This window comes from Ralstonia sp. 1B3, from assembly GCF_036631435.1.
Window position 1 is genome coordinate 1 of sequence record NZ_JAPNUG010000036.1, and the last position, 45,299, is coordinate 45,299.

Genomic DNA, 45,299 nt, shown 5'->3' on the forward strand with positions numbered 1-45,299 from the left:
TATCACGGCACCACCATCGTCAGCGTGCGGCGCGGCAACCAGGTTGCGCTCGGCGGCGACGGGCAGGTCACGCTCGGCAACATCGTCATGAAGGGCTCGGCCCGCAAGGTGCGCGCCATCTACGACGGCAAGGTGCTGGTCGGCTTCGCCGGCGCCACCGCCGACGCCTTCTCCCTGCTCGACCGTTTTGAAGCCAAGCTGCAGAAGCATCAGGGCAACCTGCTGCGCTCCGCCGTCGATCTCGCCAAGGACTGGCGCACCGACCGCGCCCTGCGCCACCTTGAGGCGATGCTGATCGTCGCCGACCGCGAAGCCACGCTCATCATCACCGGCAACGGCGACGTGCTGGACCCCGAAGGCGGCATTGCTGCCATTGGCTCGGGCGGCTCGTATGCCCAATCGGCCGCCAAGGCCCTGATGGAGAACACCGACCTCGCCCCGCGCGATGTGGTGGAAAAATCGCTGCGGATCGCCGGCGAACTCTGCATCTATACCAACACCAATTTCGTGATCGAGACGCTCGAATAACGAACGCCCCCATCGACAGGATTCCCATGTCTGAAACCATGACGCCGTCGGAAATCGTCTCCGAACTCGACAAGCACATCATCGGCCAGCACAAGGCCAAGAAGGCTGTGGCCGTGGCGCTGCGCAACCGTTGGCGCCGCCAGCAGGTGGGAGACCCGCTGCGCCAGGAAATCACGCCCAAGAACATCCTGATGATCGGGCCGACCGGCGTGGGCAAGACCGAGATCGCGCGGCGCCTCGCCAAGCTCGCCGACGCACCGTTCATCAAGATCGAGGCGACGAAGTTCACGGAGGTCGGCTACGTCGGCCGCGACGTTGACACCATCGTGCGCGATCTCGCCGAGATGGCCGTCAAGCAGACGCGCGAATCCGAGATGAAGAAGGTGCGCGCCAAGGCCGAAGATGCGGCCGAGGATCGCATCCTTGACGTGCTGATCCCGCCGCCGCGCGACATCGGCTTTGCGCAGCCGGAAGAGAAGGATTCGACCGCGCGCCAGACCTTCCGCAAGAAGCTGCGCGAGGGCCAGCTCGACGACAAGGAAATCGAACTGGAAGTGTCGGCCGGCGTGCCCAGCATGGACATCATGGGGCCGCCCGGCATGGAAGACATGACCGAGCAGATCCGCTCGATGTTCGCGGGCCTGGGCCAGGGCAAGAAGAACCGTCGCAAGATGAAGGTGAAGGAAGCCTTCAAGCTGCTGATCGACGAAGAAGCCGCGAAGCTCGTGAACGAAGATGAGCTGAAGCAGAAGGCGGTTGCCAACGTCGAGCAGAACGGCATCGTGTTCCTGGACGAGATCGACAAGATCGCCAGCCGCAGCGAATACGGCGGCGGCGAGGTGTCGCGCCAGGGTGTGCAGCGTGACTTGCTGCCGCTGGTGGAAGGCACGACCGTCAACACGAAGTACGGGATGATCAAGACCGATCACATCCTGTTCATCGCGTCGGGCGCGTTCCATCTGTCCAAGCCGAGCGATCTGATTCCCGAACTGCAGGGCCGTTTCCCGATTCGCGTGGAGCTGGATTCGCTGTCGGTGGAAGATTTCCGCGCGATTCTCACGCAGACGGACGCGAGCCTGACCAAGCAATATCAGGCACTGCTGAAGACGGAAGGTGTCGACCTTGTGTTTGCGGAAGACGGTATCCGCCGCTTGGCGGAGATCGCCTGCTCGGTCAACGAGAAGGTCGAAAACATCGGCGCTCGCCGCTTGTACACGGTGATGGAGCGGCTGCTTGAAGACCTGTCGTTCCATGCGCACAAATCGTCAGGCGAGACCGTGACCATCGACGCCGCGTACGTCGACGAGCGCTTGAACGAGCTTTCGGGCAACGAAGATCTGTCGCGCTACGTGCTGTAAGCATGTAAGCAACGCATTCCATATGCATTTCGGGCCGCATCGGAGACGATGCGGCCCGTTTTGGAGGCCGCAAACCTAGGCGCAGCAAGGGTTTGCTCAGAATCACCCGGGGTCGGGTCCGTTATCTGCTGAAGAAGGTGGTGCCGCACAGACAATGCGCGCCGCGCACCTGGCGTGCGCGATTCCAATCACGACAAGGAGAGAAGCGTATGAAACCGATCCAACGCCTGGCCCTGTGTTGCGTGCTCGCCTGCGCCCCGTTGGGCATTGCCCACGCCCAACTCACTCCCGCGCCGACCGGCCCCGCCGGTGCCTCCGCACCGAACGATGCCAAGCGCGCCGCTTACGACAGTGCCGTCAAACAAGCCGATGCCAATTACAAGGCCGCCAAGGACAAGTGCGATGCGATGAAGGGCAATGACCGCGACGTCTGCCGCGCGCAGGCCAAGGGCGATTACAACGTCGCCAAAGCCAACGCGATGGTGGAGCGCGATGGCACTGAAGCCGCCCGCAACCGCGCCGCCAAGGAAAAGGCGGAGGCCGACTACGACGTCGCCAAGACGAAGTGCGATGCCATGAAGGGCAACGAAAAGGACACCTGTGTGAAGGACGCGAAGGCTGCCTACACGCGTGCCAAGGCCGGCGACGAAGTGAGCCATGCCAAGGCTACCGGCGATGCCAAGGACGTAAGCGAAGCGCGCCGCGATGCCGTCAAGGACACCAACGACGCCAATTACAAGGCCGCGAAGGAGCGCTGCGACGCCATGTCGGGCGATGCCAAGACGAAGTGCCAGAACGACGTGGCTGCCAAGTTCAAGAAGTAAGCCACCCTGAAAGGTCGACACGGGCGGCCTGCGGGTCGCCCATGTTTTGTTTCAATCTCTCACTCGCAACGGAGGACGTATGAACTGGGACCAGATCGAAGGTAAATGGGATCAAGCCAAGGGCAAGGTCAAGGAGAAGTGGGGCCAGCTCACCGACGATGACCTGACCGTGATCCGCGGCAAGCGCGACCAGCTTGCCGGCAAGATCCAGGAACGTTACGGCTACACGAAGGAGCGCGCCGAAGACGAACTCAAGGCGTGGGAGCGCGACACCCGCTGGTGATGCCGCGCTGATGTAGCCTCGCGGCCGGCGCTTATTTGGCGACCGGTCGCTTGCCCAGCTTGCGCTGCAGCGTGCGCCGGTGCATGTTCAGCGCCCGCGCCGTGGCGGAGATATTGCCGCCGTGTTCAGCCAGCACGCGTTGGATGTGCTCCCACTCCAGGCGCGCGACGGACAGCGGTGCTGGGTTTTCCATGGTCTGCTCGGCCACGGCTTCAGACACGCCCACCTGCAGCGCAAGCAGAATCGAATCGACATTGGCCGGCTTGGCCAGGTATTCGTCAGCCCCGAGCTTGACCGCCTGCACGGCCGTGGCAATGCTCGCGTAGCCCGTGAGGATCAGCATGCGCGCGTCGGGTAGCGCCTGGCGCAGCGGGGCAATCCAATGCAGGCCGGAATCCGTGCCGCCATGGGGCATCAGGCCCTTGTCGCTGGCGGCCAAATGCAGATCGACGGTGACATACGAGAACCGCGTCTGGCGCGCCAGGGCCAACGCCTCGCCGCCGGTGTGGGCGATCTGCAAAGCCGCGCCGCGTGAGCGCGCGCGCCAGTGTCTGCGCAAAGACATCGTCGTCGTCGAGGATCAGAAAGGGGGCGGGCTGCTGCATGGTGTTCTCCGGGGCCGTACGCGCACGGGGCTGCGTCAGGCCGTCTCGTTATGTGAAGAGGGTGGGCGCGCCCATGATGGGCGCGGCCGCGTGTTCCATCGGACCGCCGACCGGCAGTCGGAGTTCGGCAATGGCGCCTTGCGGCGGGTTCGGACGCAGCACCACGGTACCACCCAGGCGGCGCGCGGTGGTCGAGGCCAGGTACAGTCCGATGCCGTGACCGCCGTGGCGGCTGGGCACCGGTGTGCGGCCGAGCGACGTCCGCAGGTCTTCCGGCAGACCCAACCCCGTATCCACGATCGACAGCACGATCTGCGGCGGCATATCGCGGAGCACGTCCGGGTTGGCGTCGATCTTGGCGGTCAGCAGCAGCGGCACGAGGTCGCGCCCGGCGTGGTGCTGGCTGCGGGCGGCGTTGTCCAACAGGATGGTCAGGATCTGGCCGACGTTCACTGCATCCAACGCCACCGCTTGCGCGGCAGGCGACGTCTCCGTGTGAAGGCGGATGTCCGGATGCCGCAACTGCCATGTCTGCGTGAAATCCGGAAGCCATTGGCCAAGCGGTTCGGGCCCGCCGTCGCTGGGTTTGCGCTGCAGGCGCGCCAGGGCGGCGCGGCACAGTTCGAGCTGCTGTTCGATGGCGCGCAGGTCTTCGCGGTACGGGCCGAGCGGAGAATCGGGCTGCTTCGCGTCGTGCTGCAGCTCGCCGGTGATGACGGCCACCGTAGACAAGGGGTGCCCATCTCGTGCGCCACGCTCGCGCCTTGCGACATCAAGGCTTCGATGCGTTGCTCGCGCAGCAGTCGCTCGCGTGCTTCGGTCAGCTGCGCTTCGCTCTCGCGCAGTGCGGCGGACAGGCGCGCCGTAAAGCCGGCGATCATCGCGCTGCTGGCCACGAAGTCGATCCACATGCCGGCCAGGTGATACGCCACCGCATCGGCCTGGTTTGCCAGCTTCAGCGGGATGTAGTTGCCGAGCATCATGCTGTAGGCGGCCAGCGCGTAGAGCGTCAGGCCCACCACGTGTGCAATCGGCAGCATGGCCGCAGCAATCGCCAGCGCCGGCAGGTAGAACGAGACGAACGGGTTGGTCGCGCCGCCCGTGAAATACAGCAGGGCGGACAGCGCGGTCAGGTCCACCAGCAGTTGAACGGTGATCTCGATATGCTGCACGGGCCGGTTGCGCCGCACCCGCCATCCGGTGAGCAGGTTGAACAGCGCGTGCAGGCCCATCACGCTCAGCAGCGGCACCACCGGCAGCTGCACGCCAAACACCAGCGGCGCGAGCAGCATCAGGACCAGCTGGGTGGCCAGCAGGCTCCATCGCAGCCAGAAGAGGCGGCGTAGACTGGATGCGTCCAGCAGTGGCGCGGCAAGAGACAGGGTGGAAAGCATGGTGGACAAGTGTAAACGTGCGCACCGCGCGGTTCTCCGTGCGGCGATGCGTCAATCAGCCGCACAATTGTGCACCCAACCTATCTCCCCACAAACGCTGTGCTTTAATGCGCAGCACGTTTGTCCCGACAGGAGCCCTTGATGATGACGTCCCGATCGATCCGTTCTTCCGCTTGTCTGGCTGTGCTTGCTGCTGGCCTGCTTGCCAGCGCCGCCGCGTTCGCACAGGTCACGGTGCAGGACGCCTGGGTGCGCGGCACGGTGCCAGGCCAGACGTCCAGCGGCGCGTTCATGACGCTGCAATCGGCTGACGGCGCCAAGGTGTTGGGCGTGTCGACGCCCGTGGCCGGCACGGCCGAGATTCACGAGATGAAGATGGAAGGCAACGTCATGCGCATGCGCGCCGTCCAGTCGCTGGAACTGCCGAAGGGCCAGACGGTGCAGCCAAGCCGGGCGGCTACCACGTGATGCTCATGGACCTGAAGCAGCCGCTCGCCAAGGACGCCACCGTGCCGCTCACGCTGAAGGTGGAGCTGGCCGACAAGCGCGTCGTCGAGCAGAAGGTCGAGGCGCGTGTGCGCGATCTGACCGCCGGCAACATGCCCGCCATGAACCACGGCGGCGAACACAAACATTGATGGCTTGCGGCGAGTGTCGCTTCAAGCCAAGCAAGGAAGCATTCCCATGGCTAACAAGACACTGGGCACTCGCCAGAAACTGACGTTCCGCATCGAGCCTTCAACGAAGGCCGGTACTGCGCGCCCGCGCAACTTTCTCGTGCCGCTTGCGCGCGGCCGCAAGGCTGGCGCCCATACCGAAGGCGGTCATGCTGAGCGCCAGCGCGGCCGGGCCGACGTCCGCCGCGCGCTCCGCACGCTGGACGACGACAGCAAAGACTGATCAGTTGGCTTCAGACGCTGCCCGCGCCAGCGCAATCGCCTCGCGCAGACAACGCTGGCAGCGGCAGCCCTGCCCGGGGCGCCGCGCACTGGCAGGCAGCGTTTCTTCGGTCGTGCACCAGCACGTGGCGTCGGGCTGCGTGCCGTCGCCGATGGCGCCGCAGCGCAAGGCCACGCCGCAAATCGCGCAGACGGTGTTGGCAGCCGGCGCAGTCACGCGGGGTTGCTCCCGTCGTCGTCTTGCCCAAGCTTGTGCATCGCCTGGCGCAAAAACCCATCTGATGCGAGAACCGCGTACACGCATCGCAGGCAAACAGATGTACGCGCAAGCGTAGCCGCTCGCCTGTGGAGAGGTCGCGGTCCATCTTCGACACCAGCATGCGGTGGGCTTCTTTGCAGGTGGGCAGTCCCCAGCGGTTCGGCATGGTTGTTCTCTGTGATGCGGCTTAGGTGCGCCTGCAATTCAGGCGGCGGCGGGCTGATTGCCGAACCAGTGCAGGTCAAGGCACTCGCGCAGGCGCATGCGGGCACGGTAAAGCAGTGCCCAGGCATTGGTCGCGGTGATCTGCAATTCCTGACAGATTTCGTCGGTTTCCAGCTCCAGCCACTCGCGCATCATGAAGACGCGGCCAACACGTGGCGGTAGCCGATCAACGCACATCTGCAGCACGTCGAAGAACTCGCGCCGTGACAGCGCGGCATCGGGGTCGCCCCAGTCGGACGGCGGGCTGGTGTAGTGGCCGTCGGCGGCGAACAGGCTGTCGAAGACGGCCTCGTCGGAACGCATGCCGGCCTCGTCGGATTCACCGCCCGCAAGCAGCGAGACGCGCACTTCGCGGCGCCCCGAGCGGATCGCATCGATGATCTTGTGCTTGAGGATGCCGATCACGTAAGTCTTGAGCGAGGCGTTGCCGGCAAAGCGCTCCGGGTGCTCGAGCACGGCCAGGATGGTGTCGGCCACCGTGTCTTCTGCCAGGGCCGTGTCGCGCAATTGCAGTTGCGCAAACCGCAGCAGGTGAGGGCGCAGCGCGTCGAGTTGGTCGGGTGCGATGGCCATGTTTCCCCAGGGTGTTCTTTGTCCGCAACGGTTTGTCAGGCACGCAAGCTGCGGCCAAGACCGCGCGGGCTTTTCTTGTAAAATCGCGCCTGCCGAAAATGGGCTGCTGCATTTTGTGCGGCACGCGACATTCGGCGCTCCATCATACCCGCCTCAATCCGCCCAATCCCGGATGTCACCGTCATGACCGCTTCTGCTGCCCCCGACCCTGCTGGCCTCGCCCCCGAACTCGCACACATTGCGCCGGCGTTGAAGGCTGAAATTCTTGCGCAGGCCTTGCCTTACATCCGCAAGTTCCACGGCAAGACCATCGTCATCAAGTACGGTGGCAACGCCATGACGGAGGAGAAGCTGAAGCATGGCTTCGCGCGCGACGTGATCCTGCTCAAGCTGGTCGGCATGAACCCGGTGGTGGTGCACGGCGGCGGCCCGCAGATTGACGAAGCCCTGAAGAAGGTCGGCAAGCAAGGCACCTTCATCCAGGGCATGCGCGTGACCGACGAAGAGACCATGGAAGTGGTCGAGTGGGTGCTCGGCGGCGAAGTCCAGCAGGACATCGTCATGCTGATCAACCAATACGGCGGCCAGGCGGTCGGCCTGACCGGCAAGGACGGCGGCCTGATTCGCGCCAAGAAGCTGAAGATGCCGGACCGCGAGAAGCCGGGCGAATTCATCGACATCGGCTTCGTGGGCGACATCGAGACGATCAACCCGGCCGTGGTCAAGGCGCTGCAGGACGACGCGTTCATTCCGGTCATTTCGCCCATCGGTTTCTCTGACGAAGGCCAGGCCTACAACATCAATGCCGACGTCGTGGCCGGCAAGATGGCCGAGATCCTGAAGGCTGAGAAGCTGGTCATGATGACCAACATTCCGGGCGTGATGGACAAGCAGGGCAATCTGCTGACCGACCTGTCGGCGCGCGAGATTGACGAGCTGTTTGCCGACGGCACGATCTCGGGCGGCATGCTGCCGAAGATTTCGTCGGCGCTGGATGCTGCCAAGAGCGGCGTGAACTCCGTGCACATCGTCGATGGCCGCATCGAGCATTCGCTGCTGCTGGAAATCCTGACCGAACAGGCGTTCGGCACGATGATCCGCTCGCACTGATGCGAACCACCCGGGCGGTGCGGGTGCGCCATGCTGCGCGCGCCTTCCCGCGCGAGGTGCCGGCGGGCTCCGCGCCCGCCCGGCAGCCGGTCTGGCTGTTCGACCTCGACAACACCCTCCACCACGCCTCCCACGCGATCTTTCCGCAGATCAACCGGCTGATGACGGCGTACGTGGCGCGCGTGCTCGGCACGGATGACGCCACGGCCAGCCAGGTACGCGTGGACTATTGGCGCCGCTATGGCGCCACGATTCTCGGCATGGTCCGCCATCACGGCGTCGACCCCGATGATTTCCTGGCCGAGGCACACCGCTTTGAAGACCTGCGCGCCATGGTGCGCGCCGAACGCGGCCTCGCCCAACTGCTGCGCGCCCTGCCCGGTCGCAAGATCCTGCTGACCAACGCCCCGGTTGCCTACGCGCGCGAGGTGCTGCGGCTCATTGGCCTGAAACGCGCATTCCTGCGCGAAATTGCCGTCGAGCACATGTGGGTGCACCGGCGCCTGCGCCCGAAACCCGATCCGCTGATGCTGCGCCGCTTGCTCGCCCGCGAGCGTATTGCGCCATCGCGCGCCATCCTCGTCGAAGACACGCTTTCTCACCTCAAACGCTATCGGCGCCTGGGGATCGGCACGGTGTGGGTGACAGGCTACCTGCGGCGCGTGCCGCCTGGCGGGCAGCCGACGTCCACTGCCGACGCATTGCATCCAATGCAAGCGGCGGCCGTTGGCGCGCGTGCAAATTCACCACATCAACCGGCCGCCACACCGATTTTGTTCGCCAACCGGCCCGCCTATGTGAGCGTGAAAGTAAAATCGGTGCTTCAACTAAAACGAAGGCTTGTTCGACGCGGCTAGGCAGTGGTAACTCCGCGCTCAGAACGGGAGAGGGGCCAGGAAGTCATGAGCAACGCGCAAACGGAGTTTCCGACCGCCGAGCCGGTCGCGGACGTCGCCATAGAAGCACCGCCGGTACGCAAACGGCCCCGCCCAGGCGAGCGCCGCGTGCAGATTCTGCAGACGCTCGCCGGCATGCTCGAGCATCCGCGTGGAGAAAAGATCACAACGGCTGGGCTGGCTGCACGGCTGGATGTCCGAAGCGGCGCTGTACCGCCACTTCGCCAGCAAGGCGCAGATGTTCGAAGGGCTGATCGAATTCATCGAGCAGACCGTCTTCGGCCTCATCAATCAGATCACGCTGCGTGAAGAACACGGCTTGCGGCAGGCGCATGCCATCGCGCACATGCTGCTGTCGTTTGCCGACAAGAATCCGGGCATGACGCGTGTGCTGGTGGGCGATGCGCTGGTCGGCGAAGACGAGCGCCTGCCCGAGCGCATGGCGCAATGCCTGGATCGCATCGAGGCATCGCTCAAGCAGAGCCTGCGCATGGCGGTCACGCAGGGCGCCTGGCCGGCGGATACCGACATCGCGTCGCGTGCCAACCTGCTCGTCTGCGCGGTGCTGGGGCGCTGGCATCGGTATGCGAAGAGCGGTTTCCGGAAGTCTCCGGTGGAAGGTGCGGATGCGCAGTTGCGCGTGCTGTTGGCCTGAGCCGCATCATCTAAAGAAAGCCCCGCAATGCGGGGCTTTTTGTTGCGCGCGCCGTAGGTCAGCCAACGGTGCGTATCGCTTCCGCCAAGGTATGAAACCGCGCGGCAATCTGCTCCGTTTCCACGTGGCCATAGCCCAGTAGAAGCCCAGGCAGGCGGCGCGCATCGTCCTGGTAATACCGTGAGAGCGGCCGCGTGACGACGTCGTTGGCGAGCGCCAAATCGGCAACGGCCACATCGTCGGTGCCGGCCGGCAAGCCCAGCACGAGATGCAGGCCGGACGCGCCATCGTGCACGGGCAGCGCGTCGCCAAACTCGCGGTTGATGGAAGCCAGCAGCGTTTCACGCCGTTCCGCATAGACGCCGCGCATGCGCCGGATGTGCGAGACGAAATGGCCCTCTGCAATGAAGTCTGCCAGCACGGCCTGCGTGAGGATCTGGCCGCCGCGGAACATCTCCGACAGGCCCGTCGTAAATGCATCGGCCAGCGCGGGCGGCACGACCAGATAGCCGATCCGCAAGCTCGGGAACAGCACCTTCGAGAACGTGCCCATGTAGAGGACGCGCCCGCCTTCATCCAGCCCTTGCAATGACGGCAGCGGGCGGCTGCCGTAGCGAATTCGCTGTCGTAGTCGTCTTCGACGATCCACGCATCGGTGGCGTGTGCGGTGGCCAGCAGCGCGCGGCGTCGCGCCAGGCTCATCACCGAGCCGAGCGGGTATTGGTGCGAGGGCGAAACCACCATGAGCTTGGGCGGCTTGCTGCGCTGGCGCCCGCGCGTGGGGATGTCGAAGCGCATGCCTTCGTCGTCCACCGGCAACGGCACCGTGCGTACGCCCGCAGCGGTGAGTACGCTGCGCACGCCCCAGTAACCCGGGTCTTCGGTCCATGCGCTGTCGCCGGCGTCGCACAGCAGTTGCGCGATCAGCTGGAGCGACGGATGGATGCCCGCGGTGATGATGATCTGCTCGGGCTCGCAGCGCACGCCACGCGCGGTGCGCAGGTAGTCGGCCAGCGCGGTGCGCAGCGGCAAGTAACCCGCGCCTACGGGATACGTCAGCAATGCGGGCGACGGCTTGCGTAGCAGCCGGTTGTGCAGGCGCGACCAGATGCGCGCCGGAAACATCCGCACTTCAGGCACGCCCGGCATGAAGGCGCCCCATTGGCGCGAGCTGGCGCCTGCATCGCGCACCAGCGCACGGCCGCGCGTCGAAAGCATCGGCGCAGACGGTGCGGCTGCCTCGGCGATCGGCGCGGCGGCCACTGCGGCAACGGCTGCGGCCGGTGCAGGCGCGGCGTCCAGCCGGTCCGGCGCGGTATCGGCGACGAAGGTGCCGCTGCCCACGCCCGCCGAGACATAGCCTTCCACACCGAGTTGCTCGTAGACGTGGATGACCGTGTTGCGCGCGATGCCCAGCTCGGTCGCCAGTTGCCGCGACGACGGCAGGCGGGTGCCCGGCTGCAGTTCGTCGCGCAGGATGCCCTCTTGCAGCACGCGATACAGACGGCGGTGGTCGGGCTCGCCGCCCGGCCCGGCACGGTCGAAGCGGCGCTGCAGGTAGTCGACCAGCATGCTGGCGCGGTGCGTAGGTGAGTGGTCGGCCATGGCGGGTGATGGAGCCAAAGTGGCTCCAAAGAAAAACCTGATTGGGTCTTATTGTACAGAGCCAATGGCGCCACACTGGCCCGCATCCGATCTTGACCCAACGCACACGACCGCCATGAACGCCCGAGACCCGCAACAGAACGCCCAATGGAATGCCCGCCGCCTCGCCGCTACGCCGCGCGGTGTCGGTGTGATGACCGACCGCTACGCCGAGCGTGCCGAGAACGCGCTGTTCTGGGACGTCGAAGGCCGCCGCTACATCGACTTCGCGGCCGGCATTGCCGTGGTCAACACGGGCCACCGCCACCCGCGGCTGGTGCAGGCTGTGCGCGAGCAGCTGGATCACTTCACGCATACCGCTTTCCAGATCGTGCCGTACGGCTCGTACGTCGAATTGGCCGAGCGCCTGAACACGATCACGCCCGGCACGCACGCCGAAGACCGCGTTCTTCACCACCGGCGCCGAGGCTGTCGAAAACGCCATCAAGATCGCACGGGCGCACACGGGCCGCCCGGGTGTGATCGCGCTCACAGGCGCGTTCCACGGCCGTACGTTCATGGGCATGTCGCTGACGGGCAAAGTCGTGCCGTACAAGACAGGCTTCGGACCGTTCCCGGGCAGCATCTACCACGTGCCGGCGCCGGTCGCGCTGCATGGTGTGAGCACGCAGGATGCGCTGGATGCCATCCAGCGTCTGTTCAAGGCGGATATCGATCCGCGCCAGGTAGCGGCCATCATTTTCGAGCCGGTGCAGGGCGAGGGCGGCTTCTACCAGATGCCCGCCGACTTTGTGCGCGCCATCCGCGCACTGTGCGACGAGCACGGCATCGTGATGATCGCCGACGAAGTGCAGACCGGCTTTGCCCGCACCGGCAAGCTGTTTGCCATGGAGCACACCGGCGTGCTGCCGGACATCACGACGATGGCCAAGGGCCTGGCCGGCGGCCTGCCGCTGTCCGCTGTCACGGGCCGTGCTGAGATCATGGACGCACCGGCTCCGGGCGGGCTCGGCGGCACCTACGCCGGCAATCCGCTGGCGGTGGCATCCGCACATGCCGTGCTCGACATCATTGCCGACGAGAAACTCTGCGAGCGCTCCGCCGCGCTGGGCGCACGTCTGGTCGATGCACTGAACGCTGCCAAGGCCAAGCAGCCACGCATTGCAGAAGTGCGCGGCGTGGGCGCGATGGTTGCTGTCGAATTCAACACGCCGGACGGCAAGCCCGACGCCGATTTCACCAAGCTCGTGCAGCAACGGGCGCTCGAAGCCGGCCTGCTCCTGCTGTCGTGCGGCGTGTACGGCAACGTGATCCGCTTCCTGTTCCCGCTCACGATTGAAGACGCGGTATTCGAAGAGGGCCTTGCCATCCTGCAACGCGCACTGGAGGGCTGACACCATGACCCGCACCGATTTGCCGAGCGCGCCGGTTACGCCGCCGATCGCACTGAAAGACCCCGGCCTGTGGCGCACGCAGGCGTTCCTCGCCGGCACCTGGGCCGATGCCGATGACGGCGCCACGCGCGACGTGACCGATCCGGCCACCGGCCGCAAGATCGGCACCGTGCCCGGCATGGGCGCCACCGAAACGCGCCGCGCCATCGATGCCGCCCAGGTTGCACAACGCGCCTGGCGCAAGGTGAGCGCACGCGATCGCGCCAGGATCCTGCGCAAGCTGGCCGATCTGATGATGGAGCACCAGCAAGACCTTGCTGCCATCCTCACGGCCGAACAAGGCAAGCCGCTGCCCGAAGCCGCCGGCGAAATTGCCTACGCCGCGTCGTTCATCGAATGGTTTGCGGAAGAGGCACGCCGCATTTACGGCGACACCATTCCGTCGCCGCAGGGCGATCGCCGCATCGTCGTGCAGAAGGAGCCGATCGGCGTGAGCGCGGCCATCACGCCGTGGAATTTCCCCATCGCGATGATGACGCGCAAGGTCGGTCCGGCGCTGGCGGCGGGCTGCTCGATGGTGGTCAAGCCGGCGCTGGAAACGCCCTACTCTGCGCTCGCATTTGCCGAGCTGGCGGCGCGCGCCGGCGTGCCGGCAGGCTTGCTGTCGATCGTCACGGGCGATTCGCAAGCGATTGGCGGTGAACTGACGTCCAACCCTGTCGTGCGCAAGCTCAGCTTCACGGGCTCGACGGCCGTGGGTCGTTTGCTGATGCGCCAGTGCGCGGCCGACATCAAGAAGCTCTCGCTGGAGTTGGGCGGCAACGCGCCGTTCATCGTGTTCGACGATGCCGACGTGGATGCGGCCGTGGAAGGCGCGATGATCGCCAAGTACCGCAACGCAGGCCAGACCTGCGTGTGCGCGAACCGCTTCTACGTGCAGCGCGGCATCTACGACACGTTCGCTGCCAAGCTGGCTGACGCGGTGCGCGCGCTGCGCGTGGGCAACGGCACGGAGCCCGGCGTGCAGCAGGGCCCGCTGATCCACATGCGCGCGATGGAGAAGGTGCAACAGCATCTGGACGACGCCGTACGCCAAGGCGCCCGCGTGCTGGTCGGTGGCAAGCCGCACGCGTTGTCCGCACAGGGCGGCGCGTTTTGAGCCGACCGTCGTCGTGGACGCCAAGGCCGACATGCTGGTCGCGCATGAAGAAACGTTTGGCCCGCTGGCTGCGCTCATTCCTTTCGACACGGAAGACGAAGCCGTGGCGGCCGCAAACGACACCGAGTTCGGTCTTGCTGCGTATTTCTACACGCGCGATCTGGGCCGTGCCTGGCGTGTTTCGGATGCGTTGGAATCGGGCATGGTCGGCGTCAATACGGGGCTGATCTCGACGGCGGAGGCGCCGTTTGGCGGCGTCAAGCAATCGGGGCTGGGCCGCGAAGGCTCGAAATACGGCATCGACGAGTACCTGGAGATCAAGTACATCAACATGGCCGGCCTTTGAGCCTGCGGATGGTCGGGATCGGACGCATCACGCTGCGGTGATGCGTCCGCCGCCGCTTGCTCTATAATCACCCTTCTCTGGCGCGCCGATTTGACGACTGGCTTGCGGGCGCGCGGGAGTCCAGACATACACGCATGTGGCTCTGGGCTCTCATTACAAATGCGGCTAAAGAGGTTCGGTCAGAGCGGGGGTGGTGAAAGCAAGCGCCCCACGTGCGCCACATGAGAACCCGATTGGTTGCGTGAACAGCGTTGCCGGTCGGGTTTTTCTTTGGTGCCATGACAGACATCCAGGCTGACCCCGCGGTCACCGCAGCCGATGCGGCGCAGGCCGATCCCTCCACTCCGAAGGCACATCAGGGCAAACCGGCCAACGCCATCGGCCTGGTCGTGCCCGAGCGCATGCACTTTGCCGAGCCGCTGCAACTGCGCAACGGCTCGCAGATCAGCGGCTACGACCTGATGGTCGAAACCTACGGCACGCTCAATGCCGACCGTTCCAACGCCGTGCTGGTCTGCCACGCGCTCAACGCCTCGCACCACGTGGCCGGCGTGCACGCCGAGGGCGAAGTCGGCTGGTGGGACAACATGGTCGGCCCCGGCAAGCCGGTCGACACCAACCGCTTCTTCGTCATCGGGGTGAACAACCTCGGTTCGTGTTTCGGCTCGACCGGCCCCATGAGCCCGCATCCGGAAACCGGCCTGCCTTATGGCGCGCGCTTTCCGTGGTGACGGTGGAAGACTGGGTAAACGCCCAGGCGCGCGTGGCGGATCGTTTCGGCATCCAGCAATTTGCGGCGGTGATGGGCGGCAGCCTTGGCGGCATGCAGGCGCTGGCCTGGAGCCTGATGTATCCCGATCGGCTGCGGCACTGCGTGGTGGTGGCCTCTACGCCCAAGCTGTCGGCGCAGAACATCGCCTTCAACGAAGTGGCGCGCAGCGCGATTCTGTCCGACCCCGATTTCCACGGCGGCGATTACTACGCGCACAACGTCAAGCCCAAGCGCGGCCTGCGCGTGGCGCGGATGATCGGTCACATCACCTATCTGTCGGACGAAGACATGGCCGCAAAATTCGGCCGCGAGCTGAAGGCGGAAGACATCCGTTTCTCGTTCGATGTCGAGTTCCAGGTCGAGAGCTACCTGCGCTACCAGGGCGACAAGTTTGCCGAGTATTTCGATGCGAACACGTATCTGCTCATCACGCGTGCGCTCGATTACTTCGACCCCGCACTAGCCTACGGCGGCAGCCTGACCAAGGCCGTCGCGCATACCAAAGCGAGTTACCTCGTCGTCAGCTTCATGACCGACTGGCGATTCGCGCCGGCGCGCAGCCGGGAGCTGGTCAAGGCGCTGCTCGACAACAAGCATCCCGTCACCTACGGCGAGATCGACGCACCCCACGGCCACGACGCTTTCCTGCTGGAAGACGCGCGCTACCACGCGCTGGTGCGCGCCTATTACGAACGCATCGCCCAGGAGATCGGCGCATGACAACGCAAACGCTGAACCCCGCTGCGCCGTCCGCGGTACCGAACATCCTGGCCGATCGCGCGGACTTCCGTGCCATCGCCCGCTGGATCGAGCCGCGCTCCACCGTGCTCGACCTCGGCTGCGGCGACGGCAGCCTGCTGCGCGTGTTGCAGGATGAGCTTGACGTGCTGGCCTACGGCATCGAAATCGACGATGCGGGTGTACTGGCGTCCACGAAAAAGGGCGTGCACGTGATCCAGCAGAACATGGAGGGCGGGCTGGCGCTGTTCGAGGACAAGAGTTTCGATACGGTCATCCTTTCGCAGACGCTGCAGACCATCCACAACACGGCGCAGGTGCTGCGCGAGATGCTGCGCGTGGGCCGCGAGTGCATCGTGTCGTTCCCCAACTTCGGTTACTGGCCGCATCGGCTGTCGATCTTCCGGGGGCGGATGCCGGTGTCCAAGTCGCTGCCCTACGAGTGGTACAACACGCCCAACGTGCGCGTGCTGACCATCCGCGACTTTGAAGCGCTGGCGCCCAAGGTGGGGCTGGTGATCCTCGATCGCGTTGTACTGCACGAAGGCAGCGTGGTGCGCTGGGGCGCCAACTGGCGCGGCAGCGTGGCGGTGTACCGGGTGCGCGCGGGCTGATTGCCCCGGGCATCGACCGTTTAGCGGTGTGCTGATTTGCGCGCACCGACGCGGACCACAGCGGCGCGCTACACTCGATCATCTTCCGATGAGGAGCGTGCGATGAGCAGAGATCCGGCGCAGAAGTTGGCGCATCCTGCAGGCGGCGTTGGTGGTTGCGATCGGGATGGCGGCGCCTTTGCACTGGCCGCACCCTCTCCGCAGGATGTGCGGGGCGACGCCGACGCCCTCACCCAGATTGCCATCGCGCACTACGAAAAGAACGATTTCGGCCACGCCTTCGACGAATTTGCCGAGGCCGCGCAGCGCGGCAACCGGCTCGCACAATTCAACTACGCGATGATGCTGATGCGCGGCGAAGGCACCGTCGCGCGGCCCGACGAAGCGGTCAAATGGCTGCGTCGTGCCGCCGATAACCAGATGACCCACGCGCAGTTTGCCTACGGGGAATTGTTCGAACGCGGCGAGCTGGTTCCGCGCTCCCTGGAAGAAGCCAACAAGTGGTACGAACGTGCCGCCGTCGGCGGGCATGTCGAGGCGCAGCGCGCGCTCGCCACCGACTACTTCACCGGACGCGGTGTGCCGCGCGACTACGGGCGTGCGTTCACTTGGTACAAGAAGGCGGCCGAGGGCGGCGACGCGCCATCGCAGTACATCGTCGGCAGCTATTACGAGCGCGGTGAGCCCGGCGTGGTGGCGCAGGATATCGAGCAGGCCAAGAAGTGGTACGGCAGGGCGGCTGCCCAAGGCGACGTCGGCGCACTGGGCAAGCTGCGGGCACTGGTGGAGCAAACGTATCGCGCCAAGCATGGCGATCCGCCCACAGCGGCACGTCAGTCCATGTAGGACACGCAAGAAAAACCGCCGGGCATGGCAGCATGCACCGGCGGTTCTTGTTTTGGAGCGCGTTCAACCGATCGTCAACAGCACCGGCCGACGCGGCCGGCGTAGCGCGCGTCCTGGCGTTCGCGGAAGAAGTCTTCGTACGTCATGACGGCCTGGTCGGGGTGCGTCTCCTGCATGTGCCGCACGTAGGTGTCGTAGTCCGGCACGCCGACCATCAGACGCAGCGTCTGGCCCAGGTAGCGGCCGAAGTTTTCGAGTTCTTCGCGCATGCCCGTGCTCATGCGCCCAGCGCTTCGTACGGCGTTTCGTTGGCGGTCGGGCGGCTCGCGGCGCGTGCCTTGAGCACCGTGCGCAGGCCATACCACGCGATGCTGACCACCACGAGAATGAACAGGCCGCACAGGAACGCGTCGATGCGGTCGTTCAGCACCACCTGCTGCATCTGCGCCATCGACTTGGCCGGGGCCAGCAGCTTGCCTTCGGCGATCGCGCCGGCGTACTTGTTGGCATGCGCCAGGAAGCCGATCTTCGGGTCCGGATCGAACAGCTTCTGCCAGCCGGCGGTGAGCGTGCAGATCAGCAGCCAGGCGGTCGGCAGCAGCGTCACCCACACGTAGCGGTCGCGCTTCATCTTGACCAGCACGCAGGTGCCCAGCGTCAGCGCAATCGCGGCGAGCATCTGGTTGGAGATGCCAAGAGCGGCCACAGCGTATTGATGCCGCCCAGCGGATCGACCACGCCCTGGTACAGGAAGTAGCCCCACAGCGCGACGGTCGCGGCCGTGGCGATGAGGTTGGCGACGAGCGAATCCGTGCGCTTGAGTGCCGGCACAAACGTGCCCAGCAGATCCTGCAGCATGAAGCGCCCGGCGCGCGTGCCTGCATCGACGGCCGTGAGGATGAACAGCGCCTCGAACAGGATCGCAAAGTGGTACCAGAAGGCCATCATGGCCTGGCCGCCCACCACTTGGTGGAGGATGTGCGCCATGCCGACGGCGAGCGTCGGGGCGCCGCCTGCACGGGCAAGGATGGTGTTCTCGCCGACGTCCTTGGCCGTCTGGATCAGCACGTCAGGGGTGATGACGAAGCCCCAGGTGGACAGCGTGTGCGCCACCGTATCCGGCGTCGCGCCCACGAGTGCTGCCGGGCTGTTCATCGCGAAGTACACGCCCGGATCGATGACCGAAGCGGCCACCAGCGCCATGATGGCGACGAACGATTCCATCAGCATCGCGCCGTAGCCGATGAAGCGGGCCTGCGTTTCGTTCTCCAGCAACTTGGGCGTGGTGCCCGACGAGATGAGCGAGTGGAAGCCCGATACCGCGCCGCACGCAATGGTGATGAACAGGAACGGGAACAGGTTGCCCGACCACACCGGGCCGCCGCCGCCGGCAAACTGCGTCAGCGAAGGCATCTGCATCTTGGGCGCGACGATCAGGATGCCGATCGCCAGGGCGAGGATCGTGCCGATCTTCAGGAACGTCGACAGGTAATCACGCGGGGCCAGCAGCAGCCACACCGGCAGCACCGAGGCGACAAAGCCGTAGCCGATCAGCATCCACGTGAGGGCCTTGCCGTCGAACGTGAACAGCGGCGCGAGGGCAGCATTTTCGTGCACCGCCTGGCCACCGATGATGGCCAGCATCAGCAGCACGAAGCCGATGATGGAGATCTCGCCGATACGGCCCGGGCGGATGTAGCGTACGTACACGCCCATGAACAGCGCGATGGGAATCGTCGCGGCCACCGTGAAGGTGCCCCACGGCGAGCCGACCAGCGCCTTCACCACGATCAGCGCCAGCACGGCCAGGATGATGATCATGATGAGGAACGCGCCAAACAGCGCGATCACGCCAGGCACCGTGCCCATCTCGCTCTTCACGAGGTCGCCCAGCGAGCGCCCGTCGCGGCGGCTGGAGATGAACAGCACGATGAAATCCTGCACCGCACCGGCAAACACGACGCCGGCCAGGATCCAGAGCATGCCCGGCAGGTAGCCCATCTGCGCGGCCAGCACGGGGCCCACCAGCGGGCCAGCGCCGGCAATGGCCGCAAAGTGGTGGCCGAACAGCACATGCTTGTTGGTGGGAACGTAGTCGAGCCCGTCGTTGTAACGCCAGGCGGGCGTTTTGCGGGTGCCGTCCAGACCGAGCACCTTGTCGGCGATGAAACGGCTGTAGTAGCGATACGCGATCAGGTAGATGCATACGGCGGCCACCACCACCCACAGCGCGCTGACGGCCTCGCCGCGCGCAAGCGCAACGGTGGCAAACGCAGACGCGCCAAGAATGGCGATGACCAGCCAGATCAGGTGTTGCCTGACGAAGCTCATGTCGGTCTCCTCGAACCTTGGTCGAAGTAATCTGTTGAATGCGGGATGTGGGTTCATCCCTGCGGTGAGTCCTGCCCCGTGACAGGGGCGTGTAGTATTTGCCAGCCGCACCCCGCACCACAAGCGGAGGACTACGCAGCGCACGTCCGTAGTTCTACGCAGGCGCCACACCCGACCGAGACCGCGGCGCCCGCTTGCGATGCCGCAATGCCCGCCGCGTTTTGCCATGAAGCTCCGCCAGAAGATCCTGCTGCTCGCCGTCGCACCGCTGACCATCGCCATGCTGGCGATCATGCTGACCGTGCGCCATCAGTCGATCGCGCTGGCGCGGCACGAGCGGCAGTTGGTGGAGTACGCGTATCTGCAGGCCAAGGAGACCGAGCTGCGGTCTTACGTCAAGCTTGCGCAGAGCGCCATCGCGCCGCTGCTGGCAGCCGGCCATGGCGGCGACCCGGCCAGGACGAAGCCACGCGACGAGGCCATGCGCACTCTCGCCCGTCTCGACTTCGGCACCGACGGCTATTTCTTTCTCTATGACCTGCGCGGCCGCAACCTGATGCACCCGCGCCAGCCCGAACTTGTCGGCCGCGATCTATGGGACCTGACGGACGCCGGGGGCCAGCCGACCATCCAGAAGCTCGTCGCCGCCGCGCAGGCTGGGGTGGTTTCGTGCGCTACATGTGGGACAAGCCATCCACGCACCAGAGCGTGCCCAAGCTCGGTTACGTCGAGCCCATTCCGCAGTGGGGCTGGATGGTGGGCACAGGCCTGTACCTGGACGACATCGAACAGACCTTGCGTGAGATTGACCGGCGCGCGCAGGCCAACATCGACCAGACGCTGGCCTGGGTGGTCGGTATTGCCGCGATCAGCATCCTGCTGGTGGCCGGCAGCGGCTTGGCGCTGAACGTGAGCGACCACCGCCAGGCCGATGCCAAGCTGCGCCAGCTCGCGCAGCAGGTGGTGAAGTCCCAGGAAGACGAGCGCGCGCGTGTCTCGCGTGAGCTGCACGACGGCATCAGTCAGGTGCTGGTGTCGACCAAGCTGCTGCTGGAAACCGCGCACGGCCATCTTGAGGCCGCGCCTGCATCGCCGTCGTCGATCGAACGGGCGGACAGCATGCTGCGCCGCGCGCTCGACCGGTTGAACGGAGCGCTGGGCGAGGTGCGCCGCGTGTCGCACAACCTGCGCCCTGCGCTGCTCGACGATCTCGGCCTGGCAGCCGCGCTTGAGCTGCTCGTGCGCGAAACGCGCGAGGCGCACGAAGATACCCAGCCGGGGTTTGCGATTGCGCTGGAACTTGTCGGCCCGCCCGTGCAACTGCCGGACGCGTGCAACACCGCGCTGTTCCGCATTGCGCAGGAGGCCGTCTCGAACATCGAGCGCCACGCCACGCAAGCGACGCGCATCGGCGTCCTGCTCGAAAACGATATCGATGCCGTGCGTTTGTCCATTCGCGACAACGGCCCGGGCTTCGATGTGGAGTCCGTGCAGGTCGACCCGCAACACGGGATCGGCCTGCGCAACATGCGCGAGCGCATGGCGGCGCTGGGCGGCACCTGTACCATCGCCTCGGGCCCGCACGGCACCGAGGTGAGCGCCGTGCTGCCGCATGCCGTCATCGCTCAACTGGCTTCCGCCCCCTCTTCTCCTCTCGTATGAACATGCGTACTCCTGCGCCCGTCAAACTGCTCCTCGTCGACGATCACCCGCTCGTGCGCGATGGCGTGCGCGTGCGGCTCGAAGCCGTGCCGCATTTCGAAGTGGTGGGCGAAGCCGGCGACGCTGAAGCCGCCCTGCAGGCCGCGCGCACGCTGTCGCCCGACCTGGCGCTGATGGACATCGGTATGCGCGGCATGAACGGCATCGCGCTCACCGAGAAGTTTGCCGAGGAATTTCCCGAGATTGCCGTGCTCGTGCTGTCGATGCACGACAACCTGGAATATGTACGGCAGGTGATGCGCGCCGGCGCGCGCGGCTACGTGCTCAAGGACGCGCCCGCCAGCGAACTGGTCGAGGCCATCGACGCCGTGCTGGCCGGCCGACCGTTCTACAGCGCGCAGCTGGCGATGCGCATGGCCGAGCAGGCTGTCATGCCCACGCCGGTGGAGGCGCTTACGCCGCGCGAGCGTGACATTCTCGACGGCATCGCCAAGGGCTACGCCAACAAGCGCATCGCCGACGAGCTGGGCTTGTCCGTGCGCACGGTGGAATCGCACCGCCTGAACCTGAAGCGCAAACTCGGCATCGAGGGTCAGGCGGAACTGGTGAAGTTTGCGGTCGAGCTGGGAAAGGGTCGTTAGACGCCCTTCGCGCTGTCCACGTAATCGCGCACCATCGCTTCGAACGAGGTGTCGCGGCCAAAGCCCATGGCATCGGCGCGGGCGGTATCGAAGCGCGCTGGCCAGCTTTGCACGATGGCCTTGATGCGGGCGTCCGGCTCCCAGCGGATACGCGAGACCGGCGCATCGCCCGCCACCTTGCGCAGCGCCTCCACCATCTCGCCCACACGCACCGTAATACCCGGCAGGTTCAGTGATCGGCGATGGCCCCATGCCGACGCCGGCAGCGTGTACGCGTGCAGCAGCGACGCCACCACCTGACGCGGCGACGCGAGCCACAGCTCAGTCTCGGCTTCCACCGGGCAGATGGCTTCCTCGCCGGCCAGCGGCTCGCGGATGATGCCGCTGGCAAAGCTCGAGCCGCGCCGTTCGGTTTGCCCAGGCGCACCGACACCGTGGGAATGCGCACCGCGCGGCCGTCGATGTAGCCCTTGCGCGAATACTCGCCGACCAGGAATTCGCCCATCAGCTTCTGGACGCCGTACGAGGCCTGCGGTGTGGCGGCCGTGTCGTCGGTGACAACGGCGGGCAACTGGCCGCCAAACACCGCCACGGAGCTTGCGAACAGCATGCGCGGCGCACGGCCGGTCTTGGCGTGCTGCGCGCGCAGCGCATCGAGCAATGCGCGCGTGCCGTCCAGGTTCACGCGCATGCCGAGGTCGAAGTCGGCCTCGGCGGTGCCGCTCACCACGGCGGCCAGGTGGAACACGCCGCCCACGTTTTCGTCGATCACCTTGGCGATCAGGGCGGGGTCGGAGGCATCGCCGGTCACGTAGCGCACGCGCGCATCGGCAATCTGGCCGGCCACCTGGTCCAGCACGATGAAGGTCTCAACGCGCTGCACCGAGCCGTCCGCATCCGGCAGGCCGGGTTGTTCGAGCAGTGCCGCCAGCACGCGCTGGCCCAGGAAACCGGCGCCGCCGGTGATGACGATGTTCATGGTGTCTCCTTGTTGCCCGACGTAACCCGCCGGGCGTTCTGATCGATGCCTAGGGTAAACAGGGATGAAGCTCCGCGACTCAACTTGTATGATGACACGACGAATTTACGCTTGCCAAGACATCCCGGCCACCATTCATGTTTGAACGACTCGACGCCGCGCCTTCCCTGTCCGATCGCGTGGCCCAGACCCTGATGGACAAGATCGACGCGGGCGAACTCCGCCGCGGCGAACGCATGCCGTCCGAAACCGTGCTCGGGCAGGAATTCGGTGTGAGCCGCACGGTGATCCGCGAAGCCATCTCGCGGCTGCGCCACGAAGGCGTGGTGGAAGCGCGCCAGGGCAGCGGCGTGTACGTCACGCAGCAAGCTGGTCTGAAGCCGCTGCGGATCGACGCGGCGCAGGCCGGCTCAATCGATGCCGTGCTGCACATCATCGAACTGCGCCGCGCGCTGGAGGCCGAAGGCGCCGCGCTGGCCGCCCAGCGCCGCACGGATGCCGAGATGATCGAGATCGACGCCGCACTCGACGGCATTGACGCTGCGGTGGCCGCCGGCGGTGACGGCGTGGCCGAAGACCTGCGTTTTCACCACGCCATCGCGGCCGCCAGCGGCAACCCGTTCCTCGTGCAGGCCCTTGGCTTCTTCAGCCAATACCTGGAGGAAGCGATTGGCGTGACGCGCAGCAACGAAGCGCGCCGCGAAGACTTCGCCCGACAAGTCCGCGACGAGCACCGCGCGATGGTTGAGGCCATCCGCCACCGCGACGCACTGGCTGCACGCAATGCCGCGCAGACCCACATGTTCAATGCCGCACGTCGTTTGGCCGAAGGGCGCGACGTGGCGCAAGACTGATTTCAGAGCCATTCATGACGCAATCGGCGGCTGACCGGAAGGTCGGCGTGATCGGACTCGGCGCCATGGGCCTGGGCATTGCCAAGACCCTGCGCAATCACGGCTACACCGTGCATGCCTGCGATGCGCGCCCCGGTGCCGCTGCAGATTTCGCCAAGGAAGGCGGCGTGGCGTGTGCAACGCCCGCCGAGGTGGCGGCTGGCGTGGACGTGGTGGTTTCGGTGGTGGTCAACGCCGCGCAGACCGAGGCCGTGCTGTTCGGCGAGGATGGTGCTGCGGCCGCCATGCGACCGGGTAGCACGTTCGTCATGTGTTCCACGGTCGACCCGAACTGGTCGATTGCGCTTGAGGAGCGCCTCGCGCAGCAGGGCATCCTGTATGTGGATGGCCCCATCTCCGGCGGCGCTGCCAAGGCCGCTTCCGGCCAGATGACCATGATGACCTCGGCCACGCCCGAGGCGTATGCGGCGGCAGGTCATGTGCTCGACGCCATGGCCGGCAAGGTCTATCGCCTGGGCGACAAGGCCGGCGCGGGCAGCAAGGTCAAGATCATCAACCAGCTGCTGGCCGGCGTGCACATCGCCGCCGCCGCCGAAGCCATGGCCCTGGGCCTGCGCGAAGGCGTGGCAGCGGATGCGCTGTACGAAGTCATCACGCATAGCGCGGGCAACAGCTGGATGTTCGAAAACCGCATGGCCCACGTGCTGGCCGGCGACTACACACCGCTGTCCGCCGTCGACATCTTCGTCAAGGATCTGGGCTTGGTGCTCGATACCGCGCGCGCGACCAAGTTTCCGCTGCCGTTGGCGGCTACCGCGCATCAGATGTTCATGCAGGCATCCACGGCGGGTTATGCGAAGGAAGACGATTCGGCCGTCATCAAGATCTTCCCGGGCATCACGTTGCCGGAGGGCCAACCGAAATGAGCGCAGCGCCCACGTCCCGCCCGGTCCTCGGTTGCATCGCCGACGACTTCACCGGTGCGACCGACCTTGCCAACATGCTCGTGCGCGCCGGCATGCGCACGGTGCAGACCATCGGTGTGCCGCAGGCAGCGGCGAGGCCATCGCTGCGGATGCCGATGCGATCGTCGTTGCGCTCAAGTCGCGCACGATTGCCGCGGCCGATGCCGTGGCGCAGTCGTTGAATGCACTGCACTGGCTGCGCGCGCAAGGCTGCTCGCGCTTCTTCTTCAAATACTGCTCGACCTTCGATTCCACCGATGCCGGCAACATCGGCCCCGTGGCCGAAGCGTTGATGGCTGAGCTGGGTACCGATTTCACATTGGCCTGCCCCGCCTTTCCCGAAAACGGCCGCACGGTCTTCCGGGGCCATCTGTTCGTGGGTGACGTGCTGCTCAACGCGTCGGGCATGGAGCACCATCCGCTCACGCCGATGCGCGATCCGAACCTCTCGTGTCGGTGCTCGCGCGCCAGAGTGCGGGCAAGGTCGGCCTGCTGCGTTACGACGCCATCATGCGCGGTGCGCAGGCTGCGCGCGACCAGGCCCAGCAACTGCGCGCCGACGGCGTGAAGCTCGCGATTGCCGACGCCATTTCGAACGACGACGTCATCGTGCTGGGCGAGGCGTTTGCCGAGCTCCCGTTGCTGACGGGCGGTTCGGGCCTGGCGCTGGGCTTGCCGGCGCAATATCGCCGCGCAGGGCTGATTACCGCGCAGGGCAACGCGGCGCAGCTGCCGCCGGTGGCCGATTCGGCGATCGTGCTGTCGGGCAGCTGCTCGCGCGCGACGAATGCCCAGGTGGCGCACTGGCGTGCCTCGCGCCCTGCGTTCCAGATTGATCCGCTGGCGTTGGCTGAAGGCAAACCGGTGGTGGTCGAGGCGCTCGATTTCGTGCACCGCCATGCGGGGCAGACGGTGCTGGTGTACGCGACGAGCGCGCCGGAGCAAGTGGCCCACGTACAGAAGACGCTGGGCGTGGAGCGCGCCGGCAAGTTGGTGGAAGACGCACTAGGCCGCATCGCGCGCACGCTGCATGCCGACGGCGTGCGCCGCTTCGTGGTGGCTGGCGGCGAGACCTCGGGCGCGGTGGTGCAGGCGCTCGATGTGCGCGCTCTGCGCATCGGCCCGCAGATTGATCCGGGCGTGCCCTGGACGGCCACGATCGACAACGATCCGGTTGCACTGGCCTTGAAGTCCGGCAATTTCGGGACGGTGGATTTCTTCGAGAAGGCGCTCGCGCAGCTGGCGCACGCCACGACGGAGCCGGTCGCATGACCGCAATGAACGAAAACGCGCTGCGCGAAGGATCGCGCGCGTCGGCCAGAGCTTGTATGCGCGCGGTTACACCGCCGGCACGGCAGGCAACATCAGCGCGCGGCTGCCCGACGGCTGGCTCATCACGCCCACCGACGCCTGCCTCGGCACGCTGGACCCGGCGCGCATTGCCAAGGTGCTGGCGACAGGCGAGTGGGTCGGCGGCGACAAACCATCGAAAACGCTCGCCCTGCATCGCGGCATCTACGACCGCAATGCCGACGCGCATGCCGTGGTGCACACGCATTCGACGCATCTCGTGGCGCTTACGCTGGCGGGCGTCTGGCATGAAGCCGACGTGCTGCCGCCCATCACGCCGTACTACGTGATGAAGGTCGGCCACGTGCCGCTTGTCCGTTATCAGCGGCCGGGGCATCCGGATGTCGCCGCGCAGATTGCCGAGTTGGCGTGCGATGTGCGCGCCGTGCTGCTCGACCGGCTGGGGCCCGTGGTCTGGCACGGCTCGGTATCCAACGCGGCGTACGCGCTGGAAGAACTGGAAGAAACCGCACGGCTTTGGTTGATGACCGAACCCAAGCCGGCACCGCTGTCCGGCGCGCAGATCGACGAACTGCGCCTGACGTTCGGAGCCCGTTGGTAGCGATCAGAGGCAAATCGGTAGCCCGCTGCCCGGCCCACATAAAACCTACACCGGAGACCACATGAACACCTCGACCGCCACCACGGCGGCGTTGCCTTCGCACGCCGTTTCAAAGAGGACAGCGTCTATGCGCGCGTGTCGCGCCGCATCGTCCCGCTCATCATGCTCTGCTACGTGGTCGCGTACCTCGACCGCGTGAACGTCGGGTTTGCGAAGCTGCAGATGTCGCAGGCGCTGAATTTTTCGGAGACGGTCTACGGGCTGGGTGCCGGCATCTTCTTCATCGGCTATTTCCTCTTCGAGGTGCCCAGCAACCTGCTGATGAGCAAGATCGGCGCGCGCATCTGGATCGCGCGGATCATGATCACGTGGGGCTTGATCTCCGGCGCGTTCGCATTCGTGCAGACGCCCACCCAGTTCTATGTGATGCGCTTTCTCCTGGGCCTGGCAGAGGCCGGCTTCTACCCCGGCATCATCCTGTACCTGACGTACTGGTATCCGTCGCACCGCCGCGCACGCATCGTGGCGATGTTCATGGCGGCGATTCCGATCTCAGGCATCTTCGGCAACCCGCTGTCGGGCTGGATCATGAGCGCATTTCACGGGGTGGGCGCCGGCGAAGGCTGGCAGGGCTGGCAGTGGATGTTCGTGATCGAAGCCATCCCCGCCGTGCTGGTTGGCCTGCTGGTGCTCTGGAAGTTCGACGACAGCATCCGCAAGGCCAAGTGGCTGTCGGAAGAGGAAAAGCAGATCCTCGAAGCCAACATTGCGGCCGACAACAAAGGCAAGACCGAGCATCCCGGCATCGGCAAGGTGTTCTCCGATCCGCGCGTGTGGATGATGAGCCTGATCTACTTCGCCTTTGTCATGGGCCAGTACGGCTTGACGTTCTGGATGCCGACGCTGGTGAAGAACGCCGGCGTGAAAGACACCCTGATGGTGGGCGTACTTTCCGCCATTCCGTATGTCTGTGCGGCGATCACGATGGTGCTGATCGGCCGCAGCGCCGATGCACGCCGCGAGCGCCGCTGGCACCTGGTTGTGCCCGCGTTGATGGGCGCAGTCGGGTTTGCGGTGGTGGCAACCGCGGGTAACAACGTGGCGCTGTCGATCGTGTTCCTGTCATTGGCTGCCGCGGGCGTGCTGACGTGTGCGCCGCTGTTCTGGTCGCTGCCCACGGCGTTCCTGCAAGGCACCGCTGCTGCGGCCGGCATTGCCGCCATCAACTCGGTCGGCAACTTGGCCGGGTTCGTGAGCCCCTATATGATCGGTGCGCTCAAGGACATGACGGGCAGCACATCCGCCGGCATGTATGCGCTGGCGGGCGTGCTGGTGCTTGGCTGCATTGCCGTGTTGCGCACGCCGCCCAAGCTGGTCAATAAATAAGCAATCGTATTCAGAGGTCTGTCATGCCGCGCTTTGCCGCCAACCTGTCCATGATGTACCAGGAGCACGCGTTCCTCGACCGCTTTGCCGCCGCGGCAAAAGACGGCTTCGAGGGCGTGGAGTTTCTCTTTCCTTACGACTTCGACAAGGCCGATATCCGCGCCCGTCTTGACGAGGCTGGCCTCACGCAAGCGCTATTCAATGCCCCGCCCGGCGATTGGGCGGGCGGCGAGCGCGGCATCGCCTCATTGCCCGGTCGCGAAGACGAATTCAAGCGCGGCATTGCGACGGCGCTGGAGTATGCGCAGGTGCTCGGCAACACGCGCCTGCACGTCATGGCCGGCCTGCTGCCCGCCGGTGCAGACCGCGTACGCCATCACGCCACCTACGTGAGCAACGTCGCCTACGCTGCGCGCGAGGCTGCCGGCGCGGGTCTCACCATCGTGCTGGAACCCATCAACACGCGCGACATGCCGGGCTTCTTCCTCACGCACCAGGCGCAGGCGCATGCGGTGTGCAAGGAGGTGGGCGCGGCCAACGTCAAGGTGCAGTTCGACCTGTACCACGCGCAGATCATGGAGGGCGATCTGTCGGTCAAGCTGAAGCAATACGTCGATGGTGTGGGCCACGTGCAGATCGCCGGCGTGCCCGATCGCCACGAACCGGACGAAGGCGAGCTGCACTATCCGCACCTCTTTGCGTTGCTGGATGCGCTTGGCTACAACGGCTGGGTCGGCTGCGAGTATCGGCCCCGTGCCGGCACCAGCGAAGGGCTCGGCTGGCTCAAGCGCTGGCGCGAGAGCCAACGCTGATCGGGCTTCCCTCAAACAAAAACGGCCGGCGCTGCGTGTGCAGTCCGGCCGTTGTGTTTTGGCGCGCCGCTTACGACTTGCACGCGCCGAGGTACCGGCCCTGGTAGTGGAAGCCGCTCTTCATCGGCCCAAACTGCGGATGCTGATACTGGCCATTGCCGCTGATGTTGTACGACGTCGGCGTCAGCGGGCCGCTGGCTTCGAGCACGCCCTTGCCGCCCTGCGGGTCTTCGCACGACAGCGTGACCTTGAGCGTGCCGAGCGTGTAGTTCCAGCGCGTGAGCTTGCAGCCTTGTTGATCGCGGCGAATGGAACGCTCGAACATGGTGCGCACGTCCCCGGCATCGTTGGCGCTCAGGCAGCCGCGTTCGGGGCGGCTCGGTACTTGGCGGCCTTGCTCGTCAAAGTGCGGCAACGGCTTGCCGTTCAGCGTCACGCTCGCCGTGCTTTCCCACAAACCTGGCGTGACTTCCTGCGCGTGCGCGCCCAGCGCGAGTCCAGCCAGCAGTACACCGCTGTGCCACAGCTTCATATTCGATACCTTGAACGGATGAGATGACGCGACGCCCATCCCCGCCCGGCATGAGCGGCGATGGGCGTCGGGGATGCGCGATGCGTTGGATCGACCTGGGCTCAGGCGCCCAGGCGCACCGGTTCCTTGGCCAGCGAACGCGATGTCGGCATGTGGCCGTACGACGGCAGTTCGGCCTTGCGGGTCGCGGCTTCGAGCTGCAGGCCGATCGCTTCGGCCGCATGCATGGCCGTTGCGCCGCTGGTGCCGACAACGAGGCGATAGCCGCCGCCGCGCACGGTCTGGATCAGGCCATCGCACGGCGTGCCGGCCAGCGCCACGCGCAGCTTGCGCACGTGCACATCGACCGTGCGCTCACCCACGAAGACATGGTTGCCCCACACGCGATCCAGCAGTTGCGTGCGCGAATGCACGCGTTGCGGATGCGCGACGAGAAAGTGCAGCAGGCGGAATTCCAGCGGGCTGAGCGGAATGGCGCGCGGGCCGGTGTCGGTTTGTGCGGTCACGCCCAGCGTCAGCGGATCGAGGCGCAGGCCGTTGACCTGCAGGATGTCGTCGCCATGCTGATGCGGCGCGCGGCGGCGCAGTACGGCGCGGATGCGGGCATGCAGCTCGCCCGTGTCGCACGGCTTGACGACGTAGTCGTCGGCACCGGCGTCCAGCGCGGCAATCTTGGCGCGCGCATCGCCATGACGGGACAGCACGATGACCGGCAGGCCGCGCGTCTGCATGTTGGCGCGCAAGGCCAGCAGCATGTCGATCGACTCGCGTTCGGGCCACGTCCACTCCATGAGGAGAAGCTCCGGCATGGCGGCCAGGATGGCAGCCTGCGCCTGGCCCGGATGGCTGACCCGTTGAACATCGTGTCCACCATCACGCAGGGAAAACGACAGACGCTCCCCTCTGCCTGGTCTTGTTCGACCAGCAAGATCTGAATACCCACTTTGTTATACCTCCCGTCTAACCAGCCGACACACTCCGGCGAGCAGCCTCGCGGCTGCGCTCTGCTGTCTGCGGTGCGCGTTGTTATGAGTGCCATGCGCGCAGTTGCGCTTGTGCTCGCATGTCGTTTCTTGCGGGCGCTGTTGCCTGGCCGTCGGCCTTGCGCGGATCGTCATGCTGCGGTTCCCGTCGACGATCGCCAGCGGAGCCTCCTGGGTGGTGTCCAGGGTGGTCCTGAGAAAGGTCTGCAAACCCCTCGGCGCCTGCCGCAGCGTGCCGAACCATGCAATCGTTTGCACAGTTTGCGGCGTTGTCTGCGCGCAATCCGAGCCGGCGCCCCCCGAGCGCCGGGGAAGTAGGGATCCCCCACCTCCGTTGGCATAAGGCTTGTTCGCCCTTTCCCGTTTCCTCTAGTCGTGAACCCCCCTCTGGCTCAGAGAGAAAGGATTCCGTTTTGCCGGATTATAAGAATCCCGTAGGGATTCGTCACGCAGGAATTTTAAAATTTGGAAATTCATTCAACCCGACACGCATTGGGGTGCCGCGGTTGACATGCATTCTTCATAAAGCTATGCCAGGCAACGTTCTTGGCCGATACCATGCGGGCAATGATTCAAACCCGGCATAAATGCATGACGATTATGCTCGCGCCGCCATAATGGCTGCTCTCATGTGTGCGTCGGTATTTTTTACAAAACAAATTGATTCGCTAAAAATCAATTGATCTGTTTTGCTGGCAGGGGTAATTCACACGATTTAAAACTTTAGGATTACTGCTCATTGTTTGGGCAACCTTCTGCGGGCGAAAAAAGCCCGCGCGAGGCGGGCTTCTTCCTGATGCCGAGGCGGCTGCCGGTGTCAGCTGTCCAGGCGTTCTTCGAGGCGGGTTTTGGCGTCGGGCAGCGCCTGCGGCAGGCCGTGCGCCAGTTTCGTGAACAGCTCGTCGTGCAGCGCCAGCTCCTGCTTCCAGGCCTCTGCGTCCAGCGAGATCACCTTGGCGAACTGCTCGGCCGTGAAGTCCAGGCCATCCCAGCTCAGTTCTTCGTAGCGCGGCGACACACCAAAGACGTGCTCCTCGCCCTGTGCCTGGCCTTCGATGCGATCGACCATCCACTTGAGGACGCGCATGTTCTCGCCAAAGCCCGGCCACACGAACTTGCCGTTTTCATCCTTGCGGAACCAGTTCACGCAGAAGATCTTCGGCAGCGTCGCGCCGCTCTCGGCAAGCTTCTCGCCGAGCTTGAGCCAGTGCGCGAAGTAGTCGGCCATGTTGTAGCCGCAGAACGGCAGCATGGCGAACGGGTCGCGGCGCACCACGCCTTGCTGGCCCGCAGCGGCGGCGGTGGTTTCCGAGCCCATCGTGGCTGCCATGTACACGCCTTCGGTCCAGTCGCGCGCTTCGGTCACGAGCGGCACGGTGGTCGAACGGCGGCCGCCGAAGATGAACGCATCAATGGGTACGCCGGCCGGGTTGTCCCATTCCGGATCGATCGACGGGCATTGCGCGGCCGGCGCCGTGAAACGCGCGTTCGGATGGGCAGCCTTGCGGCCCGTTTCCTTGGCGGTCTCGGGCGTCCAGTCCTGGCCTTGCCAGTCGATCAGGTGCGCTGGCGGCGTGTCGGTCATGCCTTCCCACCACACGTCGCCGTCGTCGGTCAGGGCCACGTTGGTGAAGATGACGTTCTCTTTGAGCGTGGCCATCGCGTTGAAGTTGGTCTTCTCGCTCGTGCCCGGTGCCACGCCAAAGTAGCCGGCTTCCGGGTTGATGGCGTACAGGCGGGTCTTGCCGGCGGCGTCCTTGCGGGGCTTGATCCAGGCGATGTCGTCGCCGATGGTCGTCACCTTCCAGCCGTTCAGGCCTGCGGGCGGAATCAGCATCGCAAAGTTGGTCTTGCCGCAGGCCGACGGGAAGGCCGCTGCCACGTGATACGTCTTGCCTTCCGGCGACGTCACGCCCAGGATCAGCATGTGCTCGGCCAGCCAGCCCTGGTCGCGGCCCATGGTGGAGGCGATCCGCAGCGCGAAGCATTTCTTGCCCAGCAGCGCGTTGCCACCGTAGCCGGAGCCGAACGACCAGATTTCACGCGTTTCCGGGAAATGCACGATGTACTTGGTCGGGTTGCACGGCCACGGCACGTCTTTCTCGCCCGCGGCGAGCGGCTTGCCGACGGTGTGCACGCACGGCACGAAATCGCCGTCGCTGCCCAGCACGTCGTACACCGCGCGGCCCATGCGGGTCATGATGCGCATGTTGACGGCCACATACGGGCTGTCCGACAGCTCCACGCCGATGTGTGCGATCGGCGAGCCCAGCGGCCCCATCGAGAACGGCACCACGTACAGCGTGCGGCCCCGCATGCTGCCGTCAAACAGGCCGTTCAGCGTCTGGCGCATCTCGGCCGGGGCCGTCCAGTTGTTGGTGGGGCCGGCGTCTTCCTTCTTCTGCGAGCAGATGAAGGTGCGGTCTTCCACGCGCGCCACGTCCGACGGGTCCGACAGCGCCAGGTACGAGTTCTTGCGCTTGGCCGGATTGAGCTGCTTCATCGTGCCGGCGGCCACCATTTCGGCGCACAGGCGGTCGTATTCCTCTTGCGAACCATCGCACCAGACGATGCGCTCTGGCTTGGTGAGCGCCGCCACCTCGCCCACCCACGCGATCAGGCGCGGGTGTTTCACGTAATCGGGCACGTTCAATGCGGGCACGCCCTGCATCACGGGTTGATTCATGACCAAAACTCCAATGGAAGTGAGAAAGAAATCGGTGTCGGATCAGCACGGTGGCCGCGCCGAGCGGCGGGTGGAAAGCGATCGACGGCGCATCAGCAGCAAGCCGGATCAGCGATTTCCAGAGGGAGAGGTGAGGCAGGCGGAGGGACGGTAGCCGTGCTGATTTCACATTCAGTTACAAAGCGGAGCGCTGGCGGAATGTGGGTTTTTCCGGGCAGCGGGGGCCGCGTGCGCTAAAGTGGCGGGACCGAGGTCAACAGACCCTAGAACAAGGACTCGTCACCAGCGGGGCTGCGCAAATTGCGTGCCCGCGGCGGGCAATTCCGAACGTCGACACGGATTGTCGTGCGACGAGGATGGGAAGAATACCACCGCGAGGGATCGCTGTTTTTTGCTGCGCACCATTGTTCGAAGTGAGATGTCGATGAAGATTGCCGTACTGGACGACTACCAAGACGCTGTTCGCAAGCTGGACTGCTTCAGCCTGCTGCAAGACCACGAAGTCAAAGTGTTCAACAACACCGTCAAAGGCGTGGGGCAATTGGCCGCACGCGTGGCGGACGTTGAAGCCATCGTGCTGATCCGGGAGCGCACGCGCGTCACGCGCCAGCTGCTCGATCGTCTGCCCAAACTCAAGATCATCAGCCAGACCGGCCGCGTATCGCGCGATTCGGGCGGCCATATCGATCTGGATGCCTGCACCGACAAGGGTGTGGTGGTGCTGGAGGGCAAGGGCTCGCCCGTGGCGCCGGCCGAGCTGACCTGGGCGCTGGTGATGGCCGCACAGCGCCGTATCCCACAATACGTGGCCAGCCTCAAGCACGGCGCGTGGCAGCAATCGGGGCTCAAATCCACGACGATGCCGCCCAACTTTGGCATCGGCCGCGTCCTGAAGGGCCAGACGCTGGGCATCTATGGCTACGGGAAGATCGGCCAACTCGTGGCCGGCTACGGCCGTGCTTTCGGCATGAATGTGCTGGTGTGGGGCCGCGAGGGATCGCAGGAACGCGCGCGTGCCGATGGCTTTGCCGTGGCCGACTCGAAGGAGGCGCTGTTCGAGCAGTCCGATGTGCTGTCCGTCCACCTGCGCCTGAACGACGAAACGCGCGGCATCGTGACGGTGGCCGACCTCACGCGCATGAAGCCGACCGCCCTGTTCGTCAACACGAGCCGCGCCGAGCTGGTGGAAGAAAACGGCCTGGTGACGTCGCTCAACCGCGGGCGCCCCGGCATGGCGGCCATCGACGTGTTTGAAACGGAGCCCATCCTGCAAGGCCACACCTTGCTGCGCATGGAGAACTGCATCTGCACGCCGCACATCGGCTACGTCGAGCGCGAAGGTTACGAGCTGTACTTCAGCATCGCGTTCCAGAACATCCTCGATGTTCTGCAGGGCAACGTCGACAGCGTGGTCAATCCGACGGCACTGGCGCCTGCGCTGATCCGCGCATAACGCCAGTCGTTCTACCCGTCGTTTCCATCAATCAAGCCGCGGCGCGCAGCTGCGGCTGATTGGCGCCTGCGCCGTCAAAGCGGAAGCTGTCCATCGCCAGCGATCCGTACGTCACCGTATCGACCACGTGCTGAGCCTGCACGCCGCCCTGCGTGGCCTGACTCGGCTGCCCCATCGCTGCGCCCAGCGCCACGTACAGCGGCATCAGGTGTTCGTCGGTCGGGTGGGCGTGGGCGGCGTTCGGGGCTTGCGCACGGTAATCGCAGAAGCAGGTGAAATCGCCGCTGCGGATGCCGTCGGTCATCGTCTCGATCATCCATTCGCGGAAGGCCGTGACCCACGGCTCGACCGGCACGCCGTGCTGCGCCATGCCCGGGCCGCGCATCAGCGCGCGCAGGTTGTGCGTGAAGCTGCCGGAGCCGACGATCAGCACGCCCTCGTCGCGCAGCGGCGCGAGCGTGCGCCCCATCGCCATCTGGCACGCCGGCGACAAGCCCGGCATCAAGGAGACCTGCACCACGGGGATGTTCGCCTCCGGAAACATCAGCATCAGCGGCACCCAGGCGCCGTGGTCCAGCGGCTGACGCGGGTCCAGCACGGTGGAGGCCTGTTCTTCCAGCCCGGGGACGATGTTGCCGTCGATCAGCGTGCGGATGCGTTCGGCCAAGTCCGGCGCGCCCGGCGGGGCGTATTCCAGGGCGTAGAGCTGCGGCGGGAAGCCGCCGAAGTCGTGCCAGGCTTCCTGCTGCGCGCGCGCCGTGACGGCGGGTCGGCGCGTCATCCAGTGCGGCGAAACCACAACGATGGCGCGCGGCTTGAGGGCTGCCATCTCTTGCCCGAGCGCCGCCAGCATCTTGCCGACGGGGCCGGGATCGGCCGCCAGCATGGGCGACCCATGGGACAGGTAAAGCACGGGGAGCATGTCAAATTTCCTGAAGAATATGCCTGTCATTCTGCGCCGACGCCGCGCCCGTAACGTGCATGGATTTGCAGGGCGGGATCAGGAAAATTGAATGAGTGCGCTTACATGCTCAGCAATTCTTCCGCCACGGTGGGGTGCAGGCCCACGGTGGACTGCAGATGCTTGAGCCGCACGCCCATGCGCACGGCCACCGCGAGCGCCTGGATGATCTCCGGGGCAGCGTTGTCGACGATGTGCGCGCCCAGCACGCGGCCGCTGCGCGCGTTGCACACCAGCTTGATCAGCGACTCCATGCCCGTGCCCGCAAAGCGCTGTTCCAGCGAGACAAAGCGGCGGACGACCACGTCGATGCGGTCGGCGAGCGCGCGTTTGTCGGTGTCTGGGCCGCGTTTGCCCAATTCAGGCCAGCGCGCGCGGGCGTCGGCCTCGGTCAGGCCCACGCTGGCGATGGCCGGATCGCAGAACACGGCCATCGGCACGGTGTTCATGTCAGGCAGCTTGATGCCTTTGCCGAACAGGCGTTCGGCCACGTAGCGGCCCTGCGCCGCGGCCACGGGCGTCAATTGCAGCGGGCTGCCGCCGCAGACGTCGCCGACTGCGTGGACGCCGCGGGCGCGCGTACGGAAGTGGCGGTCGACGGCAATGCGCCCGTGCGCATCGAGTGTGACGCCCGCCGCGTCCAGGCCAAGGCCGGCAAGGTTCGGCGCGCGGCCGATGGCGCTCATGACACGCTGGGCGCGGAGCACGCGCAGAGCGTCGCTGCCCTCGGTGCTCGCGTAGACGGCCATGCCGCCGCCGTTTACGGCATCGTGTTCGATGCGGACGACGTCGGCGTTCAGGATCAGGTCGACGCCGCAGCCAGCCAGCGACTGCGCGGCGGCCTCGCCCACCGTGGCATCAAATTCCGGCAGCACGCGCGCATCGCGCGTCAGCACGGTCACCCGGACGCCAAAGCGCGCCAGCGTGGACGCCATTTCCACCGCGACAACACCGCCGCCCGCGATGATGAGCGAGGCGGGCAGCGCGTCCCAGCCGAACACGTCGTCGGAAGTGCAGGCCAGCTCCGCGCCGGGTACGGGGAGCGGCGTGGGTCGCGCGCCGGCGGCCAGCACGATCTGGCGCGCGCGCAGCGCAGCTTTGCCGGACTCGGTTTGCAGCCGGACGATGCCGCGCCCGCGCAGCGATGCGGTGCCGCTCAGCCACTGCACACCGGCATCGGCCAAGTGCGCGAAATGCGTTTCGTGCAGGCGGGCAACTTCGGCGCGCGTGCGGGCGATGGCATCGGCCCAGGCATCGGTGGCGTCTGCGGCGCGCAGGCATTGGGATACCGCCTGCGACCAGGCAGCGCCGTAGCCGAGCAGTTTCTTGGGCACACACCCGCGGTTGACGCAGGTGCCGCCCACTTGCGCCCGATCGATCAGCAGCGTGCGCGCGCCCAGTTGCGCAGATCGACGCGCAGCCGCGAGCCCGGCCGAACCGGCGCCAATCACGATCAGGTCAAACGCATGTGCAGGGTTTGCGGGCATGAAGTGTCCGTCGAAGAAGCATCGGCCGGACGACCCTGGTGGCACGCCGGCGGGCGCGCCATGTGGAGCAAGCGGCGCGCCCGCCGCCTGTCTTGGAGGAGGTGGTTACGCAGCCACCGCCGTGGCGAACCCGCGTGGAAGTTCGCGCAGGAAGGTTTCGCCGTCATGACGCCCGAGCGCATAGGCGTCGCGCATGGCGCCGGGGCGGGTGTAATCCCAACTCGAAATGGGCACCTTGCGCGAGGGCTGTACATAAAAGCGGCGCTGCACGCCGTCGGCCACCGGCACGTCCATGCGGAAATACGTCGGCCGCGGGTACAGGCGCGTGACCAGCACCAGCGCGTCGCCCGGCGTGGCGTCCAGCGCGTGCACCGGCACGTTGTCGACCATGCCGCCGTCGAGCACCGGCCGCCCCGCGCGCCGCAGCACCGGCGTGAACGGCGGCGTGGAAGCGGATTGCAGCAGCAGGTCTGCCAGGTCTTCCGGTGTGGCGCAATCCTGCGCGCGCACGATTTCCGGCGTGAAGCCGAGGCGCTTGCCCAGCGTCGGGTGCAGCGTCTTGCGAACGTGCTTTTCGATGTTGTACGCAATCAGCCCCGCCGCCACCGCCGAGCGTGCGCCCAGCCAGCGCGGGATATGCGCCACGCCGATGCGGATCTCGGGCGCCTGCGCCAGCCGCGCGAAGCGGCCCTCGCCGAACACCGTCAGCAGCGCCGTGCGGTACATGCCGTAGTGGGGAAACACGCGCTCGCCGCGCAGCAGGTTGCCCCAATGGGCGTTGCGGGTGTTTTGGTGCAAGGCTTCGCCGTAGTAATCCATCAGCTCGGCCGAATTCCATGCATGCAGCATGCACGCCGTCGACGCGCCGGCCGAGATGCCGGCAATCACGCGCGGCGCCAGGCCCAGTTCGGGCTGCACGACGTCCCACCAGCCGGCCTGCCACCAGCAGCGATTGCCGCCGCCGGCAAAGACCATCTGATCGAACACCGGCGCGCTCATGCCGAGGCCCCGCTGCGGGCGGCCGCTGCGGCTGCCGGCTCCAGCCGCAGCGACGGCGCATATTTGAGGGTGTCGATGCAGGCGTCCAGCAGGCGCTCGCGCTTGGTGGCGAGGCTCGAGGCGTCCGGGTAGAACAGGTAATCGCCCATGATGCCGTTGAATGTCGCATGAAAATGCGCCACGGCCAGCGGGATGTCGAGGTCGGCCGGCAACTGCCCGCGCCGCGCCGCCTGCTCGATGATGCTCGTCAGATGGGCCATGCCTTCCTCAAACGATTCCTGCTGGCGCTTGAGGATGGGGCTTGTGTCTTCCACGAACTCGCACTTGTTGAACATGATCTCGAAGACCTTGCGCCAGTGCGCGTCTTCCACGAGTTGCCGCAGCAGGAAGTTGCCCACGGTGCGCAGTTCACCCAGCGGGTCATCGGCCTCCACGCCAAGTGGGGTACACATGGTCTCCATCGGCAGCTTCACGCGCTCGCACATGGCGGCGAAGACGTCGGTTTTGTTACGGAAGTGCCAATAGATGGCGCCGCGCGTCACGCCCGCGGCCTGCGCGATATCCGACAGCGATGTGCGTGCCACGCCGCGCGCATAGAACACGTCTTCCGCCGCATCCAGGATGCGGTTACGTGTTTCCAGGGCTTCTTCCTTTGTTCGTCTGACCATGATCTTCCAGAGGAACGCCGCGGTATCTCGTCCGGCGTTCTTTCGATTGGCTTTGTGCAATGCACAATTCCAGGCAACGCACCATTGCGCCCCGCACAACGCGGCAGCAGGTCCGTTGGCTGACAATGCTTGTCGCAGCGCGGTATGCGCAGCCTGTTCGCTTGATCGCCGTCATTGCTACGAACCCCGGAAACGTGTCAACGGAGTCCCTATTCGTCGAGGGCGAGACTTACATACATACGCGAACGTATCTATAATAGCGCGCACTCCGTCGCTTGCCCATGGCCGTATGCGCCACATTCATGCGGGCAAGCGGCCCGGGCCCGACTTCGTCTCTTGTCGGTCAGCGGGCTGGAGATCGACTGCCGATCGCTCCCGCGTCTTAGCATTCTGGTCCGAGTTGTTGCGAGTTCGTCGCAAAGGCCATATCGCATGCCGCGAGATGCAGCTAGCATCGGACGTTTTCGTTTTGTGTTTTTTGGTTTCGCTGACGGCTTGCCGGCGTCGCACTCGTTTGCGCGGCGTTGCGGCACCCGGCATTCCGCTTATCGCCACATGGGGTCATCTATGACGAACACCCGCCGTTATCACCAACTCGCTGCCGCCGCATTCATGGTGGTGGCACTTGCAGCCTGCGGCAACAAGCAGGCACAAGGGCCGGGCGGCGCCGGCATACCTCCGACCGAAGTCGGCGTTGTGACCGTGCAGCCGCACTCCGTTGGCCTGACCAGCGAGTTGCCGGGCCGCCTGGAGGCCACGCGTGTGGCACAGGTGCGCGCACGGGTCGCGGGCATCGTGCTCAAGCGCACCTACGCTGAAGGCAGCGACGTGAAGGCCGGCCAGCAGTTGTTCCAGATCGATCCGGCGCAGTATCAGGCGTCGCTGGACAGCGCCAAGGCACAGCTTGCGCGTTCGGAAGCCACGCAAACGCAGGCGCAGTTGAAGGCTGAGCGCTACAAGCCGCTGGTTGCCACCAACGCCATCAGCAAGCAGGACTACGACGACGCCACTGCCGCCGCCAAGCAAGCCACCGCTGACGTGGCCGCCGCCCGCGCTGCCGTCGAAACCGCCAAGTTGAACCTCGGCTATGCCAGCGTGACTTCGCCCATCTCCGGCCGTGCCGGTCTGGCGCAGGTCACCGAAGGCGCGCTCGTCGGCCAGGGCGAGGCGACGCTGCTGACGACCGTGCAGCAGATCGATCCGATCTATCTGACCTTCACGCAGTCGAGCACCGAAGTGATGCGTCTGCAGCAGGCGCTCAAGGACGGCAAGCTGGCCAAGGCCGGTGGCGATGCGGCCAAAGTTACGCTCGTGACGGAAGACGGCCGTGCCTATGCCCAATCGGGCAAGCTCTACTTCTCGGACCTGACGGTGGATCCGGCCACGGGCACGATCACGCTGCGCGCGATCGTTCCGAACGCCGACCGCACGCTGCTGCCGGGCATGTACGTGCGTGCCCGTCTGGAGCAGGCCGTGGACGAGCAGGCGATCACGGTGCCGCAACAAGCCGTGACGCGCAGCCCGGACGGCGCCTCCGTCATGGTGGTCGACGAGAAGGGCATGGCAGCCGTGCGCCAGGTCCAGGCCGACCGCTCGACCGGTACCGAATGGATCGTCTCCAGCGGCCTGAAGGCGGGCGACAAGGTGATCGTCGACGGCCTGCAGAAGGTTCGTCCGGGCGCACCGGTCAAGGCCGTGCCGTGGCAGCCGATGCAGGCAGGCCAGGGCAAGGCCCCGCAAGGTCAGGGCGGCCAGGGTAGCGGCGCGGCACCCGCACCGGCAGCCAGCGCCCCTGCTGCAAGCACTCCCGCTGCCAGCGCACCGGCAGCCAAGCAGTAAAACAAGGAGCCATCGCATGGCAAAGTTTTTTATCGATCGCCCGGTCTTTGCCTGGGTGCTCGCGCTGTTCATCATCCTTGCTGGGGCGATTTCGATCACCCAGCTGCCGATCTCGCAGTACCCGACCATTGCGCCGCCGTCCGTCATCATCACGGCAACGTATCCGGGTGCAAATGCGAAGACGCTGGACGAATCCGTCACCAGCATCATCGAGCAGGAAATGAACGGTGCGGACGGCCTGCTCTATATGGAGTCGGTCAGCCAGGGCGGTAACGGCCAGGCGCAGATCACCGTGACGTTCAAGGCCGGTACCGATCCGGCGCTGGCGCAGGTGGACGTGCAGAACCGCCTGAAGCGCGTGGAAGCGCGTTTGCCGTCTGCGGTGACGCAGCAGGGCGTGCAGGTCGACAAGGCCCGCTCGAACTTCCTGCTGTTCGCCACGCTGGCATCCACCGACGGCAAGATGGATCCGGTGGCGCTGGGCGACTACATCTCGCGCAACGTGCTGAACGAAATCAAGCGCGTGCCGGGCGTCGGTCAGGCGGTGCTGTTCGGTACGGAGCGCGCGATGCGCGTCTGGATCGATCCGGCCAAGCTGGTCGGCTACAAGCTGACCCCGACGGACGTCTACAACGCCATCCGTGCGCAGAACGCGCTGGTCTCGGCCGGTACGATCGGCGATCTGCCGTCCGTCTCCGACCAACCGCTCGCGGCGACGGTCGTGGTGGAAGGCCAGCTCACGACCACCGAGCAGTTCGGCAACATCGTGCTGGTCGCCAAGCCGGACGGCTCACTCGTGCGCGTGAAGGACGTTGCGCGCCTGGAACTGGGCGGCCAGACCTACTCGACGTCTGCGCGGATCAACGGCCAGCCGATTTCGGCCATTGGTGTGCAGCTCTCGCCCACGGGTAACGCGCTGGGCACCGCGAAGGCCGTGAAGGCCAAGCTGGAAGAGCTCTCGAAGTACTTCCCGGCCGGCGTGGAATACAAGGTGCCGTACGACACCTCGAAGTTCGTCCAGATCTCAATCGAAGAAGTGGTCAAGACGCTGTTCGAGGCCATGGTGCTGGTGTTCCTGGTGATGCTGCTGTTCCTGCAGAACATCCGCTACACGCTGGTGCCGTCGATCGTGGTGCCGATCTCGCTGCTGGGCGCGTTTGCCGTCATGAACGCGATGGGTTTCTCCATCAACGTGCTGACGATGTTCGGCCTCGTGCTGGCGATCGGTATTCTCGTTGACGATGCCATCGTGGTGGTGGAAAACGTCGAGCGGATCATGGCCGAAGAAGGCCTGCCCCCGCGCGAAGCGACCCGCAAGGCCATGGGCCAGATCACAGGCGCCATCATCGGTATTACGCTGGTGCTGATGGCCGTGTTCATCCCGATGGCGTTCTTCTCGGGCTCGGTGGGCGCGATCTATCGTCAGTTCTCGCTGTCGATGGTGTCGTCGATCTTCTTCTCGGCACTCATGGCGCTGACGCTCACGCCGGCACTGTGCTCGACGCTGCTCAAGCCGATCGAGAAGGGTTCGCACCACGAGAAGAAAGGCTTCTTCGGCTGGTTCAACCGCATGTTCAGCACCACCACGAACCGCTATCAGAGCTTCGTGGAACGCATCCTGAAGAAGACCTTCCGCTACATGGTCATCTATGTTGCACTGATCGCGGCGGTGGTGTTCCTGTTCCTGCGCCTGCCGTCTTCGTTCCTGCCGACCGAAGACCAGGGCTACATCGTGACCAACATCCAGTTGCCGCCGGGGGCATCGGCCAACCGCACGTTGGAAGTGATCAAGCAGGTCGAGAACTACTACAAGCAGGAAAAGGCGGTCGAGAACATCGTGGCCGTGCAGGGCTTCAGCTTCTCGGGTAACGGCCCGAACGCCGGTATCGTCTTCACCCCGTTCAAGGACTGGAGCGAGCGCAAGGGCAAGGACCAAACCGCTGATGCCGTGGCCGGCCGTGCCTTTGGTGCGCTGTTCGGCGGCATTCGCGATGCGATTGTCTTCCCGCTGAACCCGCCGCCGATTCCGGAACTGGGTAACGCAACGGGCTTCACGTTCCGTCTGCAGGACCGCGCGGGCCTGGGCCACGACGCGCTGATGGCTGCTCGCAATCAGCTGATGGGGATGGCGGCGCAGGGCAAGATCATCACCGGCATGCGCCCGGAAGGTCTGGAAGATTCGCCGCAGTACCAGGTGGACATCGACCGCGAGAAGGCCAATGCGCTGGGCGTCTCGTTCACCGACATCAACGCCGTGCTGTCGACGGCGCTGGGTTCGGCGTACGCCAACGACTTCCCGAACTACGGTCGTCAGCAGCGTGTGATCGTGCAAGCGGACAAGATCAACCGCATGCAGCCCGAAGACATCATGAACCTGTACGTGCGCAACAGTCAGGGCAACATGGTCCCGATGTCGACGTTCGCGAAGGGCCATTGGATCGTCGGCCCGGTGCAGCTCGTGCGCTACAACGGCTATCCGGCTGTCCGCCTGTCGGGTGCAGCCGCGCCGGGTGCCAGCTCGGGTGACGCCATGGCCGAGATGGAGCGCCTGGCCGCCAAGCTGCCGGCCGGTATCGGCTACGAGTGGACGGGCCAGTCGCTGCAGGAAAAGGCTTCGGGCTCGCAGGCGCCGGCGCTGTATGCGCTGTCGCTGCTGGCGGTGTTCCTGGTGCTGGCCGCCCTGTATGAAAGCTGGTCGATCCCGGCGGCGGTGATTCTGGTGGTGCCGCTGGGTGTGCTTGGCGCACTGCTGGGCGTGACGCTGCGCGCAATGCCCGATGACGTGTACTTCAAGGTCGGCCTGATTGCGGTGGTGGGCCTGTCCGCCAAGAACGCAATTCTGATCATCGAGTTTGCGAAGGACTTGCAGGCGCAAGGCAAGGGCCTGATCGAGGCGACGCTCGAAGCCGTGCACCTGCGGTTCCGTCCGATCATCATGACGTCGTTCGCCTTCATCCTGGGTGTGCTGCCGTTGGCGATTGCCACGGGCGCCAGCTCCGCCAGCCAACGCGCCATCGGTACCGGCGTGATGGGCGGGATGTTCACCGCGACGGTGCTGGCCGTGGTGCTGGTGCCTGTGTTCTTCGTGGTGGTCCGCCGCGTCTTCAAGGGCAGCGAGCGTCAACGCCGTCTGGATGCCGCGCACCGTCCGCTGGACGAGGAAATCTGAACATGCAGAAAACGATGACCTTTCGAACCCCTGCGCTACTGCCGGCGCTCCTGCTGGCTGCCGGCGTGTTGTCCGGCTGCTCGCTGGCGCCCACCTATGAGCGCCCGGATGCTCCGATAACGAGCACGTATCCGCAGGCACCAGCGGGCTATGCCGTGCCGGCAGACTCCGCGAAGCCCGGCGAGAACGCGCCCCGCGCGACCGAACTGGGCTGGCGCGAGTTCTTCCCTGATGCGCGCCTGCAGAAGCTGATCGGCCTGGCGCTCGAGAACAACCGCGACCTGCGCGTGGCCATGCTCAACGTCGAGGCCGCGCGTGCGCAGTACCGCCTGCAGATCGCTGACCTGCTGCCGCCGGTCAATGCGTCTGCCACGTACACGCGCAGCCATACGCCGCCGTCGATCTCAACCACCGGCGGCGACATCTACACCAAGCAGTACCAGCTTGGCGTGGGCATCAGCAACTACCAGGTGAACCTGTTCAGCGTGGGCGACGTCACGTCGTCTGCGCGTGCGAGTTATCTCGCAACGGACGAAGGCCGGCGTGCCGCGCAGATCAGCCTGATCTCGCAGGTCGCCAAGGCTTACTTGAACGAGCGCGCGTACGCCGAGCAGCTTGAACTGGCCCAGCAGACCCTGAAGGGACGCGAGGACTACTACAAGCTGGCCAAGCAGCGTTTTGACGTAGGCGCCTCGTCGGCGCTGGATCTGCGCCAGACCGAGACGCTGGTGGAATCGGTGCGTGTGTCGGTGGCGCAGCTGACGCGCCAGTATGCCCAGGCGACCAACGCCCTCGTGCTGCTGGTGGGCGCCCCGCTGCCGGCCGATCTTCCTGCGCCGACCACGGTGTCGTCGGAGAAGATCGTGGCCGACATTCCGCCGGGTCTGCCGTCGGAGCTGCTGGAGCAACGCCCTGACATCCGCCAGGCCGAGCAGAAGCTGATTGCCGCCAACGCCAACATTGGCGTGGCGCGTGCGGCGTTCTTCCCGAGCATCGGGCTGACGTCCAACGTGGGCACGGCAAGCGGCGCGCTGCATGATCTGTTCAAGAGCGGAACGGGGTTTTGGTCGTTCGTGCCGAACCTGACGCTGCCGATCTTCAACTGGGGCACCAACATCTTCAATCTGGACTTGACGAAGACCAACCAGAAGATTGCGGTTGCCAATTACGAGAAGACGATCCAGACGGCCTTCCGCGAGGTGTCCGACGCCCTCGTGGCGCGCGGTACGCTGGAGGATCAGGTGGCAGCGCAGAAGCGCTTCCGCGATGCCACGGCCGATCGCCTGACGCTGTCTGACCAGCGCTATCGCAACGGCGTGTCGAGCTTCCTCGATGTGCTCGACGCGCAGCGCGATCTGTTCAGCGCCGACCAGACGCTGGTGCAGACGCGCCTAGCCCGCCTGACCAACGCCATCGATCTGTACACGGCGCTGGGCGGTGGCCTGCAGGAGCACAGCACCACTGTGGCCGCACAGCAGGCTCAGCCGACGGCTGCGCCAGGCGTTGCGCCCGCCACGCCCGACATGACGCCGCAGCAATCGAAGTAAGTTCGCGTCTGTTCGCTCCGAAGCCCGCCTTGTTCAGGCGGGCTTTTTTTGCCGGCGCCGTTTGTGCCGGCGGTGCGTTCGAGAAATTGAAGCAGGGCCACCTCTTCGCGTCGCAGGCCCTTGCGTGCCCGAACCGGGGGCAGGGCTTCCAGCTCGCCCGCCAGGAATGCGTCCACCACGGCCGGATGCACGTAGCACTTGCGGCAGACGGCCGGCGTGTTCCCCAGGCGTTGAGCGACTGCGGCAATGGCCTCCACCACTTGCCGGCGTGCCTCGGTGGCATTGGTCGCTGGTCGCCCGCGCAGCAGGTCCAGCGCCAGCACGCTGCCCGCCCATGTGCGGTAGTCTTT

At 65.6% G+C, this 45,299-nt stretch carries 30 protein-coding genes and 15 pseudogenes; 27 read left to right on the forward strand and 18 right to left on the reverse strand.

All coding sequences use genetic code 11. The annotated features are described in order from the left end of the window. From hslV to OWR21_RS10700, 4 genes are all read left to right on the forward strand, one after another. A partial coding sequence (gene hslV, locus OWR21_RS10685) for an ATP-dependent protease subunit HslV (RefSeq protein WP_332395208.1) occupies window positions 1-528 on the forward strand: 528 nt, incomplete at its 5' end. Window positions 529-554: 26 nt separating this feature from the next. Beyond that, window positions 555-1,886 carry an ATP-dependent protease ATPase subunit HslU gene (gene hslU / locus OWR21_RS10690; protein WP_316900596.1) on the forward strand — a complete coding sequence of 444 codons (1,332 nt, stop codon included), beginning with the start codon at window positions 555-557 and terminating at the stop codon, window positions 1,884-1,886. Between the two features lie 209 nt (window positions 1,887-2,095). Further along, complete coding sequence (locus tag OWR21_RS10695; RefSeq protein ID WP_147215056.1) at window positions 2,096-2,710, forward strand: hypothetical protein; 615 nt, start codon at window positions 2,096-2,098, stop codon at window positions 2,708-2,710. Window positions 2,711-2,789: 79 nt separating this feature from the next. Then, on the forward strand, window positions 2,790-2,993 hold the full coding sequence (locus OWR21_RS10700; RefSeq protein WP_024977038.1) for a CsbD family protein: 204 nt from the start codon (window positions 2,790-2,792) through the stop codon (window positions 2,991-2,993). A gap of 31 nt (window positions 2,994-3,024) precedes the next feature. Here the strand turns inward: OWR21_RS10700 and OWR21_RS10705 are convergent. Further along, a pseudogene (locus OWR21_RS10705) lies at window positions 3,025-3,598 on the reverse strand (response regulator transcription factor). A gap of 48 nt (window positions 3,599-3,646) precedes the next feature. After that, window positions 3,647-4,992: pseudogene (locus tag OWR21_RS10710) on the reverse strand (ATP-binding protein). A gap of 144 nt (window positions 4,993-5,136) precedes the next feature. On the opposite strand from OWR21_RS10710, the pseudogene OWR21_RS10715 reads away from it, so the two are divergent. After that, window positions 5,137-5,630, forward strand: a pseudogene (locus OWR21_RS10715) (copper chaperone PCu(A)C). A gap of 46 nt (window positions 5,631-5,676) precedes the next feature. Continuing rightward, window positions 5,677-5,892, forward strand: a complete 216-nt coding sequence (locus tag OWR21_RS10720; protein ID WP_332395209.1) for a hypothetical protein — start codon at window positions 5,677-5,679, stop codon at window positions 5,890-5,892. Here OWR21_RS10720 and OWR21_RS10725 read toward each other — a convergent pair whose 3' ends face one another. From OWR21_RS10725 to OWR21_RS10735, 3 genes and pseudogenes are all read right to left on the reverse strand, one after another. Continuing rightward, complete coding sequence (locus tag OWR21_RS10725) at window positions 5,893-6,108, reverse strand: hypothetical protein (RefSeq protein WP_332395210.1); 216 nt, start codon at window positions 6,106-6,108, stop codon at window positions 5,893-5,895. Further along, window positions 6,105-6,316 (reverse strand): annotated as a pseudogene (locus tag OWR21_RS10730) (zf-HC2 domain-containing protein). Before OWR21_RS10730 ends, OWR21_RS10725 begins: the two are co-directional and overlap by 4 nt. A 38-nt stretch (window positions 6,317-6,354) precedes the next feature. After that, window positions 6,355-6,948 (reverse strand): sigma-70 family RNA polymerase sigma factor, encoded by a 594-nt coding sequence (locus tag OWR21_RS10735; RefSeq protein WP_004628241.1) that lies wholly within the window; start codon window positions 6,946-6,948, stop codon window positions 6,355-6,357. Window positions 6,949-7,131: 183 nt separating this feature from the next. Here OWR21_RS10735 and argB point away from each other — a divergent pair, with 183 nt between their 5' ends. Together argB and OWR21_RS10745 are read left to right on the forward strand one after the other, a co-directional pair. Then, entirely contained in the window at window positions 7,132-8,058 is a 927-nt protein-coding gene (gene argB, locus OWR21_RS10740; protein ID WP_316900592.1) for an acetylglutamate kinase, read from the forward strand. Beyond that, on the forward strand, window positions 8,058-8,915 hold the full coding sequence (locus tag OWR21_RS10745) for an HAD-IA family hydrolase (protein ID WP_332395211.1): 858 nt from the start codon (window positions 8,058-8,060) through the stop codon (window positions 8,913-8,915). The genes argB and OWR21_RS10745 overlap by 1 nt, the downstream gene beginning before the upstream one ends. A gap of 18 nt (window positions 8,916-8,933) precedes the next feature. On the opposite strand, the gene OWR21_RS10750 is transcribed toward OWR21_RS10745, so the two are convergent. Further along, window positions 8,934-9,101 carry a hypothetical protein gene (locus OWR21_RS10750; protein ID WP_332395227.1) on the reverse strand — a complete coding sequence of 56 codons (168 nt, stop codon included), beginning with the start codon at window positions 9,099-9,101 and terminating at the stop codon, window positions 8,934-8,936. Here OWR21_RS10750 and slmA point away from each other — a divergent pair. Then, window positions 9,063-9,609: pseudogene (slmA, locus tag OWR21_RS10755) on the forward strand (nucleoid occlusion factor SlmA). The gene OWR21_RS10750 and the pseudogene slmA overlap by 39 nt on opposite strands. Before the next feature lie 58 nt (window positions 9,610-9,667). On the opposite strand, the pseudogene pdxR reads toward slmA, so the two are convergent. Then, window positions 9,668-11,181: pseudogene (pdxR, locus tag OWR21_RS10760) on the reverse strand (MocR-like pyridoxine biosynthesis transcription factor PdxR). 148 nt (window positions 11,182-11,329) lie between these two features. Between pdxR and gabT the strand changes: the two are divergent. The 6 genes and pseudogenes from gabT (at window position 11,330) to OWR21_RS10790 (ending at window position 17,083) form a co-directional block, all read left to right on the forward strand. Further along, window positions 11,330-12,608: pseudogene (gene gabT, locus OWR21_RS10765) on the forward strand (4-aminobutyrate--2-oxoglutarate transaminase). A gap of 4 nt (window positions 12,609-12,612) precedes the next feature. Next, window positions 12,613-14,113 (forward strand): annotated as a pseudogene (locus tag OWR21_RS10770) (NAD-dependent succinate-semialdehyde dehydrogenase). A 278-nt stretch (window positions 14,114-14,391) separates the two neighbouring features. Then, a complete protein-coding gene (locus tag OWR21_RS10775) occupies window positions 14,392-14,844 on the forward strand; it encodes a hypothetical protein (protein WP_332395212.1) in 453 nt (150 codons plus the stop codon). Then, window positions 14,769-15,605, forward strand: coding sequence for a homoserine O-acetyltransferase MetX (metX, locus tag OWR21_RS10780; RefSeq protein ID WP_332395213.1), 837 nt, complete (start codon window positions 14,769-14,771; stop codon window positions 15,603-15,605). Before OWR21_RS10775 ends, metX begins: the two co-directional genes overlap by 76 nt. After that, window positions 15,602-16,237, forward strand: a complete 636-nt coding sequence (gene metW, locus OWR21_RS10785) for a methionine biosynthesis protein MetW (RefSeq protein ID WP_147213461.1) — start codon at window positions 15,602-15,604, stop codon at window positions 16,235-16,237. The genes metX and metW overlap by 4 nt, the downstream gene beginning before the upstream one ends. 166 nt (window positions 16,238-16,403) lie before the next feature. Next, a pseudogene (locus tag OWR21_RS10790) lies at window positions 16,404-17,083 on the forward strand (tetratricopeptide repeat protein). Window positions 17,084-17,157: 74 nt separating this feature from the next. Here OWR21_RS10790 and OWR21_RS10795 read toward each other — a convergent pair. Both OWR21_RS10795 and OWR21_RS10800 read right to left on the reverse strand, forming a co-directional pair. After that, entirely contained in the window at window positions 17,158-17,352 is a 195-nt protein-coding gene (locus OWR21_RS10795; protein ID WP_027678649.1) for a YbdD/YjiX family protein, read from the reverse strand. Window positions 17,353-17,360: 8 nt separating this feature from the next. Continuing rightward, a pseudogene (locus OWR21_RS10800) lies at window positions 17,361-19,414 on the reverse strand (carbon starvation CstA family protein). A gap of 226 nt (window positions 19,415-19,640) precedes the next feature. On the opposite strand from OWR21_RS10800, the pseudogene OWR21_RS10805 reads away from it, so the two are divergent. Both OWR21_RS10805 and OWR21_RS10810 read left to right on the forward strand, forming a co-directional pair. Continuing rightward, window positions 19,641-21,076, forward strand: a pseudogene (locus OWR21_RS10805) (cache domain-containing protein). After that, entirely contained in the window at window positions 21,073-21,717 is a 645-nt protein-coding gene (locus OWR21_RS10810; protein ID WP_147213457.1) for a response regulator, read from the forward strand. The pseudogene OWR21_RS10805 and the gene OWR21_RS10810 overlap by 4 nt, the downstream one beginning before the upstream one ends. Here the strand turns inward: OWR21_RS10810 and denD are convergent. Next, a pseudogene (gene denD / locus OWR21_RS10815) lies at window positions 21,714-22,696 on the reverse strand (D-erythronate dehydrogenase). The gene OWR21_RS10810 and the pseudogene denD sit on opposite strands and share 4 nt — an antisense overlap. Window positions 22,697-22,833: 137 nt before the next feature. Between denD and OWR21_RS10820 the strand changes: the two are divergent. The 6 genes and pseudogenes from OWR21_RS10820 to otnI all read left to right on the forward strand — a co-directional run bounded on the left by OWR21_RS10820 (window position 22,834) and on the right by otnI (window position 28,625). Beyond that, a complete protein-coding gene (locus OWR21_RS10820; protein WP_147213455.1) occupies window positions 22,834-23,550 on the forward strand; it encodes a FadR/GntR family transcriptional regulator in 717 nt (238 codons plus the stop codon). Then, on the forward strand, window positions 23,550-24,476 hold the full coding sequence (gene ltnD, locus OWR21_RS10825) for an L-threonate dehydrogenase (RefSeq protein ID WP_332395223.1): 927 nt from the start codon (window positions 23,550-23,552) through the stop codon (window positions 24,474-24,476). Before OWR21_RS10820 ends, ltnD begins: the two co-directional genes overlap by 1 nt. Beyond that, window positions 24,473-25,787, forward strand: a pseudogene (gene otnK, locus OWR21_RS10830) (3-oxo-tetronate kinase). The gene ltnD and the pseudogene otnK overlap by 4 nt, the downstream one beginning before the upstream one ends. Window positions 25,788-25,839: 52 nt before the next feature. Next, window positions 25,840-26,427, forward strand: coding sequence for a 3-oxo-tetronate 4-phosphate decarboxylase (gene otnC, locus OWR21_RS10835; protein ID WP_442968621.1), 588 nt, complete (start codon window positions 25,840-25,842; stop codon window positions 26,425-26,427). Window positions 26,428-26,589: 162 nt separating this feature from the next. Beyond that, entirely contained in the window at window positions 26,590-27,813 is a 1,224-nt protein-coding gene (locus tag OWR21_RS10840; protein WP_332395226.1) for an MFS transporter, read from the forward strand. A gap of 23 nt (window positions 27,814-27,836) precedes the next feature. Continuing rightward, window positions 27,837-28,625 carry a 2-oxo-tetronate isomerase gene (otnI, locus tag OWR21_RS10845; protein WP_332395214.1) on the forward strand — a complete coding sequence of 263 codons (789 nt, stop codon included), beginning with the start codon at window positions 27,837-27,839 and terminating at the stop codon, window positions 28,623-28,625. Between the two features lie 70 nt (window positions 28,626-28,695). On the opposite strand, the gene OWR21_RS10850 is transcribed toward otnI, so the two are convergent. The 3 genes and pseudogenes from OWR21_RS10850 to OWR21_RS10860 all read right to left on the reverse strand — a co-directional run bounded on the left by OWR21_RS10850 (window position 28,696) and on the right by OWR21_RS10860 (window position 32,826). Further along, window positions 28,696-29,157 carry a DUF3617 domain-containing protein gene (locus OWR21_RS10850; protein ID WP_332395215.1) on the reverse strand — a complete coding sequence of 154 codons (462 nt, stop codon included), beginning with the start codon at window positions 29,155-29,157 and terminating at the stop codon, window positions 28,696-28,698. 101 nt (window positions 29,158-29,258) lie between these two features. Continuing rightward, window positions 29,259-30,100 (reverse strand): annotated as a pseudogene (locus OWR21_RS10855) (winged helix-turn-helix domain-containing protein). 857 nt (window positions 30,101-30,957) lie between these two features. Beyond that, a complete protein-coding gene (locus OWR21_RS10860; RefSeq protein WP_316875170.1) occupies window positions 30,958-32,826 on the reverse strand; it encodes a phosphoenolpyruvate carboxykinase (GTP) in 1,869 nt (622 codons plus the stop codon). A gap of 424 nt (window positions 32,827-33,250) precedes the next feature. On the opposite strand from OWR21_RS10860, the gene OWR21_RS10865 reads away from it, so the two are divergent. Further along, on the forward strand, window positions 33,251-34,279 hold the full coding sequence (locus tag OWR21_RS10865; RefSeq protein WP_147213467.1) for a D-2-hydroxyacid dehydrogenase family protein: 1,029 nt from the start codon (window positions 33,251-33,253) through the stop codon (window positions 34,277-34,279). Window positions 34,280-34,310: 31 nt separating this feature from the next. Here OWR21_RS10865 and OWR21_RS10870 read toward each other — a convergent pair whose 3' ends face one another. The 4 genes from OWR21_RS10870 to OWR21_RS10885 all read right to left on the reverse strand — a co-directional run bounded on the left by OWR21_RS10870 (window position 34,311) and on the right by OWR21_RS10885 (window position 38,394). Next, entirely contained in the window at window positions 34,311-35,201 is an 891-nt protein-coding gene (locus OWR21_RS10870) for a DODA-type extradiol aromatic ring-opening family dioxygenase (protein ID WP_332395216.1), read from the reverse strand. Between the two features lie 101 nt (window positions 35,202-35,302). Next, complete coding sequence (locus OWR21_RS10875) at window positions 35,303-36,727, reverse strand: dihydrolipoyl dehydrogenase family protein (RefSeq protein ID WP_332395218.1); 1,425 nt, start codon at window positions 36,725-36,727, stop codon at window positions 35,303-35,305. 105 nt (window positions 36,728-36,832) lie between these two features. Next, entirely contained in the window at window positions 36,833-37,726 is an 894-nt protein-coding gene (locus OWR21_RS10880) for a patatin-like phospholipase family protein (protein ID WP_332395219.1), read from the reverse strand. Next, complete coding sequence (locus tag OWR21_RS10885) at window positions 37,723-38,394, reverse strand: TetR family transcriptional regulator (protein WP_147213444.1); 672 nt, start codon at window positions 38,392-38,394, stop codon at window positions 37,723-37,725. Before OWR21_RS10885 ends, OWR21_RS10880 begins: the two co-directional genes overlap by 4 nt. 567 nt (window positions 38,395-38,961) lie before the next feature. On the opposite strand from OWR21_RS10885, the gene OWR21_RS10890 reads away from it, so the two are divergent. The 3 genes from OWR21_RS10890 to OWR21_RS10900 are packed head-to-tail and all read left to right on the forward strand — an operon-like array spanning window position 38,962 to window position 44,949. Next, entirely contained in the window at window positions 38,962-40,233 is a 1,272-nt protein-coding gene (locus OWR21_RS10890; RefSeq protein ID WP_332395221.1) for an efflux RND transporter periplasmic adaptor subunit, read from the forward strand. 16 nt (window positions 40,234-40,249) lie between these two features. After that, window positions 40,250-43,402: an efflux RND transporter permease subunit gene (locus tag OWR21_RS10895; RefSeq protein ID WP_332395222.1), complete on the forward strand. Its 3,153-nt coding sequence runs from the start codon at window positions 40,250-40,252 to the stop codon at window positions 43,400-43,402. Between the two features lie 2 nt (window positions 43,403-43,404). Next, a complete protein-coding gene (locus tag OWR21_RS10900) occupies window positions 43,405-44,949 on the forward strand; it encodes an efflux transporter outer membrane subunit (RefSeq protein WP_316875164.1) in 1,545 nt (514 codons plus the stop codon). Here OWR21_RS10900 and OWR21_RS10905 read toward each other — a convergent pair. Next, window positions 44,883-45,299 (reverse strand): annotated as a pseudogene (locus OWR21_RS10905) (DNA topoisomerase IB); the annotation flags it as partial. The gene OWR21_RS10900 and the pseudogene OWR21_RS10905 overlap by 67 nt on opposite strands.

What these genes read in the sequence shown, in the direction of transcription:
- OWR21_RS10700 (WP_024977038.1), top strand. Translation starts at nt 2,790, where the DNA reads ATGAACTGGGACCAGATCGAAGGTAAATGGGATCAAGCCAAGGGCAAG.
- metW (WP_147213461.1), top strand. Translation starts at nt 15,602, where the DNA reads ATGACAACGCAAACGCTGAACCCCGCTGCGCCGTCCGCGGTACCGAAC.
- OWR21_RS10865 (WP_147213467.1), top strand. Translation starts at nt 33,251, where the DNA reads ATGAAGATTGCCGTACTGGACGACTACCAAGACGCTGTTCGCAAGCTG.
- OWR21_RS10860 (WP_316875170.1), bottom strand. Translation starts at nt 32,826, where the DNA reads ATGAATCAACCCGTGATGCAGGGCGTGCCCGCATTGAACGTGCCCGAT.
- OWR21_RS10695 (WP_147215056.1), top strand. Translation starts at nt 2,096, where the DNA reads ATGAAACCGATCCAACGCCTGGCCCTGTGTTGCGTGCTCGCCTGCGCC.
- OWR21_RS10750 (WP_332395227.1), bottom strand. Translation starts at nt 9,101, where the DNA reads ATGCTCGAGCATGCCGGCGAGCGTCTGCAGAATCTGCACGCGGCGCTC.
- OWR21_RS10880 (WP_332395219.1), bottom strand. Translation starts at nt 37,726, where the DNA reads ATGAGCGCGCCGGTGTTCGATCAGATGGTCTTTGCCGGCGGCGGCAAT.
- OWR21_RS10795 (WP_027678649.1), bottom strand. Translation starts at nt 17,352, where the DNA reads ATGCGCGAAGAACTCGAAAACTTCGGCCGCTACCTGGGCCAGACGCTG.
- OWR21_RS10870 (WP_332395216.1), bottom strand. Translation starts at nt 35,201, where the DNA reads ATGCTCCCCGTGCTTTACCTGTCCCATGGGTCGCCCATGCTGGCGGCC.
- OWR21_RS10850 (WP_332395215.1), bottom strand. Translation starts at nt 29,157, where the DNA reads ATGAAGCTGTGGCACAGCGGTGTACTGCTGGCTGGACTCGCGCTGGGC.
- OWR21_RS10885 (WP_147213444.1), bottom strand. Translation starts at nt 38,394, where the DNA reads ATGGTCAGACGAACAAAGGAAGAAGCCCTGGAAACACGTAACCGCATC.
- OWR21_RS10810 (WP_147213457.1), top strand. Translation starts at nt 21,073, where the DNA reads ATGAACATGCGTACTCCTGCGCCCGTCAAACTGCTCCTCGTCGACGAT.
- OWR21_RS10745 (WP_332395211.1), top strand. Translation starts at nt 8,058, where the DNA reads ATGCGAACCACCCGGGCGGTGCGGGTGCGCCATGCTGCGCGCGCCTTC.
- OWR21_RS10735 (WP_004628241.1), bottom strand. Translation starts at nt 6,948, where the DNA reads ATGGCCATCGCACCCGACCAACTCGACGCGCTGCGCCCTCACCTGCTG.
- OWR21_RS10775 (WP_332395212.1), top strand. Translation starts at nt 14,392, where the DNA reads ATGACAGACATCCAGGCTGACCCCGCGGTCACCGCAGCCGATGCGGCG.
- OWR21_RS10875 (WP_332395218.1), bottom strand. Translation starts at nt 36,727, where the DNA reads ATGCCCGCAAACCCTGCACATGCGTTTGACCTGATCGTGATTGGCGCC.
- OWR21_RS10720 (WP_332395209.1), top strand. Translation starts at nt 5,677, where the DNA reads ATGGCTAACAAGACACTGGGCACTCGCCAGAAACTGACGTTCCGCATC.
- otnI (WP_332395214.1), top strand. Translation starts at nt 27,837, where the DNA reads ATGCCGCGCTTTGCCGCCAACCTGTCCATGATGTACCAGGAGCACGCG.
- OWR21_RS10895 (WP_332395222.1), top strand. Translation starts at nt 40,250, where the DNA reads ATGGCAAAGTTTTTTATCGATCGCCCGGTCTTTGCCTGGGTGCTCGCG.
- OWR21_RS10900 (WP_316875164.1), top strand. Translation starts at nt 43,405, where the DNA reads ATGCAGAAAACGATGACCTTTCGAACCCCTGCGCTACTGCCGGCGCTC.
- argB (WP_316900592.1), top strand. Translation starts at nt 7,132, where the DNA reads ATGACCGCTTCTGCTGCCCCCGACCCTGCTGGCCTCGCCCCCGAACTC.
- OWR21_RS10840 (WP_332395226.1), top strand. Translation starts at nt 26,590, where the DNA reads ATGCTCTGCTACGTGGTCGCGTACCTCGACCGCGTGAACGTCGGGTTT.
- hslU (WP_316900596.1), top strand. Translation starts at nt 555, where the DNA reads ATGTCTGAAACCATGACGCCGTCGGAAATCGTCTCCGAACTCGACAAG.
- OWR21_RS10890 (WP_332395221.1), top strand. Translation starts at nt 38,962, where the DNA reads ATGACGAACACCCGCCGTTATCACCAACTCGCTGCCGCCGCATTCATG.
- OWR21_RS10820 (WP_147213455.1), top strand. Translation starts at nt 22,834, where the DNA reads ATGTTTGAACGACTCGACGCCGCGCCTTCCCTGTCCGATCGCGTGGCC.